The following is a 55,683-nucleotide window of genomic DNA, read 5'->3' as shown; positions in this document are numbered from 1 at the left end:
GCGCCTGTACGGCATCTACATGGCCTCGTTCTCGCTGGAGGGCCTGGTACTGCCCGCGCTGCGGCAGCTGGTGGCGCTCACCGGCGAAAGCGCGGCCTTCCACGTGCGGCAGGGGGCGGCGCGGCTGTGCCTGTACCGGGTCGATTCGCCGCATCCGGTGCGCGACCACATCAAGGCCGGCGATCTGCTCGATCCCGAGCGCGGCTCGGGCGCGCGGGTGCTGATCGCCTTCGAAGGCGGCGCGGCCGGCGGCGCCCCGGCCGGCGATCCGCTGTCGCGGCAGATCCGCGCCCAAGGCTATTGCGCCCTGCGGGGAGACCGCACGGCCAGCGTGGCGGGCATTTCGGCGCCGGTGTTCCGGGTCGACGGCGGGCTGCTGGGGGCCTTGACGCTGACCATGCCGCTCGAACGATACGACGAGCGGCACGTGGCGCCCGTGCTGGCCGCCGCGCGGGGCATCAGCGGCCGCGTCTGAAGGGCCGTCTGAAGGATCCGGTCCTGAAGCGGTCGCGGCGCGGCCGATGGCACAATAGGCGCCATTGCCTTCTTCGTGCGGACGCCTCGCCATGCCCTCTCCCGCCAAGATCCGCGTGTGGGATCTTCCCACCCGCATTTTCCACTGGCTGCTCGTCATCTGTGTGGTCGGCGCCTTCGTCACCATCAAGGTGGGCGGGCTATGGGTGGACTACCACATGCTGTTCGGCTACGCGGTGCTGGGGCTGATCCTGTTCCGGCTGGTGTGGGGCCTGGCGGGCGACGAGCATTCGCGCTTTGCCGGCTTCGTGCGCGGCCCGCGCGCCATCGCCGCCTACTTGCGGGGCGATCCGGCCGCGCGTTCGCCCGGCCACAATCCGCTCGGCGCGCTGTCGGTGCTGGCGATGCTGGCCCTGCTGGGCTGGCAGGCCGCCACCGGCCTGTTCGCCAACGACGGCGTGCTCAGCGAAGGGCCGCTGGCAAGCCGGGTGGGCAAGGAGCTGTCGGACACCATCACGGGACTGCACAAGCTGGACGAGTGGCCGATCCTGATCCTGGTCGGCCTGCACGTGCTGGCCATCGTCTGGTATCGCGTGGCGCGCCGGCAGAAGCTGACGAGCGCGATGATCACCGGCGATGCCTCGGCCGAGGAATTCGGCCCGCAGGCGCGGCCGGCGCGCGATAGCGCCGGGGTGCGGTTGCGCGCGGCGGTGATCGCCGCGATCGTGGCGGCCGTGGTCTACGGCATCGTGTCGCTGCGGCCGGCCGGCTTCATGTAAGTGCGAGGGCGACGGCCGGCCGGGCCCGCCTAGCCGCGGCCGTGGCCGCCACCGCCATGGCCGCCACCGCCGTGGCCGCCGGAGCCGCCTCCGAAACCGCCATGGCCGCCGCCACCGCCGAAGCTGCCGCGTTCCCCGCCGGAACCGCCGCCGCCGAAGCCGCCACGCTCCCCACCGGACCTGCCGCCGCCGAAGCCGCCGCGTTCGCCAGCGGACCCGCCGCCCATGCGAGGCGTACCGCCGCCATCGCTGCGGCCGCCCGTGCGCGCGACGCTGCCGTTGCCGTTCCAGCCACCGCCGCCAACGCCGCGGCTCGACGCAGCCGGCCCGTCCGTGCCTGGCGAGCGGGTCGCGGCGCGCCCGAATCCGCTCATGCCGCCGGATCCGCTACCGCGCTGGCTGGCGGCCGCGCGCTCGGACTGGCTGCCCCTGTCCGGGCTGGCCCTGCCACCCGACGGGCCGGCACTGCTGCGGTCCGGTCCTAATCCGCGGCCCGGCGTACCGGCGCTGCGATCGGGACCGCCAGTGCGGTCCGGGCCGGCCGCCCCATGGGACGACGGACCCGCCCCACGGTCGCCGCCGAAGCGCGGGCCGCCGCCGGAACCTTCGCCGGGCCGTCCGCCCTGGCCGTGCCAGCCGCCGCCCCGGTTCAGATCGGCGCGGTAGGCGTCGGCGCGGGGCCGGAAGTTCTCGCGCGCGGCGAAATGCCGGCCCGGATCGCCGTGGTACATGCGCGCGCCCACGGCTCGGTCGCCATAGCCCACGCCGCGCCGATGGTACGGATCGTGCGACCACGACACCGAGCGGTAATGGGTATGGTTGAAGCCGTTGTAGTTCACCACGTTGACCACGCGCACGCTGTGGCGGTGCCAGTCGTAGCCGCCCCACAGCGCGTGGCCCACGAACAGCCCGATGCCGAAGGAAATGGCCACCCCGGCCGCCACGGCGTAGCCGGGCGGATACCAGTAGAACGGCTCGTACGCCGGATACGGCCAGGGGCCGTAGACCACCAGCGGGTTGTAGGTGGGCACATAGACCACCTCCGGCTGCGCGGGCTCGATGCGGATCACGGTGGACCCGCCTTCCGGCACCACGGTAACCGTCTGCTCCGAACTGGACTTCAGGTTGCCGGCCGCCTGCGCCCGCGACCGCAGCCGCTGCACCGAATCCATCAGGCTGTCCTGCTGGGCCAGGAAGGTGTCGCCCAGGTTCGAGGTCCAGCTGATGCGGTCGTTCATCATTTCCAGCACCGACGGGAAAGCCACCAGCGACTTCACGCTAGGGTCCCAGTCCTGGCCGTTCAGCGCGTCTTCCAGCGCGTCGCCTTGCAGGTCGGGATGCGCCTTCCGCCAGCGGGCGGCTTCCACCACTTCGAGCGGATAGGTGGAGGCCATCAGGATCTGCGACAGCAGCGCGTCCGGGTACAGCGCGATGGGCGCGACCAGCTGTTCGAGCTGGGCGTCGGACAGCGGCGCCGTGCGCGCCGATTGCACGCTGTCGGGCGCGCTGGCGACGGTGGACTGCGCATACGAGGCCGGCGGCAATATCGTCAGGCCGGTGGAGAACGCGGCTGCGATGCTCAGCGCGATCTTGGAAATTCTGGAGTGGGAGGCCATGGCGGGCTCCTCCTTGCTACGTGTCGACCTATTCGACTCCCCGCGCAGGAAAAAAGCCAGGGCTGGCCTGGCTTTTGTGACACAAACGCACGGCAAATCGGTTTCGATCGATTACCGGCCGCGCGGGCCGCCCGGGGCGGGTTTCAGCGCTTGCGGAAGCTGTCGTGGCAGGCTTTGCAACTGGCCGCCACGGCGCCGTAGGCGGTGCGCAACTGGGCCTGGTCGCCCGACTGCGCGGCGGCTTCCAGCTTGGCCACGTCGCCCTGCAGGCGGTCGGCCGCCTGCTTGAACTTGGCGCTGTCGCTCCAGATGGAATCCTCGACCTTGTCGGTTTGCGTGCCGGGGCCGAACGCGTTCCACGGCAGCTTGGCCATGGCCGACACCAGCGCCACATTGGCCTGGATGTCGGCGGCGTCGAGCGGCTTGTCGCCGCGCGCATACGGCGCCAGGCGGCCGAAATGGCTTCCCATGACCGTCATGACGGCCTGGCGGTAGCGGATGGCGTCCTGCGGCTTGGCGAACTGGGCATGCGCCAGGACGGGAACGGCGGCGATACAGGCGAGGGACACGGCGCGGGCGAACATCTTCATGCAAATGCTCCAGAGGACGGACAAGCCGATTGGCGGAAAACGCGATGGCAAGGGCCGGCGAGCGCCGCGCCCGAACCTGGGATAGATGCCGGCCGCGGCGACTGGTTCCCGGCGGCGCGGCGTGCCACCGGACCGCAGCCGGCTGACGGCGGCCGCAAACGCTGCGCTTGCGGCCGGCCGCGCCTGGCCGGGCAGCCGCTACAGCGACCGCGCCAGGCTGGCCGCCAGGCCGACGTAGCTGCGCGGCGTCATCGCCAGCAGGCGGGCCTTGGGCTCGGGCGGCAATTCCAGCCCCGACACGAATTCGCGCAGCGCCTGCTCGGTAATGCCCTTGCCGCGCGTGAGCGCCTTCAGCTGCTCGTAGGGCTCGGGCAGGCCGTAGCGGCGCATGACCGTCTGCACCGGCTCGGCCAGCACTTCCCAGCAGGCGTCGATGTCGGCATCGATGGCGGCGGCGTTGATCTCGAGCTTGCCGAGCCCGCGCAGGCAGGCGTCGTAGGCCACCAGGCAATAGCCGAAGCCCACGCCCAGGTTGCGCAGCACGGTGGAGTCGGTCAGGTCGCGCTGCCAGCGCGACACCGGCAGCTTGTCGGCCATGTGGCGCAGCGTGGCGTTGGCCAGCCCCAGGTTGCCCTCGGAGTTTTCGAAGTCGATCGGGTTGACCTTGTGCGGCATGGTGGAGGAGCCGACCTCGCCCTCCTTCAGGCGCTGCTTGAAATAGCCGAGCGCGATATAGCCCCAGATGTCGCGGTTGACGTCGAGCAGGATCACGTTGGCGCGCGCCACGCTGTCGAACAGCGCGGCCATCCAGTCGTGCGGCTCGATCTGGATCGTGTGGCGGTTCTGGGTCAGGCCCAGGCCGGACAGCACGCCGGCGCTGAAGGCTTCCCAGTCGAGCTCGGGATAGGCGGCCAGGTGGGCGTTGTAGTTGCCGGTGGCGCCGTTGAGCTTGGCCAGCGGCTGGATGCGTTCGATCTCGGCGATGGCGCGCGCCAGGCGGGCCGCCATGTTGGCGAACTCCTTGCCCATGGTGGTGGGGCTGGCCGGCTGGCCGTGGGTGCGCGACAGGAGCGGCTGGTCGGCATGCGCCTGCGCCAGTTCGGCCAGCTTGCCGTGCACGCCGCGCAGCGCGGGCAGCAGGGCCTCGTCGCGCGCCGCGCGCAGCATCAGCGCGTGCGAGGTGTTGTTGATGTCTTCCGAGGTGCAGGCGAAATGGATGAATTCGGCCGCGGCCGCCAGTTCGGCGTGGTCGGCCACTTTTTCCTTCAGCCAGTATTCGACGGCCTTGACGTCGTGGTTGGTGCGGCGCTCGATGTCCTTGATGCGGGCGGCGTCGTCTTCCGAGAAGCCGTCGACCAGCTGCTGCAGCCGCGCGCGGGCGCCGGCCGAGAACGAGGGCAGCTCGGGCAGGCCGGCGTCGGACAGTGCCGCCAGCCAGGCGATCTCGACCCGGACGCGGTGGAACATGAAACCCGCTTCGGACAGCAGCGGACGCAGCGGCGCGCCGCGGCCGGCATAGCGACCATCCAGCGGCGACAGGGCATTGAGGGGGCTGAGCTGGTCGGAGGTCTTCATAAGCGCTTGAAAGTAAAAAGAAATTGTAGCATCGGCCCAGCGCGGCACCGGCGCCGGCCCGGCACCGGGTGTTATACTCGCGCGCCGCCCCGGCCGCGTGATACCGGGGCGCCGCGCGTTCGCCTCTCCACCCGGGTGCCCCCATGAAACTGATCGGCTCGCTGTCCAGCCCTTTTGTGCGCAAGGTGCGCATCGTCCTGGCCGAGAAAAAGCTCGACTACCAGTTCGAAATCGAGAACGTATGGGCTTCCGACACCCGCATCCAGGATGCCAACCCGCTGGGCAAGGTGCCGTGCCTGGTAATGGAGGACGGCGGCGCGGTGTTCGATTCGCGCGTGATCGTCGAATACCTCGACACCATCACGCCGGTGGGCCGCCTGCTGCCCGCCTCCGGCCGCGAACGGGCCGAGGTCAAGTGCTGGGAAGCGCTGGCCGACGGCCTGATCGAGGCCGCGGCGCTGATCCGCTACGAACTCACGCAGCGGCCCGCGGCGCTGCGCAGCGAGGACTGGATCGCGCGCCAGCGCGGCAAGATCGAGGCGGCGATCGAAGCGATGGCCGCCGGGCTGGGCGAGCGCAGCTTCTGCATGGGCAACTACTCGCTGGCCGACATCGCCGTCGGCTGTGCGCTGGGCTCCCTCGACTTCCGCTTCCCCGATATCGCCTGGCGCGAGCACGCCAGCCTGGTGCGCCTGCTGGAGCGGCTGAACCAGCGCCCGTCCTTCGCCGACACCGCGCCGCGCTGACGGCCGGCGGCGGCGCCCGGCCGGCAACCGCGCCGCGCCCTTCCCGCGGAACGCCGGGCCGTCACGCCGGACGCGACCGCCGCTGCTATGCTTGCAGCCGTCCGATCTGGCTGGAGTCGCCATGCCCTGGTTCGCCGTCCGCTACACCACGTTCTGGTTCGCCGTACTGGCTACGGCCGTTTTCGCCTTCCTGGCGCCGCGCGGCATCGGCTGGCTGATCGCCGCGCTGGTGTTCGGCGCGCTGACGCTGCTGGGCATCTACGACCAGTTCCAGCGCCGCCACGCGATCCGCCGCAACTACCCGATCCTGGGCAACCTGCGCTTCATGTTCGAGCTGATCCGCCCCGAGATCCGCCAATACTTCCTGGAAGACGACACCAACGCCACGCCGTTCTCGCGCAACCAGCGCTCCATCGTCTACCAGCGCGCCAAGCAGGAACTGGACAAACGTCCGTTCGGCACGCAGGAAGACGTGTACGAGCGGCGCTACGAATGGATCAACCACTCGCTGGCGCCGGTGCACATCGAGAACTTCGATTTCCGCGTCGCCATCGGCGGGCCGGACTGTAGCCAGCCCTATAGCGCGTCGGTGCTGAATATCTCGGCCATGAGCTTCGGCGCCCTGTCGGGCAACGCCATCCTGGCCCTGAACACGGGCGCGCGCAAAGGCAATTTCGCGCACGACACCGGCGAAGGCGGCATCAGCCGCTATCACCGCCAGCCGGGCGGCGACCTGATCTGGAACATCGGCTCGGGCTATTTCGGCTGCCGCGACGACAACGGCGATTTCAGCGAGCAGGCCTTCGTGGCCAACGCCACGCGGCCGCAGGTGCGGATGATCGAGATCAAGCTGTCGCAGGGCGCCAAGCCGGGCCACGGCGGCATCCTGCCCGGCCCCAAGGTCACGCCGGAGATCGCCGAGGCGCGCGGCGTGCTGGTGGGCGTGGACTGCAATTCGCCGTCGGCGCACAGCGCGTTCGGCACGCCGATCGGGCTGATGGAATTCGTGGCGCGGCTGCGGCGGCTGTCGGGCGGCAAGCCGGTGGGCTTCAAGCTGTGCATCGGCCATCCGTGGGAGTGGTTCGCCATCGTCAAGGCGATGCTGCATACGGGCATCACGCCGGACTTCGTGGTGGTGGACGGCGCCGAGGGCGGCACGGGCGCGGCGCCGGTGGAGTTCGTGGACCACGTGGGCGTGCCGCTGCAGGACGGGCTGCTGCTGGTGCACAACACGCTAGTGGGCGCGGGCCTGCGCGACCGCATCCGCGTGGGCGCGTCGGGCAAGATCATCACGGCCTTCGACATCGCGCGCACGATGGCGATGGGGGCGGACTGGTGCAACAGCGCGCGCGGCTTCATGTTCGCGCTGGGCTGCATCCAGGCCCAAAGCTGCCACAACGATCGTTGCCCCACGGGCGTGGCCACCCAGGACCCGCTGCGGCAGCGGGCGCTGGTGGTCGAAGACAAGGCCGAACGCGTCTACAACTTCCACCGCAACACCTTGCGCGCGGTCAGCGAACTCGTATCGGCGGCGGGGCTGGACCACCCCGGCAAGCTCGGGCCCGAACACATCGTGCGGCGCGTGTCAGGCAACGAAGTCAGGCTGCTGGCGGGGCTGTTTCCCTTCCTCGAGCCGGGCGACCTGCTGGAAGGGCGCATGCGGCACGAGGTGTACCGGCGGTACTGGCCGATGGCGCAGGCGGAATCGTTCGCGCCCGCCGCCGATGTGCCGCATCCGCCCGGGGCCGACAGCCTGGTGGCCTGAGCCGGGCCGGCTCAGCGTCCGGCGGTCGGGTCGCGCATGATCTGGATCGACTCGCGGCCCTGCGCCACCAGCCAATCGCAGAAGGCCCCGATGAGCCATGGATCGCGGCCCAGGGGCGACACGGCATATTCGTAGTCGCGGTCGCCCACCGGCACCGGCGACCAGGGCACCACCAGGCGCTCGGCCACGATGTCGTCGGCCACCAGCGCGGACGGCATCAGCGCCACGCCCAAGCCGTCCAGCGCGGCCTGCAGCGCGAAGAACATTTCCTCCAGCGAAACGATCTCGGCGTCGGCGCCCAACTGGACGCCGGCCCGCCGGAACCACTCGACCCAGCCGCTGCGGCTGGTCCGGGCCTCGATCAGGGTGAAGCCCGCCAGGTCGGCCGGCGATTCGATGCGCACGCCCTCGACCAGATCCGGCGAACAGACCGGCAGCAGGGTGCCGTCCAGGAAGCGGACCCGCTGCAACGGCGAATCGCCGTGATCGGGCGTGCGCCGGATCACCACGTCGTACTCATGGGTGCGCAGGGTGGCGATGGGGGCGATGCCGGTCAACAGCTTCACGCTGACGTCGGGATGCATCTGCTGGAACCCCGACATGCGCGGAATCAGCCAGCGCATCATGAAGGTGGGCGGCGCGTTGACGACGATGCTGCGGCGCGGCGCGCGCGGCCCCAGGCGCTCCAGCGTCGCCACCATCCGGTCGAACGCCGGGGCGATGCCCTCGAACAGCTCGCGACCCTTGTCGGTCATGCTGACCGCGGCGTCGCGGTGCAGCAGCTTGCAATCCAATTGCTGTTCGAGGGAGGCGATCTGCCGGCTGACCGCGCCATGCGTCACCCCCAGTTCTTCGGCCGCCCGGCTGAACGACAGGTGGCGCGCCACCGCCTCGAAGCTGCGCAACGCATTCAACGGAAGTTTTCGGCGCGTCATGCTGAGGAAAAAAACTCACGGGCTGTGACTTGAACTCGTTTGCCGATCGCCGATCGAGCCTCTTATCGTTTTTGCTCGCTCGATCTCAGAGGGCGTCATACAACCATAACGCAGTGAGGAGACACCATGTTACCAGAGCTTCCCGCGAGCCCAGGCTCGCCCGTCCATGGCCCCGCACAGCCCGGGCGGCGCCGCGCGCTCCAGGCGGCGCTGCTGGGCGCGGGCCTCGGCAGCCTGGCCCTGTCGGCCAGGGCGGCCGACTATCCCCGGCATCCCGTCACCATCATCAGCGCCCACGCCGCCGGCGGCGGCGCCGACTCGCTGTCGCGCATCCTGGCGGCGGCGTTGAGCAACGAGCTCGGGCAAACCTTCATCGTGGAGAACAGGCCTGGCGCCAGCACCATGCTGGCGGCGGAGTACACGGCCCGGGCCGCGCCCGACGGCTATTCGCTGCTGATGGCCACCGTCACGACGCTGTCGATCAATCCCTCGCTGTACAAGAAGCTGCGCTACGACCCGGTGCGCGACTTCGCCCCGGTATCGATGATTGCCACGACGCCGTTCTTCGTCGGCGTCACGCCCGAGCTGCCTGCGCAGTCGGCAAGCGACCTGCTGCGGATGGCCCGCGCCCAGCCCGGCAAGCTGAACTACGGCTCGTCGGGCAACGGCACATCGTCCCACCTGGCGGGGGAACTGTTCTGCGACATGGCCGGCGTCCGGATGGTCCACGTCCCGTACAAGGCCACCTCCATGCGCAACAGCGACCTGGCTTCCGGCCAGATACAAGTGGTGTTCGGCAACGACCTGCTGCCGCTCGCCAAGGCCGGCAAGGTACGCATCCTGGCGGTCACGTCGGCGCAGCGCATGGCATCGCTGCCCGACATGCCCGCCGTGGCGGAACTCGATGGCATGGCCGGCTACAGCGCCGACGTCTGGTACGGACTGGTGGCGCCGGCGGGCGTGCCGCCCGGCACGATAGACACGCTCAGCCACGCGATCCACAAGGTGCTGCGGGACCAGCGGCTGCAGGAGCAGGTGATGACGTCGCTCGGCGGCATCGTCGCCGGCACGACCCCCGAGGCCTTCGCCGAACTGATACGCAGCGATGCCGTGAAGTGGGGCAAGGTGATCAAGCGCACCAACATCCAAATCAGCGATTGAGCGCAGCGGTCGCCGAGAGCACCGCCCCCCTTCCAGGATGCGGCGGATCCGGCTTCGCCGGTCCGCCCGCATCGCCCCCTTGAAGGGGCGCGCGAAGCGCGTGGGGGGTGGCTTCACCCCGCTAGCGTGGCTCTGCCTACCAGGGTTACTTCGTACTGGGATTCGCATTGGACGGTGCCGTCTTCGTCCAGCGACACCTCCAGCCGGTCGCCCGGGCATACGCCGCGCACGTATTTCACCGTCAGGCGGCCGCGCGATAACCACTCCGGGCCGTACTTGCGCGCCGCCAGGTCGCACACGTAGCCGGTGTACATGAGGCCGTGGCCCAGCGTGCCGCGAAAGCCGCGCGCCTTGGCGAAGGCGTCGTCATAGTGGAGGATGTCGTTGTCGCCGTTCAACCTGCCGTAGTCGTCGAACATCTCCTGGGTCTGCGGGATCGTCCGGCTGATCTTGCCTGTCGTCATCGTGGCTCCTTGGCGCCGTCACTCGGGAAAGGCGGACGTATGATTGACCGCCATCAACAACCTGCCGTCGGGCCGCTTGAACTCCACGTCGTAGCAGATGTACTTGCGCCCCTTCTTCTCGTACTTGTCGGTCAGCCGGCCGCTGCCGACCACTTCGGTGTCCTCGTCGGCCCACACGGGGCTGTGGAACGCGATCGTGTTGCCGATCATGATGCCGCCCTGCTGCGGCGGATACTTGCGATACATCACCGCCATCATGTAGACCAGCAGCACGTTGGTCGGGGCCGCCTGGCGGCCGTCGATCACGTAGTTCGCCAGATCCGCATCCACCACTGATGCGTATTCCCGGACCACGTCCGGCGTGACCGTGAAGCTCAGCGGCGGGAACTCCGCCCCCACCTCCCAATCCTTGTACAAGGCCGCGGGCTGGGCGCCTTCGCGAGGCTTGATGTCGCTTGGACGGGTCATGTCATGCTCCTCCTTTCTCCACGTATTGGTGAACGACACGGTTTTCGATCAGGCGATCGATGGCGCTTCCGTCATAGCCGCATACCCGTTCCAGGATCTCCCGGGTCGAGCCGCCGTGGCCGGGCGGATACGCCAGCACGCCGGCATCGCCGTACTTGAAAGGGTTTCCCAGGAAACGCACCGGCTCGCCGGTGCGCGGATGCGCCAGTTGCTCGACCATGCCGCGGATGCCGGCCAGCGGCTGGGCCAGCGCCTCGCCCACGCTGTTGACGGGCGCCGACGGCACCCGGTGCTCGAACAGGTGGGCGGCCCACTCTGCCGACGTGCGCTGCATGAATATCTTCGACAGCTCCTCGCTCAGCGCATCGACGTTGGCAATGCGGCGCTTGGGATGGTCGAAACGGGGATCGCGGGCAAGATCCTCGCGATCCAGCGCGCGGCAGAATCCCTCCCAGAACTGCTGCCCGGTCGGCGATATGGCGATGTATTTGCCGTCGGCGCACCGATAGATGTCGCTCGGCGCGATGACCGGATGGCGCGCCCCGCTGGGCCGCGGCTCCTGGCCCGAGATGAAGTAGTTCTGCGCCTGCCAGGTCAGCATGCCCAGCTGGCAGTCGAGCAGCGATATCTGTACGTGCTCGCCGACCCCGGTGCGGGCGGACTTCAGCATCGCGCCGGCGCAGGCCAGCGCCAGATAGAGCCCGCCCACCAGGTCGGCCGCCTGATAGCCGACCCGCACCGGCGCGCCGTCGCGCTCGCCGGTGATGCTCATGACGCCCGACATGGCCTGCACCACCAGATCGAAGGCCGGCGCGGCCGAATACGGAGGCTGGTCGTGCAGGCCGATCAGCTGGGCCACCGCGATGCGCGGGTTCACCGCATGCAGCGAAGCGGCATCGAGGCCCAGGCGGGCCGGCACGTCGGGCGCGAAGCCATAGACGATGGCGTCCGATTTGCGCACCAGGTCATGGATGACCTTGCGTCCCTCCGGCGACTTGAGATCGAGCGCGATGCTGGACTTGCCCCGGTTGACCGACAGGAAGAAGCCCGAATCGCCGTCCACTTCGGTGGAATGGCTGGACACCTGGCGCGAGAGGTCGCCTTCCAGCGGCTCGACCTTGATCACCTCGGCCCCGAGCTGAGCCAGCAACTGCCCCGAGAACGGGCCGCCCAGCACCCATGTCAGATCCAGTATCCGGAAATCGCCAAGCATGCGTCTTGCTCCTCGGTGGAAACCGACGGCCGGCGGCCGTCGTCGAGGAGGGCATCATGCGCCGGGGACACCGGCGGGACCCAGCGATTAAAGCTGACAACTTGTGCGGAAAACTCACCGCGCTGCGATGGCCTAAGAGCCGTCGGCAACCTGTCCGATGGTTCCTCCGCCCAGGCACACGTCCCCGTCGTACAGCACGGCGGCCTGTCCGGGAGTGACCGCCCATTGGGGCGCGTCGAAGTCGAGATGGAAGGCGCCGCCATCGGCCCCCGAAAGCGCGCAAGGCGCGTCGGCCTGGCGGTAGCGGGTCTTGGCGCCGTAGCGGCCCGGCGCCGGCGGCTCGCCGGCCGCCCAGGAGGCGTTGCCGGCGTCCAGGCCGGCGGACAGCAGCCAGGGATGGTCGTGGCCCTGCACCACATAGAGGGTATTGGCGGCCATGTCCTTGCGCGCCACGTACCAGGCGTCGCCGATGCCTTCTTCGCTTTGCCGGCCCTTCACGCCGCCGATGCCCAGCCCCTTGCGCTGGCCCAGGGTATAGAACGACAGCCCCACGTGTTCGCCCACCACCTCGCCCTCCGGCGTGCGGATAGGCCCCGGCTTGGTGGGCAGATAGCGGTTCAGGAATTCGCGGAACGGCCGCTCGCCGATGAAGCAGATGCCGGTGGAGTCCTTCTTGGCGGCGTTGGACAGGCCGAGCTCATGCGCGATGCGGCGCACCTCCGTCTTGCGGATCTCGCCCAGCGGGAATACCGTGCGGGCCAGCTGGGCCTGGTTCAGGCGGTGCAGGAAATAGCTCTGGTCCTTGCTGCCGTCCAGCGCCTTCAGCAGCTGGAAGCGGCCGTCGGCGGCCTGGCGCACGCGCGCGTAGTGGCCGGTGGCGATGCGCTCGGCGCCCATCCGCATGGCGTGGTCGAGGAAGGCCTTGAACTTGATCTCGGCGTTGCAGAGCACGTCGGGGTTGGGCGTGCGGCCGGCCGAGTATTCCGACAGGAATTCGGCGAACACGCGGTCCTTGTACTCGGCGGCGAAATTGACGGCCTCGATGTCGATGCCGATCACGTCGGCCACGCTGGCGGCGTCGAGCCAGTCCTGGCGCGTGGAGCAGTATTCGGAATCGTCGTCGTCTTCCCAGTTCTTCATGAACAGGCCCACGACTTCGTAGCCCTGCTGCTTGAGCAGCCAGGCGCCGACCGACGAGTCGACTCCGCCCGACATGCCGATCACGATGCGTTCAGCCATGATGTCTACTACGCAATGAATGCCGCCGCGCCTCAGCGGGCGGCGGCCGAGAACGGTTCGGTGTGCTGGGTGGACAGCGGCAGCCAGCCATTGCCCGAGGCCTGCATCGCCAGGTAGTCGTCGATGCAGCGCATCACCAGCGGGCTGCGGTGCTCCGGGCGGCGCGCGCGCAGTTCGTCGGCCGTGATCCAGAACGCGCGCACCACGTCGGGGTCGAGCGCGCGATTACAGGGTTCGCCCACGCTGCCGACGAAGGTGAAGCGCAGATAGGTGTCGTCGCGGCGCGGATCGCTGCCGATGCACCACAGGTAGGTGCCCATCCAGCCCGACGGGGTGAAGGGATGGGCGGTTTCTTCCATCGTTTCGCGGATGGCCGCCTCGACCAGGCTTTCGCCCGGTTCGAGATGCCCGGCCGGCTGGCTCAGGCGAACACCGTCGTTGGTGTGTTCTTCGATCATCAGGAAGGCGCCATCGCGTTCGATGATGGCGGCGACGGTCACGCGCGGTGTCCAGACCATGGGTACGGCCTCGTTTCGGTCCAGCGGCGATTTTACTGCACCGCGGAAAAGTCCCACGAAGCCCCCCCGCTTGCCGCTGCGCGGCGGCGCTGCCCCCGAGGGGGCGCTTTTTGCCTTGGGGCGGCCCGGCGGCAAAAAAGGCTTCCCTCAGGCGCGCAGGCCCGGCATCGAAAAGCCGATCGCTTCCACGTCGCGCACCAGTTGCGAGGTCTGGTCGGCGGTGAGCTCCACCAGCGGCGGCCGCACGGTCGCCCATTCGGCGTCGCCGCTGTAGTGGGCGATCAAGGCCTTGAGCGCCGGGATCACGGGGTACTTCTGCACCCGCTCGCGGGTGCGCGTGATGCCCTGCTGCAGTTCGTCGGCGCGGTCGGTGCGCCAGTTGCGGCAGACTTCGGCGATGGCGGCCGGGTTGACGTTGCCGGTGGCGGTGATGCAGCCCTTGGCGCCGGCGCGCAGGCCCTGCAGCAGGAATACTTCGCTGCCGGGGAAGACGTCGAAGTCGGAACCGGCGACGGCGTCGAGGATGGCCTGGGTGTTGTTCCAGTCGCCCGACGAATCCTTCAGGCCGACCACGGTGTCGGGGTAGGCCTTGCGCAGGCGCTCGACCAGCGCGACCGAGATCGCGACCTGGGCCACCGGCGGGATGTGGTACAGGTACACGCGCAGGTCGGCGCTGCCGACCTTCTGGATCACTTCGCTGTAGTAGCGGAACAGGCCTTCGTCGGAGACGCCCTTGTAGTAGAACGGCGGCAGCATCAGCACGCCGGCGGCGCCGACGCGCACGGCGTGGGCGCTGAGCTGGGCGGCTTCGGTAATGGAGCAGGCGCCGGTGCCGGGCATCAGCGTGCGGCCCGGGACGCCGGCGGCGACCAGGGCGTCGAGCAGTTCGGTCTTTTCGCCGGCCGACATCGAGTTGGCCTCGCTGTTGGTGCCGAACACCGCCAGGCCTTCGCAGCCGCTGTCGAGCAGCCATTGGCAGTGGCGCGCGAAACGGGCGTGGTCGGGCGTGTAGTCGGCCTTGAACGGCGTGACGACCGGGGAAAGCAGGCCTTGGAGACGGGGAGTAGTAGCCATGTCGGGTCTCGAAGAAGATTCAGTGGATGCTGCGTGAAAAAAGGCGGCCTCAATGCGCCTGGATGCGCTTGAGCCGGCCCATGCCGTTGCGCAGGTGCCCGTGCGCGGCGCGGCGCGCGGCCGCCGGGTCATGCGCCGCGATCGCTTCCAGGATGGCTTCGTGCTCCACCTGGATCTCGCTCAGCCAGCCGGCGATCTCGCAATTGCGGCGGCTGATGGAAAGCTGGTTGCGCGTATAGCGCTCGAGGAATTCGACGAAATCGTCGTAGATCGAATTGTTGGCGGCGCGCGCGATGGCGCGGTGGAAGCGCAGGTCTTCCTCGACGCCGTCGCCGCCGCGGCGGCTGGCCTGTTCGAGGGCGCGCAGCGCGCCGCGGATCTCGCGCACCTGCGGCGCGGTGGCGCGTTCGGCGGCCAGCGAGGCGGCTTCGGTTTCCACGCCGATGCGCAGCTCGAACACTTCCTGCACGATCTGGTGCGGGCTCTTGCTTTCGGCGCCGATGCGGAAAGGCCGGCCGGCCGGCGAGGCGGCCACGAAGGCGCCCAGGCCCTGGCGGGTGACGACCAGGCCGTCGGACTTCAGGCGCGCGATGGCTTCGCGCACCACGGTGCGGCTGACGCCGAAATCGAGGGCCAGCCGTCCTTCCGTGGGCAGGCGGCTGCCGGCCGCGCGTTCGCCCGACACGATTTGCGTGGCCAGCAGTTCGCTCAGCTGCTCGACGAGATTGGCGCTGCGCAAGGCGGGAAGCGTGACGGTCATGGACGGAATTGGATATCAGGGTGCCCGGTCATCATACAAGTTAGCGGCGGTCGGGGCAAACGGCGCGCAGCCCATCGGCGGCATGCTAGGATGCCGCAAAAAGAAACATGCCGGTGCCGCGCACGGCGCCGCTCGACGCTTCATCCGTGCAGCCTTCTCCAGGGGAGAACTTCATGAAGATCGGGATCCCGGCCGAGACCCGGGCGGGGGAGACGCGTGTCGCCGCAACGCCGGAGACCGTGAAAAAGCTGGCCGCTGGCGGCGCCCAGGTGCTGGTGCAGCGCGGCGCGGGCAGCGCCGCCCGCTACCCCGACGAGGCCTACGCGGCCGCGGGCGCCGCCCTTGCCGACGGCGCGGCCGATGTCTACGCCCACGCCGACCTGCTGCTGAAAGTGCGCGCCCCCACCGCCGACGAGCTGCCGCTGCTGCGCGCCGGCCAGGCCGTGGTCGGCATGCTGGACCCGTTCGATGCCGCCGGGCTGGCGGCGCTGGCGGCCACCGGCGCCACCGGCTTCGCGCTGGAGGCCGCGCCGCGCATCACCCGCGCGCAGAGCCTGGACGTGCTTTCCTCGCAGGCCAATATCGCCGGCTACAAGGCCGTGATCCTCGCGGCCGACCATCTCGGCCGTTTCATGCCGATGCTGATGACCGCGGCCGGCACCGTGAAGGCGGCGCGGGTGGTGGTGCTGGGCGCCGGCGTGGCCGGGCTGCAGGCCATCGCCACCGCCAAGCGGCTGGGCGCGGTGGTCGAGGCCTCCGACGTGCGGCCGGCGGCCAAGGAACAGGTCGAATCGCTGGGCGCGAAATTCATCGACGTGCCGTTCGAGACCGACGAGGAACGCGAGATCGCGCAGGGCGCGGGCGGCTACGCGCGGCCGATGCCGGCGGCCTGGATGGCGCGCCAGGCGGCGCTGGTGTCCGAACGCTGCAAGCAGGCCGACATCGTCGTCGCCACCGCGCTGATCCCCGGCCGGCCGGCGCCGGTGCTGGTGTCGGAGGACACGGTGCGCGGCATGAAGCCGGGCTCGGTCATCGTCGACCTGGCGGTGGAGCGCGGCGGCAACTGCCCGCTGTCGGCGCCCGACCAGATCGTCGAGCATCACGGCGTGACGCTGATCGGCTACACCAACCTGCCGGCGCGCGTGGCCACCGACGCCTCGGCGCTGTACGCGCGCAACGTGCTCGATTTCCTGAAGCTGATCGTCGCCGACGGCAGCCTCGCGATCCGCCGCGACGACGAGATCGTCGCCGCCTGCCTGGTCTGCGAAGACCGCAACGTGCTGAGGAAATGATGGACGCCGTCGACCACACCATCGTCAACCTGATCGTTTTCGTGCTGGCCGTGTACGTGGGCTACCACGTGGTCTGGAACGTCACGCCGGCGCTGCACACGCCGCTGATGGCGGTCACCAACGCGATCTCGGCCATCATCATCGTCGGCGCCATGCTGGCGGCCGCGCTGACCGCCACCCCGCTCGGCAAGGCCATGGGCGTGCTGGCCGTGGCGCTGGCCGCGGTCAACGTGTTCGGCGGCTTCCTGGTCACCCGGCGCATGCTGGAAATGTTCCGGAAGAAGGACCGCAAATCATGAGCATGAACGTCGTCGTCCTGTTGTACCTGGTGGCCAGCGTCTGCTTCATCCAGGCCTTGAAGGGGCTGTCGCATCCCACCACGTCGCTCCGCGGCAACGTGTTCGGCATGAGCGGCATGGCGATCGCCGTGCTGACCACGGCGGCGCTGATCTGGGAACTGGCCGCGGCCGCGGCGCAGAATCCGGCGGCCGGGCTGGGCTGGGTGCTGCTGGGCCTGCTGGCCGGCGGCAGCGTGGGCGCGGTCATGGCCCGCCGGGTCGAGATGACCAAGATGCCGGAACTGGTGGCCTTCATGCACAGCATGATCGGCCTGGCGGCGGTGTTCATCGCGCTGGCCGCGGTGGCCGAGCCGTGGGCCTTCGGCATCACGCCGGAAGGCGGCCCGATCCCGGGCGGCAACCGGGTCGAGCTGGCGCTGGGCGTGCTGATCGGCGCCATCACCTTCTCGGGTTCGGTCATCGCCTTCGGCAAGCTGTCGGGCAAGTACAAGTTCCGCCTGTTCCGCGGCGCGCCGGTGGTCTTTCCCGGGCAGCACAAGCTGAATCTGCTGCTGGGACTGGCGGCGCTGTTCTTCTGCTTCGGCTTCTGGCATTCGCAGAGCTGGCTCGACTTCCTGCTGGTGACCGCGATCGGCCTGCTGCTGGGCGTGCTGCTGATCATCCCGATCGGCGGCGCCGACATGCCGGTGGTGGTGTCGATGCTGAACAGCTACTCGGGCTGGGCCGCGGCCGGCATCGGCTTTTCGCTGAACAACCCGATGCTGATCATCGCCGGCTCGCTGGTCGGGTCGTCCGGCGCGATCCTGTCGTACATCATGTGCAAGGCGATGAACCGCTCGTTCTTCAACGTGATCCTGGGCGGCTTCGGCGGCGAGGCGGCGGGCGCCGCCGCGGCCGGCGAACAGGCGCAGCGCAGCGTCAGGTCGGGCAGCCCGGAAGACGCCGCCTTCCTGCTGGCCAATGCCGAAAGCGTGGTGATCGTGCCGGGCTACGGGCTGGCGGTGGCGCGCGCCCAGCACGCGCTGAAGGAACTGTCGACCAAGCTGGCCGCGAAAGGCGTGGACGTGAAGTACGCCATCCACCCGGTGGCCGGGCGCATGCCGGGCCACATGAACGTGCTGCTGGCCGAGGCCGAGGTGCCCTACGACCAGGTGTTCGAAATGGAAGACGTCAACCCCGAGTTCGGCCAGACCGACGTGGTGCTGGTGCTGGGCGCCAACGACGTGGTCAATCCGGCGGCCAAGAACGACCCGAAGTCTCCGATCGCCGGCATGCCCATCCTGGAGGCCTACAAGGCCCGCACGGTGATCGTCAACAAACGTTCGATGGCCGCCGGCTATGCCGGGCTGGACAACGAACTGTTCTATCTCGACAAGACCATGATGGTGTTCGGCGACGCCAAGAAGGTGGTCGAGGACATGGTGAAGGCGGTCGAGTAAGCCCCGACGGCAAGAATCAGGCCGGTTCGCGCCGGCCATTTTCCGAACGCGCTGATTCAGTTGGGCCGGATGTTCCGGCTCCTGATGAAATCTCCCCAGATTTTTCTGTCCCTCGCCAGCTTGGCCGACAGTTCGGCAGGAGAGCCCGTTTCTCCGGCGATCCCCAGGTCGGCTAGCTTGCTTTGGGTGTCCTGGTCAGCCAGGACCGCCCGGATTGCATCACCGAACTTCTGGACGATCTCCGGCGGCGTACCGGTTCTTGCCAACACGAAGTATCGCGTGTCGATGCTGAGGGGAATGCCAAGTTCCTTGAACGCGGGTATGTGGGGAAAGGCCGAGATGCGCTGTTCAGACGCAACGGCGATGGGGCGCAATTGGTCGTTATGAAAATAGCGCCCCAACGTTGAGGGGCTGCCAAAGATAAGCTGGGCACGTCCGGCCACGGCGTCGACAATGGCAGCGGGTGCGCCGCGATACGGGATGTGATTGAGGCCCACGCCGATGAGCTCGCCGAGCTTGACCGCAGCAAGATGCCCGGTGGTTCCGTTTCCGGAGTTGGCGACGGCCACAGGCTTTTCCGAAGAAGCTATGAATTGCTTCACTTCCGCCCAATTGCGCGCCTCTATCTTGCCGCTCGCGGCAAGCATCACGAAATCTTGAGCCATGAATGCGACCGGAACGAAATCGCGGTCCGGATCGAAGCCCGGTCGCTCGAGAAGTGCCGGAGCCATCACTTGATCGGCCGATCCTCCGACCAGAAATGTATAGCCGTCGGCCGGTTGACGCAGAACGGCCGATGCCGCGATGGTTCCGGAAGCGCCAGGCTGATTGACGATTACCAATCGATAGTGGAACTTGGCTTCAAGCCGCTGGCTGACGATCCGCAACGCGGAGTCGGTGTTTCCCCCGGCGGCTTGGCCGACGACGAGATTGATCGGCCTGGAAGGCCAAATAGCGTCGGCGCCTGCAGGCGGCAGGACACCCAATAGACCGGGAACGGCGAAGGCTAGCGAGCGCAGCAGTTTCACGCGGGCTCTCCCAGAATCGGCATTTCGTCCGGAGACAGCCCAAGAGTCAGAACCCGAGCCCCCGTGTCCGTTACCTCGATCAAATCCTCCAGGTGCATCAAAATTCCCGTTTGCCTGTCTCGAACGATAGGTTCGATGTTCAGGATCATGCCTGCTTTGAGCACGCCGTGGTCGCCCTTGCGCACGATTGGCGACTCGTGCAATTCCAGCCCCAGGCTGTGGCCGAGAAGCGGATAATCTGCGTCCAGGCCCAGCGAGGACGACGCCTTCGCCGCCAGGGCATACACTTCCGAAGCTGCGACGCCGGGCCGGATCATGTCGATGACTCTGCGTTGAAGCTCGACGATCCCCTTGTAAAGCTCGACCTGCGGTGCAGTAGGCTTGCCGGTGCTGTAGGTCCGGGCCAGATCCCCGAACCACGGCCCGAATCGAGGACCGACGTCGCAGCGGATGATTTCGCCCTCAGGCACAGGCTCCGGCCGCGAATAGCAATGAATGTGCGAGCACCGCTCCCCCACACCGAATGTGCAGAACTGAATGCTTCGAGCGCCACGCGCAATGCATCCTCCTAGTATGCGTGCATTGATCTGGCTTTCGGTATCGCCCGGCTTACTGATGGCAAACGCTTCGAGGATGGACGCATGAGTGGCCTGCGCTGCCGACGCCACGGTGCGGATCTCGTCAGGCTCCTTCACCGCGCGGTGAGCCGAAACCGCAGCGAACGAGTCGACGATCGTTGCGGCCGGCAAAGCGGCCTTGAACCTCAGATAGGAAGCCGCCGGCATGAAATCCAGGTCGATCCCGATCCTGCCTTCCGCATAGCCGCGCGCCTTCAGTTCATGCACCAGGGAATCCACCGGGTCCTGCTGGAATTCGACATAGGGCGCGAAATCCCCGATCCAGCTCTGTTCCTTGATGATGTCCGAGTCGGCCCTGTACATCACCACGAAAGCCTTTCCGTCCGCGTCGATGCACGCATAGGCCGCCCGCGAGCGGATATAGGTTATGTTCGGCAGATGGGCGTTCGAGATGAACGCGAAATGCTCCGGACAGCATCCGATCACGATGTCGCATCCGGCCGAAGATGCCAGCGTATCCATCGCCTTGCGGCGCCGTGTCCCGAAATAGTCCACGTACTTGTGTGGCGGCTTGGCCCAGGTTTCCACTTTTCTAACCCTCGCTTCTGACCCTTGTAATGGATGCGGACTACAGCGGGTCGGGGACTGGAGCACGCACGCTTTAATTCTGTGGTGGCAGGGCCATACGGAAAAATACAATTCTCTGATGGGCCATAATCTGGCTTTATGGGCAGGGAACCACATGCGCCATCTGAACTTCCGGCAGCTCGAGGCGTTTCATGCCGTCGCCGAATACGGCTCCATCAGCGCGGCAGCCAGACAGCTGCATATTTCTCAGCCTGCCGTCTCTCGCCTGATAGCCGAGCTAGAAGAGCATGTGGGCTTCACGCTCTTTCAGCGATTCGCGAATGGATCAGTGCCGACCCAAGAGGGTCTCGAATTGCACACGGATGTCGCCAGACTGCTAGCGATGAGCGAGCGGGTCTCGGAGGATGCGCGCAGCATCCATGAAAACCGTCGCAAGCGGTTGCTCGTCGGCTGTCCCAACAGCATCGCGGCGCGATGCATGCCGAAGATCATCGAGGCGGCCATGAGGCGGGAGGCCAGTTTCTCGGTGGCGATCAGTGTCGAGCGATCTCTGTCGCTGATCGACATGGTGAAGCGGGGATTTCTGGATGTTGCGCTGGCGGTGGTTCCCGAGGGCAGGGCCGACGTGCGGCACGAAACGCTGATCTCGGTAGACGCGGTGTGCCTGCTTCCGGTCGGACATGCCCTGGCTACCGAGCGCGTCCTGACCCCGAAGACTTTGGGGCGCTATCCGATCGTGACTAATCCCCGGCTCGGGAAGTTCCGGGCCGATCTGGATAGCAGCTTCGAAGCTTGCGGTCTGCAGTTGGTCCCGTCCGTCGAGGCGTATTCCTCGTGCTTTCCCGGTCTGGTCGAAGCCGGTGCCGGCATCGCGTTGGGAGATCCATTGGGCTTGCTCGGGGATAGCGCTCATGGTCTGGTGATCCGGCCATACGAACCGGCTGTCACGCTCTCTCTGTCGCTGGTCTTCCCGGATCAGATCGCTTTGGACGTTTTCGAGCACTTCGCGGCGGCCTCGCGGACCGTATTGCGCGAAGAGCTTGCACGCCTCATCAAGAAAGGCAGACGCGCTTCGCGATGAGAGTCGGGAACAAGGGCCAAGGCGGTCAAGTATCGCCCGCCCCTACGCCAGCAGCGCCCGCAGCGCGGCGATCAATGCGAACGGCTGGTCCAGCATCGGATAGTGGTAGGAGCCCGGGATCTCCACCGGGCCGCGGCCGCGCGGCAGGCGCGCCACGATGGCGGCGGCCGATTCGCGCGAAACCACCGGGCTGAATTCGCCGCGCAGGTAATCGACCGGGATCCGCAGCCGCGCCAGGATCGGCGTCATGTCGCCCTCGTGCGGGCCGGCGGGCAGGGCCGGATCGAACTTCCACAGCCAGCCGCCGGGCACCGGGCGGATCGCATGATGCGCCACGTGCTCCACCAGCCAGGGCTGGTCGCACGGCTGGGCGGGCACCAGCCGGTAGCGGGCGAGCGCCATGGCGTGGTCGGGGAAGGGTTCGGTGCGGCGCCGCGGCGCCACGACCGGGGCGCAGTGGCTGTCGTCCAGGCGGCAGATGCTGTCGATCGCGATCACGTGACGAACCCGTTCAGGATATTGCGCCGCGGCCCGCAGCGAGCGGGCGCCGCCGTAGCTGTGCCCGGCCACCACGGCCGGCCCCAGGCCCGCGTGGTCGATCACGGCCGCAATGTCGTCGGAAAACCCGCGCGCGTCGTAGTGTTCGCGCGCAGCGCTGTCGCCCATGCCGGACAGGTCCATCGCCGCCACCCGGTAGGTACCGGTGAAATACGGAGCGATGGCATCCCAGAAGTGGGCGTGCGCGCGATAGCCGTGCACGAACAACAGGCCGGGCAGATGCGTGGCGGCGGGATTCCAGGCCAGGTAGTGCAGGCGACCGCCGGGCACGTCGGCGAAGCGGGATTCGCCTCGCTGCGCCAGCGCCCGTTCCAGCCACTCGGGCTGCGGGCCGGCGCCGCCCGCTTGCCGCCTGCCGGGCGTTGCCTTGCCGTCCGCCATCCCGCTACAGCCGCGCGCGGCCGGCGCCAGGCTCGCCCGCCACGATGGCCGCGTAGTGCCTGGATGCGCCGGCGTCGGCCCGGCTGGCGGCGATGCGGTCCATGTGGCGCAGCAGCCGTTCGCGCCGCTCGGCCAGCACCAGTTGCTTGGTCAGGCGGTTGGCCGACATGGAATTGGCCGCCATCGCGGCGGCCAGTTCGAGCGCGCGGGCGAACGGGTCGTCGGCCACGTCGTTGAGCAGGCGCAGCGCGCGCGCCTCCTGCGCGCCGTAGCTGCGGCCGGTGAGCATGATCTCCAGCGCGGCCGCCTCGCCCACGATGCCGGGCAGCGTGACGTCGCTGATGGCCGACAACATGCCGTGCTGGACCTCGGGGAACGACATCTGCACCTGCGGGCTGCCGACCCGCAGGTCGCAGTGGATGGCCAGCGTGAAACCGAAGCCGATGACGTAGCCGTGCAGCGCGGCCACCAGCGGCTTGCTGAAATCGACGCCGACGCCCGGGATGGCGTTGGCCAGGTCTTCCGTCGTCGCGTTATGGCCGGTCTCGCGCATTTCCTTGAAGTCGGAGCCGGCCGAGAAGGCGCGCGGCCCCGCGCCGCGCAGCACCAGCGCGCGCACCTGCGGCGATTGTTCGGCCTCGCGCCAGATCTCGGCCAGCCGCCGCTTGTGGGCGACGTCCATGGCGTTCAGCCGTTCGGGCCGGTTCAGCGTGACGACGTGGACGCCGTCGCCATGGTGTTCGAATTCGATGGACACCGGGCCTCCTTGACCGCAATGCGCGGCGGAAATGATGGACGCATTCTAGGTTGAGTTTACATACAGCACAACCTGTCTATAATACGAACATATACGTTTTCCAGATTTCCATATTCCTTTTATATCCGAAGCGAAACGCCAGACCCATGAATATCGCCACGCTCATCGAGCGCGCCGGCCAGCGCTGGCCCGAGGTCGACGCCGTGATCGACGACGCCACCGGGCTGCGCGTGCCGTTCGCCGGCCTGGCGGCCCGCGTGTTCGGCGTCGCGCGGCGGCTGGCGGCCGAACCGGGGCTGCAGCCGGGCGCGCGCGTGGCGCTGGTGGGCGACACCACGGTCGATTACCTGGCTGCCGACTACGGCACGATGAGCGCCGGCCTGGTGCGCGTCTCGCTCGACCCCTCGCTGTCGCTGGAAGAAATGGCCGCCCAGGTGGCCGACGCCGGCGCCGCCGCGTTGCTGTTCACCGCCGAACATGCGGCCACCGCCCAGGCGCTGCAGCAGCGGCTGCCGGCGGCCGCGCCGCGGCTGTTGCCGGTGGAGGGGCTCGATGCCGCGCACCCGCAACCGCCGGCCTGGACCATTCCCGCCCGCTGTCCGGCCGATGCCCTGGCGGCGCTGAACTACACCGGCGGCACCACCGGCGCGCCGAAGGCCGTCATGCATACGCACGGCAGCTTCGCGGCCGCGCTGCAGAACATCGCGATGGCGCGCGGCGCCGCCGGCCCGCTGATGCTGAACGTGCGGCCGCTGTGGCCGATCGCCAGCCTGGCCCTGCTGGCGCACCTGGTCCAGGGCGGCACCGTGGTGCTGGGCGGGCATTTCGATCCGCGCCGCTTCGTCGAGCTGGCGCGGGCCTACCGGCCCACCTGCACGTCGCTGGTGCCCACGCATCTGGTGCGCCTGCTGCGCGACGCCGCGCCGCGGCCCGAAGATCTGGCGTCGCTGCGCAGCGTGGACGTCGGCGCCGCCGCCGTCGCGCCCGATCTGTTCCGCCAGGCGGCGCAGGCCTTCGGCCCGTCGCTGTGCGCGATCTACGGCCTGACCGAGGCGCCGTGGACCTGCTACCGCGCCGCGGCCGGCGTGCCGCGCATCCTGGCCGATCCGGAAGGCACGCGCGGCTGGGTCGGCGCGGCCACCTTCGGCAGCGAGTTCATGATCGCCGATCCGGACGGCCGGCCGCTGCCGGCGGGCGAGACCGGCGAAGTGCTGATCCGCGGCGCGCACCTGATGCAAGGCTATTGGCAGCGCGCCGAGCTGACCGCCGAAGTCCTGCGCGATGGCTGGTTCCATACCGGCGACCTGGGCCGCGTGGACGGCGGCGGCAACCTGTACATTCAGGGCCGCGCCAAGGACCTGATCCGCACCGGCGGCAAATCGGTGCAGCCGGCCGAGGTGGAGCGCGTGCTGTGCGAGCATCCGTCGATCCGCGAGGCCTCGGTGATCGGGATCGACGATCCCGAATGGGGCGAACGGGTCGCGGCCGCGGTCGTCCTCAACGCCGGCCATCCGCTCGATGCCGCGGCGCTGGCGGCCTTCTGCCGCGAGCGGCTGTCGTCGTACAAACTGCCGCGCCATTTCCATGCGATGGAGGCGCTGCCCCGTTCCCATTACGGCAAGGTCCAGCGCGCGAAGGTCAAGGAAGCCATCCTGGCGGCGCGCGCCTGAGCCCCGCGCGCCGGCCCGCGCCGCCGCGCCCCGTCACCCGGTATCATTGCCGGGCACCAGCGAGCCAGACATCTTGAGCCCTTCGCCTTCCAGCCTTCCGCACGCCCCCGTCCCACCCGCCGAAGCGGGCGCCACCGGCCGGGTGCAGTCCATCGACCGCGCGCTGGTCATCCTGCGCGAACTGGCGCGCGCGCCGCAGGGCCTGTCGGCGCTGGAGCTGTCGCGCCGCACCGAGATCGAACGCACCACAATCCACCGGCTGCTCAAGACCTTGATGCACTGGAACATGATCGCGGCCGACAACGGCGTCTACTCGATCGGCCCGGAGTGCCTGGTATTCGCCACCGCCCACGTGGACCGGCTCAACGTGCGCCGCGCCGCCCTGCCCTATGCGGTCGAACTGCAGGAAAAAATCCTGAAGGGCCGCTCGGCCCTGGTGTCGATATCGGTGCCGGCACGCGACGAGATCGTCATCATCGAACGGGTCTGGACGCCGCTGACGCCGATGAACGTCATCATGGAAATCGGCAATCACTTCCCGATCGACGTCGCCGCCAGCGGGCTGGCCATCCTGTCGACCTATTCGGAAAAACAGTGCCTGGACGCCATCGGCGCCGAGCGGCTGGCCCGCGTCGAGCCCGCCTTGCGCAAGATCCGGCAGGCCGACGGGTTCTCCTGCACGCAAGGGCGTTTCAAGCCGGGCCTGATCTCGCTGGCCTGCCCGGTGTACGGCAAGGGAACGGCGGCGCTGGGCGCGGTGGTCATTTCCGGGCTGGAACTGGAAGAAGAGATGCGGCCGCAGGCGCGGCTGGTGCAGCATCTGCGCCGGGTGTGCCAGAGCGTGTCGGCCAGCCTGCGGGCGAGCTGAGGCGGCGCAGCCGGGCCGCATCGCGGCCGCGGCGCGGCCTCAATCCGGCGGCAGGTAGGCCCTTGGCTTGAGCCCCGCGTGGAACCATTCGATCAGCGTCACCGCATCGTAGACCGGCACGCCGAAGGCGCGGCTGATGTCGTCGCTGAAAGGCGTGAGGTTAGCGCATTCCGACACGATGGCGCCCACGTCGGGATGCTCGCGCATCAGCCGGCCGGCAGCGGCCAGCACCTCGGCGCGCTGCACGGCCACCGGCGCGGGAACCGGCTCGCCCTTGATGGAGCGGCGGAACGCGGAGTCGGCCGGCATGCCGACCACCGGCGTATCGGCCGGCACGCCCACCGCCGCCAGGTGCGCCGCGCTCAGGTTTTCGCGGCTGAAGGTCATGATGCCCACGCGGCGGCCGCGCGGCAGCAGGCGGCTCACCATCGGCGCCTGCAGCAGCGCGCTGGTGGCCACCGGCACCGGCAGCGCCGCGGCCAGGCGGTCCTGGTACAGCGCCAGGAAACCGCAGGTGGTGGCGATGCCGTCCACGCCGCCGGCCGCCAGTTCCAGGCCCGCGCGGGTGAAGGCGCCGACCAGGTCGATGGAATCGAGCGCCATCATCCGTTCCGGCGTGGCCTCCTCCACGATGCGGAACTGCACCGGAAAATCCCAGGTGCCGGCGTGGCCGACGTCGCCGGGCAGGCGCTCGAAGGTGGTCTTGACCATCAGGATGCCGATGGTCACGCCGTGGAAGGTCTTCTTTCTGGCTGGTTGCATGGATGGGTTCCGGAACCGTCTGTCGGAGGCGACCGCGCGTCGCGTCGCGCTCAGCGTGCCTCGATGCGCGCTTCTTTGATCACCTGCAGGTATTTCGCCGTTTCGTTCTCCACATAGGCCTTGAAGGCATCGCCAGTCAGCGTGCCGGCGTCCATGCCTTGCTTGAGCAGCCACTGGCGCGACTCGGGCAGGGCCAGCGCCTTGCCGACCGCGGCCTGGATGCGCTGCGCCACGGCGGGCGGCAGGCCGCGCGGGCCCCACAGGCCATACCAGGAGACGAAGTTGATGTCGGGCACGCCGGCCTCGGCCAGCGTCGGCACGCCGGGCAGCGAGGCCGTCCGTTTGGCGCCGGTGACGCCGATCGCCTTGAGCCGGCCGGAGGCGACGAAAGGCTGGGTGGTGAGCACCGGATCCATCATCCCGGTCAGCTGGCCGCCCACGATATCGGTCAATGCGGGCGCCGAGCCCTGGTAGATCACCAGCGGCACCGACAGGCCGGTGCGCAGGTTGAACGACTCCATCGCCATCTGGCCGGCCGAGCCGTAGCCGCCCAGGCCGAAGTTGGTTTTCTCGGGATGGGCCTTGGCCTGCCTGACGAAATCGGCCACCGAATCGATGCCGCTATTGCGGCCAGCCACGAACACCAGCGGGGTCGAGGCCACCAGCGCCAGCGGCGTGAAATCCTTGAGCGGATCGAACGGCGGCTTTTCCTTCATCACGAAGGGATTGGTGACCAGCGTGGAAGAGTTCAGCAGCAGCGTATAGCCGTCGGGCGGCGCCTCGGCCACGGCGGCCGAGCCGATATTGCCCGATGCGCCGGCGCGGTTTTCCACCACGACCTGCTGGTTGAACTCGGCCGCGAAGCGCGCGGCCAGCATGCGCGCCACGGCATCGACCGTGCCGCCCGGCACGTAGGGCGCGACGATGCGGATCGGTTTCTGCGGAAAGGATTGGGCGGCGGCCGCACCCGCGCCGCCGACGAGTGCCGAACTGAGAAAAACGCCCACGGCGAAGCGAAAGCGAGCCATTTCAACCCCAGCAATAAGTTCGTAATATGGACAACATGTTCGTATTCTTCGCACTGTACGCGTCTGCCGCGACACAAGTCAATAGTGTTGCAACGCAACAATCGATGCGGTACACGGGTCGATCCGCGTGCAGCAGCGCGTCGCCCTGGTGGCCGCGGATCAGGCGCGGCGGCGGCCTTTGCCCGGCCGCGATGCCGCGAAAAGCCGGCGCGCACATCGAGCGCCCCGCCGCGATGCCCGGCGCGTCGCGCAGGCCTCAGCGTACCGGCCAGACGCGCCCTGCTCCGGCGACATAGATCCGGCGGCCCGGCGCCGGATCTACGTCGTGGCCGCCGGTGAAGGCGCCGAAGGCCGGCAGGGTCAGCACGGCCTCGTCGACGACGAAGCACGGCAGGCGCACGCTATCGCGTCCCGGCCCGTGCAGACGGTGGACCGGATGCGAGTGGCCCGCCAGCACGCCGTGGGCCGGCACCGGGCGCGGATGGTGGCGCAGCGCCAGCCCGCCCAGGCACAGCGGTTCCTCCACCGTGCCGATGCCGATCCGGGCCGCCAGATCGGCCAGGCGGCGATCGTGGTTGCCGCGCACCAGCGTGACGGCCAGTCCGGCGTGGCCGGCGCGCCAATCCCGCAGCGCGGCCAGCGTCGGGCCGGTGGCCGCGCGCAGCGCCGGTCCGTGCAGGAAATCGCCCAGCAGGATGAGGCCGGCGGGGGCGAAGCGCGCCAGCAGCGCGTCCAGCCGCTGCAGGTTGTCGCGGGTCGTGCCGTGCGGCACCGGCTGGCCGAGCATGCGATAGCTGGCGGCCTTGCCGGCATGCACGTCGGCCACCAGCAGCAGGCGGCGGGCGGGCCACCACGCCGCCAGTTCGGGCAGCAGCCACAGGCGCTCGCCGCAGAAATCGAGGCCGGCGTGCGACGGCGCCGCGACGGGCTGCGGGGCGCCGGCGTGCGCGGCGTCGGGCTGCGGGGCGGCGGGGGCCCTGCCGCCGCGGTCGCCGGTCCCTGTCATCGCCTGTCTCCGGCGGATGCGTCGGCGGCCGCCTCCAGCGCCTGCACCATGCGGGCGATGCGGTCGCGCATCGATTCGCTCGACAGTTTTTCCCGGAAGCGCTCGACCATCAAAGGCAGCGCGAACGGGGTCGGGCGCTTCAGTTCGCGCAGGTCCAGCGGACGCGCCGACAAGGCTTGCAGCGCGTCCCGCAGGCGGCCGATCTCCAGCTCGCGGCTGAGCACCTCGCGCTCGGCCTGGTCCAGCAGCAGGTTGCCGGGGTCATATTTGCGGAACACCTCGTAGAACAGGCCGGCCGATGCCTGGACCTGGCGCGTGCTCTTGGGCGCGCCCGGATAGCCCTGGAAAATGAGGCCGGAGATGCGCGCGATTTCGCGGAAATGGCGGCGCGACAATTCGGCGGCGTTCAGGCTGCCCAGCACGTCGCGCAACAGATCGGCGGTCTGTGCGCCATCGTCGCCGTCGGCGGCCAGCGCGGCCGGCAGCGCGCCGGCCCAGTCCACTTCGCCGGGCGACAGCAGCTCCAGGCCGTAGTCGTTGACCGCCATCGAGAACGTGGCCGGCCGCATCCTCGCCAGCCGCCAGGCGAGCAGGCTGGCCAGCCCCAGGTGCACCTGGCGGCCGGCGAAGGGATAGAGGAACAAGTGCCACCCCTCGCGCGACCGCAGCGTCTCGGCCAGCAGCGCGCGGTGGGTGGGCAGCGCCGACCATGCGCGCTGCACGTCGAGCAGCGGCCTGGCCGCCCGCATCTCGGGGCTGTCGAAGATGCCGTCGGCCGCCTGCTGCAACTGCGTGACGACGGCATCGGCCAGCGTCGACGACAGCGGCATGCGGCCGCCGTTCCAGCGCGGCACCGCCGGCTTGCCGGCGGCCGCGCGGCGCACGTAGGCCGTCATCTCGTGCACGCGCACCAGTTCCAGCACGCGGCCGCCGAACAGGAAGCAGTCGCCGCGCCGCAGCCGGGCAATGAAGCTTTCCTCCACGCTGCCGAGCGGCGCGCCGCCGCTGCGCCAGAACTTGAGCTGCATCGAGGCGTCGGACACGATGGTGCCGATGCCCATGCGGTGCCGGCGCGCCAGCCGGGCGTCGGGCACGCGCCATATGCCGTCGGCGTCGGGCGCGACCCGGCGGTAGTCGGGATAGGCGGCCAGCGACGCGCCGCCCTGGCGCACGAAGTCCAGGCACCAGGCCCAGGCCCGCGCCGACAGGCCCCGATACGACACGGTCGAGGTCACCTCGCGGTACAGGTCGTCGGGCGTGAAGCCGCCGCCCAGCGCCACCGTCACCAGGTGCTGGACCAGCACGTCGAGCGGCTGTTCGGGCGGCTCGCGCGCCTCGATCCGGCCGGCCGCGGCGGCGGCGCGCGCGGCCGCGCCCTCCACGATCTCCAGGCTGTGGGTGGGCACCAGCGTGATGCGCGACGGCCGGCCCGGGGCGTGGCCGGAGCGGCCGGCACGCTGCAGCAGCCGCGCCACGCCCTTGGCCGAACCGATCTGCAGGACGCGTTCCACGGGCAGGAAATCGACGCCGAGGTCGAGGCTGGAGGTGCACACCACCGCCTTCAGGGCGCCCGCCTTGAGCCCGTCTTCCACCCATGTCCGCGCGCTCTTGTCGAGCGAGCCGTGATGCAGCGCGATCGAGCCGGCCCAGTCGGGACGCGCGTCCAGCAGCGCCTGGTACCACAGCTCGGCCTGCGAACGGGTATTGGTGAAGACCAGCGTGGTGGCGTGCGAGGCGATCTCGGCCGCCACCTTGGGCACCATGGCCAGGCCCAGGTGGCCGGCCCACGGAAAGCGCGCCACGGTGTCGGGCAGCAGCGTGTCGACGGTCAGCGTCTTCGGCTCGCGGCCGCGCACCAGCCGGCCGGGCGCGCCCGCCAGCAGGGCGTCCATCGCCTGCTCCACGTTGCCGAGCGTGGCCGACAGGCCCCATACGCGCAGGCCGGGGCACCAGCGGCGCAGCCGGGCCAGCGCCAGCTGCAGCTGCACGCCGCGCTTGTTGCCCAGCAGTTCGTGCCATTCGTCGGCCACCACCATCCGCACCGTGGACAGGATGCGCGCCGCATCGGCCTGGGACAGCAGCAGCGACAGGCTTTCGGGCGTGGTGACGAGCGCGGTGGGCAGCCGCCGGGCCTGCGCCGCGCGCTCGGCGCTGCCGGTGTCGCCGGTCCGCATCCCCAGCGTCCATGCCGGCGCCAGCGCGGGCAGCGGCTCGGCCAGCGCCTTCAGCGTGTCGGCGGCCAGCGCGCGCATCGGCGTCAGCCACAGCACGGTCAGCGGCGGCGCGGCGTCGTGCCGGCCGCGTCCGGGCCGGGGCGCGTCGCCGCGAACGGCAGGCGGCGTGACCGCGGCGGCGGCGCGCCGGGCCACCCGTTGCGGCGCGGCGGCCAGCGCCAGCAGCGCGCCCAGCCAGACCGCGTAGGTCTTGCCGGCACCCGTGGTGGCGTGCAACAGTCCCGATTCGCCGGCGGCCACGGCGTCCCAGACCTCGCGCTGGAAACCGAACGGCCGCCAGCCGCGCTCGCGCAGCCAGGCCGACAGCGCGCGTGGCGGCGGACGGCGGCGCGCAGGCGCAGGCGGCGGCACCGCGGCCTCGTCGGGCGGCATCATCGCGTCACTCCGGCAGCAGCCCGGCCAGGATGTCGAGCGTATCGGCCTCCTCGACCGGCTTGTCGTGTCGCCAGCGCAGCATGCGCGGGAACCGCACCGCGATGCCGCTCTTGTGCCGCGCGCTGCGCGCGATGCCTTCGAAGCCCAGTTCGAACACCAGCGTCGGCTGCACGCTGCGCACCGGGCCGAAGGTCTCGACGGTGGTCTTGCGGATGATCTGGTCGACCTGGCGGATCTCGTCGTCGGTCAGGCCGGAATAGGCCTTGGCGAACGGCACCAGCTTGCGGTCGGGTGTGCCGGGCGGCGCGTCCCATACGGCGAAGGTGTAGTCGGTATAGAGGCTGGCGCGCCGGCCATGGCCCCGCTGGGCGTAGATCAGCACGGCGTCGACGCTGTACGGGTCGATCTTCCACTTCCACCAGACGCCCACGTCCTTGGTGCGGCCGACGCCGTAGCGCGCCACGCGCGACTTCAGCATCATGCCCTCCACCCCCAGCTCGCGCGACGACTCGCGCAGCTGCGCCAGCAGGCGCCAGTCCTGCGTCGGCAGCAGCGGGCTGGGGCGCAGCGCCGAATGCCGATGCGCCGCCAGCAGCGCGTCGAGCGCCTGACGGCGTTCGGACTGGGGCCGCGCGCGCCAGTCCTCGCCCTGCCATTCGAGCAGGTCGTAGGCCAGCAGCACCACCGGCGCGTCGCGCAATATCTTCGGGCCGAGCAGCTTGCGGCCGATGCGCTGCTGCAGCAGCGCGAACGGCTGCACGCGGTCTTCCTTCCACACCACGATCTCGCCGTCGAGAACCGTGCCGTCGGGCAGGCCGAGGCCGACGTCGGCCAGTTCCGGGAAGCGATCCGTGACCAGATCTTCGCCGCGCGACCACAGCCAGACCTGTCCGGCGCGCCGCACGAGTTGCGCGCGGATGCCGTCCCACTTCCATTCGACCAGCCAGTCGGCCGGCGGCCCCAGCAGGCGGTCGAAATCGGCCACGTCGGCCTGCAGGGCATGGGCGAGGAAGAAGGGATAGGGATGGCCGGCCTGCAGCGCCGCCGGGCCGCCGCTCTCGGGCGCCACCAGCGCGGCGTAGGCGGCGGCGTCGGGACGCGCCGCAAGGTCGGTATAGCCGACCAGTCGCTGCGCCACCAGCTTGGGGTCGAGGCCGGCCACCTCGGCCAGCGCGCGCGTCACCAGCAGCCGCGATACGCCCACGCGGAAGCTGCCGGTGATCAGCTTGGTGAACACCAGCCGGCCGCGCGCGTCCAGCCTGTTCCACAATGCCGGCAGCCGCTCGGCCAGCGCTTCGGGCGCCATGCCGCGCAGCGGCAGGAGGCCATACTCCATCCAGTACGCGAGGCTGCCCTCGTCGCGGTGGGGCGAGTCGGGCAGCAGCAGCGCGATGGTTTCGGCCATGTCGCCGACGGCCTGGTAGCTTTCCTCGAACAGCCATTCCGGGATGCCGGCCGCGGCGCGCGCGATGTCGCGCAGCAGGCGCGCCGGCACGAGCTGGCGCGGCTTGCCGCCGGCCATGAAATACACCGCCCAGGCGGCGTCGGCCGGCGGCGCGCCGCGGAAGTACGCGGCCAGCGCGTCGAGCTTGGCGCGGCTCGACGTGGTCGATTCGAGCGCGACGTAGAGGTCGACGAAGGCTTTCATGAGGCGGATCCAGCATCGGACGTGCCGGCAGCCTCGGACGCGCCGGCAGCCTCGGACGCGCCGGCAGCCCCGGACGCGCCGGGAGCGTCGCCCGCCCCGACGCCGGCGCCGTCGCCGCCGGCTTCGTCGTCCTCGCTGCCGTACTCGGTCTCGAAGGCGCGCGCCTGCAGGCCGCGCTCGTTGAGCCAGCGCACCATCGCGTGGACCTGCCCGTGCGTCACCAGCACCTGCCGCGCGCCGGTCTCGCCGATGGCCCACTGCAGGCCGGGCCAGTCGGCGTGGTCCGACAGCGCGAAGCCGCGGTCGACCCCGCGCCGGCGCTGCGCGCCGCGCACGCGCATCCAGCCGCTGGCGAAGGCATCGGCATGGTCGCCGAAGCGGCGCAGCCAGGGCGTGCCCTGGGCCGACGGCGGCGCCAGCACCAGCGCGCGCCGCAGGTCGGCCGGCGCCATCTCGTGGGCGCGCGCCGTGGCGGGCAGGGCCACGCCGCTGGCGCGGTAGGCGGCGTCGAGCACGTCGACCGCGCCATGGACCACGATCGGCCCGATGGCCGGATCGACGCTGGCCAGGATGCGCTGCGCCTTGCCGAAGGCGTAGCAGAACAGCACCGAGGCGCGCCCCGCATCGGCATTGGCGCGCCACCACGCGCCAATGGCCGCGAACAATTCGGCCGGGGGCTGCCAGCGATAGATCGGCAGCCCGAAGGTCGACTCGGTCACGAAGGTGTGGCAGCGCACGGGTTCGAACGGCGCGCAGGTCGGATCGGCGTCGATCTTGTAATCGCCCGATACGACCCAGACCTCGCCGCGGTGTTCGATGCGCACCTGGGCCGAACCCAGCACGTGCCCGGCGGGATGCAGCGAAATGCGCACGCCGTTGTGCTCCACCGGCCGGCCGTAGGCCACGGTGTCGAGCGAAATGTCGCCCAGCCGCGCGCGCAGCACGTGCTGGCCGGGCGCGGCCGCCAGGTAATGCGCCGATCCGCGGCGCGCGTGGTCGCCGTGCGCATGGGTGATGACGGCGCGATCCACCGGCCGCCACGGGTCGATGTGGAAACCGCCCGCCGGACAGTACAGGCCGTCCGGCGTGGCGACGATCAGGTCCATGGGTCGTGTCGCTCGCGAGAACCGGGAACGACAGATATGCGTGCGCGGCGCGCGAAAGGCAAGCCGATGGTGCTGCAGTTGGTTAGCAGATGTGAGGCCGCCCGGCCGCCGGCCGCGCCGGGTGCTCAGCCCAGCGCCGCGTCCACCGCTTCCACCCAATGCCGCACCGGCGTTTCGGTGCCGCCCTGCAGATGCCCCAGGCAGCCGATGTTGGACGACAGGATCATCTCCGGCCCGGCCTGTGCGATGGCGTCGAGCTTGCGTTCGCGCAGCGCGCCGGCAATGCCGGGATTGAGCACCGAATAGGCGCCGGCCGAGCCGCAGCACAAATGGCTGTCGGCGAACGGCAGCAGCGTGAAGCCGAGTTCGCGCAGCAACTGTTCGGTGACCGGGCGCAGTCCCTGCCAATGCTGCAAGGTGCACGGCGGATGGAAGGCCACGCGGCGCGGCAGGCCGGGGCCGAGTCTGGCCGCCAGTTCGGCCGCGTGCGGCGCCAGCAGTTCGGCCACGTCGCGCACGCGGGCCGAGATCTCGGCCGCGCGTTCGGCATAGCGCGGATCGTCGCGCAGGTGGTGGCCGTACTCGCGCACCAGCGCGCCGCAGCCCGACGCGTTCATCGCGATGGCCTCGGCCTGGCCCGATTCGATGTAGGGCCACCAGGCATCGATATTGGCGCGCATCTGGTCCAGCCCGCCGGCCTGGTCGTCGAGGTGGTAGCGGATCGCGCCGCAGCAGCCCGAGCCGCCCGCCACGAACGCACTGATGCCGACGGCGTCGAGCACGCGCAGCGTGGCGGCGTCGATCGACGGCATCATGGCCGGCTGCACGCAGCCGGCCAGCATCAGCACCCGGCGCGCATGGCGCGCCTGCGGCACCGGCCCCGGCGCGCGCTGCGGCGCCACCTTGGCCGCCAGCGCGCGCGGCAGCAGGGGCCGCAGCGCCCGCCCGACCTTCAGCGCCGCGCCGAACAGCGGCGAATTCAGCCCTTCCTTCAGCAGCGCGCGCTTGATGCGGTCGGCCGGCTTGCGCGCCACGCGCTCGTCGACCACCTTGCGGCCGATGTCGATCAGGTGGCCGTACTGCACGCCGGACGGGCAGGTGGTTTCGCAATTGCGGCAGGTCAGGCAGCGGTCCAGGTGCAGCTGCGTGGACTCGGTGACGGGCTGCCCTTCCAGCACCTGCTTGATCAGATAGATGCGGCCGCGCGGGCTGTCGAGCTCGTCGCCCAGCACCTGGTAGGTGGGACAGGTCGCGGTGCAGAAGCCGCAATGCACGCATTTGCGCAGGATGGCGTCGGCCTCGCGGCCTTCGGGCGTGTCCTTGATCCAGTCTGAGAGTTGAGTCTGCATACCGTGCGGAATGGGTGGCGCGCTACAGGTCGGGATACATGCGGCCCGGATTGAATACGCCGGAAGGGTCGAACTCGTTCTTGAGCCGTTTGTGGATGGTGGCCAGCGCGGGCGCCAGCGGCTGGAACACGCCGAGCTCGCGCGCCTGCGCCTGCGAGGCCGGCCGGAACAGCGTGGCATGGCCGCCGGCCGCCGCGGCCGCGGCCCGCAGCGCGCCCGCGTCGTGCTCGCCGCACAGCCAGCGCTGCGCGCCGCCCCATTCGATCAGCGTCGCGCCGCGGCCGAGCGGCGGCGTGGCCGGCGGCACCGACAGGCGCCACAGCGGGCGCGCGGTCAGGAAGGGGTGGGTTTGGTCGCGCAGGCCGCGCCACCAGTCCGCCGCGGCCGCGTCGTCCAGGCGTTCGCCGCCGAGCGTGCGGCAGGCGGCCGCCACCGCCGGCTCCGAGCCCGACACGCGCACCGTGAGCCGGCCGCCTTCGGGCCCGTCGAGCCAGGAGCTGGCGCTGATCGGCAGCGGCCGGCCGGCCCAGCGGTTGAGCCGGTCGAGCGCGCCGGCTTCGTCGGCCTCGAAGCACAACGATCGTTCGCAGGCGGGGAGCGGCAGCACCTTAACCGACACGTCGAGGATGACGCCGAGCGTGCCGAGCGAACCGGCCAGCAGGCGCGACACGTCGTAGCCCGCCACGTTCTTCATCACCTCGCCGCCGAAGCGCAGCACGCGGCCCTGCGCGTCGAGCAGCCGGGTGCCCAGCACGAAATCGCGCACGCCGCCGGCGCTGGCGCGGCGCGGCCCCGACAGCGCCGTGGCCACCGCCCCGCCCAGCGTGGCGCCGGGCGCGAAATGGGGCGGCTCGAAGGCCAGCATCTGGCCCTGCGCCGCCAGTACCGATTCGATCTCGGCCAGGCGGGTGCCGGCGCGCGCCGTCAGCACCAGTTCGGACGGCTGGTAGTCGATCAGCCCCTGGTACGGCGACATGTCGAGGGTGGCCGCGCCGTCGACCGGCAAGCCGTAGAAAGCCTTGCTGCCGCCGCCCCGGATGAACAGCGGCCGGCGGGCGGCCTGGGCCAGGATGACCCGCGCCCGCAGATCCGACAACAACACATCCATGAAGAAGACTTACCGGTCGAAGAACGTCAGAAACGGGGGATTTCGGGAAAACGCACGGCGCCTGCGTGGACGTGGCTGCGTCCGTATTCGTTGCAGCGCGCGAGCGTGGGAATGGCCTTGCCGGGATTGAGCAGGCCGGCGGGATCGAAGGCGTGCTTGATGGCGAAGAACTTGTCGAGCTCTTCGCGCGCGAACTGCACGCACATCTGGTTGATCTTTTCCAGGCCCACGCCGTGCTCGCCGGTGATGGTGCCGCCCACTTCGACGCACAGTTCCAGGATGGCCGCGCCGAAGCGCTCGGCGCGGTCCACCTCGTCGGGCTGGTTGGCGTCGAACAGGATCAGCGGGTGCAGGTTGCCGTCGCCGGCATGGAACACGTTGGCGCAGCGCAGGCCGTAGGTGGTTTCCATTTCCTCGATCGCGGCCAGCACGCGGCCCAGGCAGCGGCGCGGAATGGTGCCGTCCATGCAGTAGTAGTCGGGCGAGATGCGGCCGGCGGCCGGGAAGGCGTTCTTGCGGCCGGCCCAGAAGCGCAGCCGCTCGGCCTCGGAGCCCGATACCTGCAGGCGGGTGGCGCCGCAGCGCTGGAACAGGGCCTCCACCTGGGCGATCTCGGCCTCGACTTCTTCGGGCGTGCCGTCGGCTTCGCACAGCAGGATGGCGGCGGCCTCGAGATCGTAGCCGGCCTGCACGAAGGGCTCGACCATGCGGGTGGCGCGGCGGTCCATCATTTCCAGCCCGGCCGGGATGATGCCGGCGGCGATCAGCTCGGCCACCGCGCGGCCGCCGTCTTCCACGCTGCCGAAGCTGGCCATCACCACGCGCGCCACGGCGGGCTTGGGAATGAGCCTGACGGTGACCTCGGTGACCACGCCCAGCATGCCTTCGGAGCCGATGAACAGCGACAGCAGGTCCAGCCCCGGCGCGTCGAGCGCCTCGGAGCCCAGTTCGACGACCTCGCCGTCGATGGTCACCACCCTTACCCGCAGCACGTTGTGCAGCGTGAGGCCGTACTTGAGGCAATGCACGCCGCCGGAATTCTCGGCCACGTTGCCGCCGATGGTGCAGGCGATCTGGCTGGAAGGGTCGGGCGCGTAGTACAGGCCGTGCGGCGCGGCGGCCTCGGACACGGCCAGGTTGCGCACGCCCGGCTGCACCACCGCCACGCGGGCCTGCGGGTCGACGCGCAGCACGCGGTTGAACTTGGCCATGCCCAGCAGCACGCCTTCGGCATGCGGGGTCGCGCCGCCGGACAGCCCGGTGCCCGCGCCGCGCGCCACCACCGGCACCGACAGGCGCCGGCACAGCCTGAGCACATCCTGGACCTGGGCCTCGGTTTCTGGCAGCACCACCACCATCGGCAGGCGGCGGTACAGCGCGAGGCCATCGCATTCGTAGGGACGGGTTTCTTCTTCTCGATAAAGCACGCAGCGGGCGGGCAGGATGCCTTGCAGGGCCTGTACCACCTCGGACCGGCGCTCCGCCACGGCCGGGTCGGGCCCGGCTTCTATGGGGGCATTCATCAGCGACTCTCCAGTACCTATGGAAGATAGCGTGCGCCTGCCTTGCCGCCCAGCGGATTAACCCTCACGAAAGCGGCGGCCGGGGTGACAAAACGCGACAGGGGCATCGGGCGGCGCGCCGGACGGGAGTGCCGGCCGCCCCGCCGGCGTGCGCCGGCATGCGTGCGACGCAAACGCCGGGCCGCCATTGCGCGCTGGCTACAATGGAGCCCCGCCGCGCAGGCGGCCCTGCCCGCCCCAGGCCGGCCGGGCACCGGCGCAGCAACCATCGGAGCAACCCATGGGCAACCGACTCACCGCGATCGCCACCCGCACCGGGGACGACGGCAGCACCGGGCTGGGCGACGGCACGCGCACCGGCAAGGATGCGGCGCGCGTGGCCGCGCTCGGCGACGTCGACGAACTGAACAGCGCGATCGGCGTGCTGCTGGCCGAAGGGCTGGAGGCCGACCTGGCCGGCGAACTGCTGGCCGTCCAGCACGATCTGTTCGACCTGGGCGGCGAGCTGAGCATTCCAGGCCATACGCTGCTGAAGACGGAGCAGCTGGCGCGGCTGGATCGCGCGCTGGCGCAACGCAATGCCGAACTGGCGCCGCTGCGCGAATTCATCCTGCCCGGCGGCACGCGGCCGGCGGCGCTGGCGCACGTGGCGCGCGCGGTGTGCCGGCGGGCCGAACGCAGCGTGGTGGCGCTGGGGCGCGACGAAGCGGTCAGCGCCACGGCGCGGCAGTATTTGAACCGGCTGTCGGACCTGCTGTTCGTGCTGGCCCGCACGATCAACGCGCGGGCCGGGACGGGCGACGTGCTGTGGCGCTCGACGCGGGTCGCGGGCGACGGCGACACGGGCGGCGTCCTGCCCGGCTGAGCCTCGGGCAGCCCGCGCAGCCGGCCAGGCAGGCCGCTCGCGCCAGCGCGGGCACGGCGGCTGCGCACCATGCGGCGGCGGTTGGCAGCGGGCTACTTGCCCGTGGCTGCCGCCATCTGGCGCCGCGACCGCACCGCCTGCGCCAGCCCTTCCAGCACCTGTACCGAGGCGTCCCAGTCGATGCAGCCGTCGGTGATGCTCTGGCCGTAGGTAAGCGGCTTGCCGGGAACCAGGTCCTGCCGGCCGGCCACCAGATGGCTCTCTACCATCACGCCCACGATGCGCGGGTCGCCGGCCGCCACCTGGCCGCCCACGTCGGCCATCACGGCCGGCTGGTTCTCGGGCTTCTTGCTGCTGTTGGCGTGGCTGGCGTCGATCATCACGCGCTGCGCCAGGCCCGACTTGGCCATGTCGGCGCAGGCCTGCTCGACGCTGGCGGCGTCGTAGTTGGGCGCCTTGCCGCCGCGCAGGATGACGTGGCAGTCTTCGTTGCCGTTGGTCGACACGATGGCCGACACCCCGCCCTTGGTGACCGACAGGAAATGGTGCGGCTGCGAGGCCGCCTTGATGGCATCGACGGCGATGCGCACGTTGCCGTCGGTACCGTTCTTGAACCCGACCGGACACGACAGCCCCGAGGCCAGCTCGCGGTGCACCTGGCTTTCGGTGGTGCGCGCGCCGATCGCGCCCCAGGAAACCAGGTCGGCGATGTACTGCGGCGTGATCATGTCCAGATATTCGCACCCCGCAGGCAAGCCTTGGGCGTTGATCTCCAGCAGCAGCTGGCGCGCGGTGCGCAGGCCCTTGTTGATGTTGAAGCTGCCGTCCAGGTCCGGGTCGTTGATCAGGCCCTTCCAGCCGACCGTGGTGCGCGGCTTTTCGAAGTACACGCGCATGATGATCTCCAGGTCGTCGGCGAAGCGGTCGCGCTGCGCCTTCAGGCGGCGGGCGTATTCCAGGGCGGCGTCGGTGTCGTGGATCGAGCACGGGCCGATGATGACGACCAGGCGGTCGTCCATGCCGTGCAGGACGCGGTGCACCGCCTGGCGGGCGCCGTGGACGGTTTCGGCGACGCCGGTGGTGCAGGGAAACTCGCGCATCAGGTGCGAAGGGGGAGCAAGCTCCTTGATTTCACGAATGCGCAAGTCATCGGTATTGTGCGACACGGTCCTTCTCCTGGCTCTGCTGCTGCAGTCTATTGCGGGTTGAGGCCCCTGCCCGGTTCATCCTTCGGCGTCGTCCAGGCATAAAAAAAGCCGCCAGGTCTGCTGGCGGCTTTTTTGGGACAGGATTCGTTAGATACGACGCTTCCTTTCCTCCGCCAGCGGCATCGGAAAACCAAAAAAGTAAAAGTAAAACGGGCGGGAAGCGAGGTTCATGTCGGGGATGGTAGCAGGCGGCAAGGCGAAAGACAAGCGCGGCGCGCCGCCATGGCGCCCCTCCCCTCGGGCGTCGGGGGGACTGTTGCGCGGCAGCCACCCGGGCCGGTCCGCCTATGCCAGCGCGTGCTCCGGCAGGCGGTAGCAATACTCGGCGATCTCGCCCGGCCGCGTGAACCACACCTGTTCGCGGCCCGGGTGCTTGGCGCAATGTTCGAGCGCCCGCCGCAGGTGCCGCATGCGGAACGGCTGGCCGATCACGAAAGTATGCAGCGCGATCGGGCACACCAGCGCCTGGGCCTCGCTCTGGCGCAGCATTTCGTCGAACTGGTCGACGATCATGTCGGCGAAATCTTCGGCGCTGTGCTGCCGGAACACGATGGCCGGCGAATCGTTGACCTCGATCGGATAGGGAATCGACAGGATGCGGCCGTTGCGGGTGCGCATCCAGATGGGCTGGTCATCGCAGGCCCAGTCCAGCAGATAGGTGTAGCCGGCTTCCTGCAGCAGGTCGGGCGTGACGCGCGTCTCGGCCAGCCACGGCCCCAGCCAGCCGCGCGGCGGCCGCCCCTCGTGGCGGGCGATGGCCTCGGTGGTCTCGCGGATCAGGCGCCGTTCGTCTTCTTCCCACATGGGGGCCTGGCGCTCGGCGTTGGTGCGGCCGTGGCCGATGATCTCGTCGCCGCGCCGGCGGATCCGCTCGAACATCTGCGGATGCATGTCGTAGGCGAAAGAATTGACGTTGTGGCATGCGGGCAGGCCCAGTTCGTCCACCAGGTCCAGCATGCGCGACAGGCCGACCCGGTTGCCGTAGTCGCGCCAGGCATAGCTGCGGTGGTTCGGCGCCGGGTTGGCCAGGCCCACGTCGGAACCCATGCCCTCGCCGAAGGCGAACACCTCGATGTTGAAGCAGACGTAGAAGGCCAAACGCTTGCCCTGCGGCCAGTCGAAGGCCGGCCGCTGGTCGATCATCGAGAAGGGATAGCGGTCGTGCGTCGGCAAGGGCATTGCCGGCAAGGGTGTCGTCGGTGAAGGCATCCTGCGCTCCTGGATGTGCGTATACGGGCCGGTCACGCGATGGCGCCGGGCGGCAGCGTCATGCAGTGGTCGTAGATCTCGCCGGGCCGGGCCAGCCAGACGCGATCGGCCCCGGGGTGGTTGACGATGTGGGACAGCGCCTCGCGTAGCGCATGCAGCCGGTGCGGCTGGCCGACGATCATCGTGTGCAGCGCGATGCCCAGCACCAGCGGCTGGCGCGCCGACTGCCGCAGCATTTCCTCGAACTGCCTGACGATCATGGCGGCGAACTCCTCGCCGGTGTGGCGGCGCACCAGGATCTGCGGCGAATCGTTGATCTCTAGCGAATACGGCATCGACAGGATGCGGCCGTTGCGGGTGCGCAGCCAGACCGGCTGGTCGTCGCAGGGCCAGTCCATGGCGAAGGCGTAGCCGGCCTCCTGCAGCAGATCGATGGTGACCCGGCTCTGCGACATCCACGGGCCCATCCAGCCGCGCGGGGGGCGGCCGCCGTGGCGGGCGATGGCGTCGCGCACCTCGGCCAGCATGCGGGCCTCGTCGGCTTCCCACCATTGGCCTTGCCGTTCGGCGTTGGTGCGGCCGTGGCCGATGATTTCGTCGCCGCGCGCCAGGATGGGCTCCAGCACGTCGGGACAGTAGTCGAACACCGCCGTGTTGATCAGGTGGCAGCCGGGCAGGCCCAGTTCGTCGAACAGCTCCAGCAGCCGCCAGACGCCCACCCGGTTGCCGTAGTCGCGCCAGGCGAAAGTGCGCGGGTCGGGCGGCGCGAGTTCGCTCGACAGGGCGTGGCCCACGCCCGCGCCGTAGGCGAAGTGCTCGATGTTGAGGGCGAAGTAGACGGCGAGCCGCTTGCCGTCCGGCCACGAGTAATCCGGGCGGCGGGTGATGGCCGAGTAATCGTAGCGGCCGTGGTGGGGGAGCAGCATGGAAAGGACTCCTGGAGTGGCGGAGGACCGGCGTCAGGGCATGCCGGCAGTCGACAGTAGCGTCTCGGCGCGGCGGGCCGCGGCCAGCAGCGCGAGGTCGGCGCCGGCGAAGCCGGCCAGCTGGACGCCGATCGGCATGCCGTGCGCGCCGCGGCCGGCGGGAAGGGTGATGGCCGGGACGCCCAGCGTGGTCCATGGACGGTTGAAGACGGACGACCCGGTGCCGGCGGCGGCCAGCGGCGCCTCGCCAGGCGCGCTGAAGGTCAGCAGGAAATCGACGCTGCGCGCCGCGGCGGCGTGGGCCGCGCGGCAGCGGGCCACGGTTGCCAGCGCCTCGCGATAGGCGCGCTCAAGCAGGGCGCGTCCCTGCTCGATCAGGGCGACGGTCGGCGCGCCCAGCGCCGACGGCGCGCGCTCGTAGTACGGGTGCAGCGCGCGAGCGCCTTCGTAGGCCATGACGAGCCGGTTGATCTCGCTCAGCGCGCCGAATTCCTCCGGCAAGGCCAGCGGTATTTCCTCGGCGCCCGCGGCGAGCAGCGCGCGGCGCGCGCCTTCCAGCACCGCCCGCGCGTCCTCTTCGGCCTCGTCGCGCTGGGGCCCGGGATGGAAAGCGAAGCGCAGGCGCCGCAGGCCGCCGGCAGGCGCGGCCGGCGGCAGGCCGGTCAGCACCTCGTACAGGAGCCGGGCGCCGTCCACGCTGCGCGCGTGGATGCCCACGGTATCCATCGACGGCGCCAGCGGGTGCACGCCGCCGATCGGCAGCGCGCCATAGGTCGGCTTGAAGCCCACGATGCCGCAGTAAGCCGACGGCCGCAGGGTCGAGCCGCCGGTCTGCGTGCCCAGCGCCAGCGGCACCATGCCGGCCGCGACGGCGGCGGCCGAACCGCTGGACGAACCGCCCGGCGTGCGCGCCGGGTCGTGCGGATTGGCGGTGGGGCCGGGATGCACGTAGGCGAATTCGGTGGTGACGGTCTTGCCCATGATGACGGCGCCCGCCTCGCGCAGCCGCCGCACCACGGCGGCGTCGGCCGCGGGCCGGCGGCCCGCGAGCGCCCGCGAGCCGCATTCGGTGGGCATGTCGGCGGTGTCGATGATGTCTTTTACCGCCACCGGCACGCCCCAGAGGGGCATGGCGGGCGTGCGCGGCGGCAGTCCGGCTGCCTGCCGCAGCACCTGTCCGGGCTCGTGGTGCGCCCATGCCCTGACCGCCGGTTCGCGCGCGGCGATGCGCGCCAGGCAGCCATCGATATCGGAAGTCTCCATGATTATGAAAATGCCCGGATACTGATTTTCGATAATCGGAATGATCTGGCAAAACCTTCCCCGGATTAATTCGACATTGCTATCAATCATTATCAAAACCATATTGGACGCATTATGGAAATTAAAAATATGATTTTTTCGTCCATCCCGCCGTCCATTCAATCATCCACTCGAATCCCCCCCTGGCACAGGAGAAGTCTATGATTGCGAGATATTTCGCGGCATTGGTATTTCTCGGCACGATCGCTCCGGCATATTCGGCGCCCTATCCCGACAAACAGGTCCGGATAATCGTCCCGTATACCGCCGGCGGCAGCGTCGACCTGGTGGCGCGCGAAATCGCGCATCGCCTGAAAGACGAACTGGGCCAGACCTTCATCGTGGAAAACCGGGCCGGCGCCAGCGCCAATATCGGCGCCAATTTCGTGGCGAAATCGGATCCCGACGGCTATACCCTGCTGGCGACGGCGGCCACCACGCTGGCGGCCGCCCCCAGCATGTTCAAGAACCTGCCCTACGATCCGCGCAAGGACTTGAGCGCGGTGGCGATGGTGGCGGCGCAGCCCAACGTGCTGGTGGTCCATCCTTCGCTGCCGGTCACCACCGTCCAGCAGTTCATCGACCTGGCGCGCAGCAAGCCGGGCGAGATCAACTACGCCATCGCGGCGGTGGGCGGGCCGCAGCACATGGCAGGCGAGATGTTCATGGCGAGCACCAAGACCCGGCTCAACCGCGTGCCCTACAAGGGCGGCGCCAACGCCATCACCGACCTGGTGGGCGGCCAGGTCGACGCCATGTTCGCGGTGCTGCCCGAGGCCCTGCCCTTCATCAAATCGGGCGGCCTGCGCCCGGTGGCCGTCACTACCCGCGAGCGGACCGAGCTGCTGCCCGACGTGCCGTCGATGCAGGAGGCCGGGCTGGCCGGCTACGAACTGATCGGCTGGATCGGCCTGGCCGCGCCGTCGAAGACGCCGCCCGAGGTGGTCGAGCGCCTGAACGGCGCGATCCAGAAACTGCTCGGCACCGACAGCTTCAAGCAATGGCTGTACGGCGTCGGCCTCGAGCCCATGGGCGGCTCGGTCGACACGGTCAGGAAATTCGTCGACGGCGAGGTCGACAAATACCGCCGCCTGGTGGAACAGGCCGGCATCGAGCCGATGTGATCGGAAGCAAGGCGCAGCGCGCCGGCGAATAAGCAAGGAGGCAAGAAAGGGCCATGCCGCATTATCTGGAAAACGTCATCCACCCCCGCACGATCGCCGTCATCGGCGCGTCGAAGAACCCCGAGAAGCGCGGCTATCGCGCCATCAAATCGCTGCAGGCCGACCGCTACCAGGGGCGGATCTTTCCGATCAATCCCAGGGAAACCGAGATCCTCGGCCTGCCCTGCTACCCGAACGTGGGCGCCGTGCCCGAGCCCGTGGACCTGGCGCTGGTCTGCACCGCCGCGGCCACCACGCCGGGCGTGATCGAGGAATGCGGCCGCGCCGGCGTGCGCGGCGCGGTGCTGCTGGCCGGCGGCTTCTCGGAAGCCAGCGAGGCCGGGCGCCTGCTGGAGGAGGAAACCGTCGCCGTGGCGCGCCGCTACGGCGTGCGGCTGATCGGCCCCAACACCAACGGCATGTTCAGCGCCCGGCTGGGCTGCAACGCGCTGGGCAATCTCGACCTGCCGCGCGGCCAGCTGTCGATCCTGTCGAACTCGGCCAACGTCATGTCGTCGCTGCAGACCGAGATCATCTTCCACGGCCACGGCGGCATCGCCGTGATGCTGTCGGTGGGCAACCAGGCCGACATCCTGTTCCACGAATACCTGGACCTGCTCGGCACCGACGACGAAACTCGCGCCGTCATGTTCTACGTCGAAGGGTTCAAGGACGCGCCGGCTTTCCTGAAGACGCTGCGCGAAGTGTCGCTGCGCAAGCCGGTGGCCATGTACGTGGCCGGGCGCAATGCCGCCGGCAAGAGCGCGGCCAAGTCGCACAGCGGCTCGCTGGCGGGCGACTATGCCATCAGCCAGGGCGTGCTCAGGCAGGCGGGCGCGGTGGTGGTGGCGCGCTCGGACGAGCTGTTCCCGGTGGCCGAGGCGCTGTCGCTGCTGCCGCCGATGGCCGGCCGCCGCGTGGCCATCGTCTCGGAAGGCGGCGGCCCGATCACCGTCGCCTCGGAGGCATGCGCCGACCGCGGGCTCGAACTGGCCACGCTGTCGCAGGCCACGCAAGACCGGATCCACGCCATCGTGCCTGCCGCGACCGCGATCGCCAACCCGGTGGACGCCGGCGGCGGCACCGATCCGCGGGTCGAGTACTACGAATCGATCGCCGAGGCGATCCTGCAGGATCCGAACATCGACGCCCTGTTGCTGGTGGGGCTGTTCGGCGCCTACGGCATCCGCTACGGCGAACAGGCCGGGCGCGACGAGCTGCGGGTGTGCGAAAGCCTGGCCCGCATGATGCAGGCCTACGGCAAGCCCATCGTCGTGCAGTCGCATTTCGCCAACCTCAAGCCGCCGGCCCTGGCCGCGCTGCGCGAGGCCGGCGTGCCGTACCAGCGCGGGATGGAGACCGCGGTGCAATGCCTGGCCGCCGCCGCGGACTACGGCGAAGCCCGGCGCCGCCTTGCCCTGCCGCCGCCGGCGCCGCGGCCCGCCCCGCCCGAGGCGCGCGCCATCGTCGAGGCCGCCCGCAAGGCGGGCCGCGACCTGCTGGAGACGGAAGCGCGGGCGCTGCTGGAGGCGCACGGGGTGGCGCTCGATCCGTATCGGCTGATCGCCGGCGCGGCCGGCGCCGCGGCCGCGCAGCAGGCGTTCGGCGACGCGCCCGTCGCGGTCAAGGTCGTGTCGGCCGATATCGTGCACAAGTCCGACGCGGGCGCGGTGGTGCTCAACGCGGTCGGCGCCGACGGCGTGGCGCAGGCCGTGGCCAGGATCGAGGCCTCGATCGCCCGGCGCGCCCCGCAGGCCGCCGTGCAGGGCTATCTGGTCGCGCCGATGGCGCCGCGCGGCACCGAATTGCTGATCGGCGTGCTGCAGGATCCGGCCTACGGCAAAGTCATCACCTTCGGGCTGGGCGGCGTGTTCGTGGAAATCATCCGCGACGTGTCGTTCCGCGCCCTGCCGATCGGCCCGGCCGACGCCCGCGAAATGGTGAACGGCATCCGCTATGCGTCGATGCTGGACGGCGCGCGCGGCAATCCGCCCGTGCGCCGCGACGACATCGTGGAACTGCTGGTCAAGGTATCCGAGATCGCGATGGCGCACCCCGAGATCGCCGAGATCGACCTCAATCCCATCATCGCCCATGCCGGCGGCTGCTCGGTGGTCGACGCCCGCGTCATCCTGCAGGCCGCGTCCTGAACCCGCCGCCTTTTCTTTCATCATCTGGAGACAACACATGCCAATCACCGGTTCGGAACTGGTCGCCGCGACACTGGAGCGCCTCGGCGTCGACGCGTTCTTCTTCGTCATGGGCGCGCCCATGCTCGGCGCCGAGAAAGCCAGCATCGAACGCGGCCTGCGCGGCATCGACGTGCGCCATGAACAGGCCGCCGCGATGATGGCCCACGCCTACAGCAGGCTGCGCAACCGGCCAGGCGTCTGCATGGCATGCTCGGGGCCCGGCGCGCTGAACTTCGGCACCGGGCTGGCCAACGCGCTGGTCGACGGCGCGCCCGTGCTGGCGCTGGGCGGCTCGGGGCCGATCGGCGAATACCTGACGGGCGGCTTCCAGGAATTCGACCAGGTGGCGGCGATGAAGCCGCTGACCAAGTGGTCGGAACGCGTATACGAAACCGAACGCATTCCCGAACTGATCGTGCGCGCCTATCGCCAGGCCATGACGGGCAAGCCGGGGCCGGTCTACCTCGACCTGCCCGGCGACGTCCTGTTCCGCCCGGTGGACGAGTCCGCGGTGCGCTGGCCGCGGCACATGGAGGGCTTCGAGCCGCCCAGGCCGCACGGCGATCCCGCGCTGGTGCGCCAGGCCATCGAGCGGCTGGCGCAGGCGCGGCGGCCGGTGGTCATCTCGGGCAGCGGCATCCTGTGGTCGGGCGCGTCGGCCCAGCTCGAACGCTGGGTCGGTCAGACCGGCATCCCGCTCTACACCACGCCGCAGGGACGCGGCGTGGTGCCGGAAGACGCCGGCAGCACCTTCCCGAACGCGCGCTCGACGGCGCTGCGCGAAGCCGACTTCGTGCTGGTGGCCGGCACGCGGCTGAATTACGTGTTCGGGCACGGCCGGGCGCCGCGCTTCAACGCCGAAGCCACCATGGTGCGCATCGACATCGATCCGTCGGAAATCGGCGCCGACGGCCGCAGCGACATCGGCATCGCCGGCGATGCCGGCGCGGTGCTCGCGCAGCTGAGCCAGGCGGCCGAAGGCACGATCGACGCCGGCGCCTTCGCCGACTGGCGCGCCTACCTGCAGGGCATCGAGGACAAGAAGCGGCCGCAGCAGGAAGAAGCGATGGCCACCGCCCAGGTGCCGATCCATCCGCTGCGCCTGTGCAAGGAGATCCGCGACTTCATGGACCGCGACGCGGTGCTGGTGGTCGACGGACAGGAAATCCTCAACTACGGCCGCCAGAGCATTCCCACCCACGTGGCCGGCCACCGGCTGAACTCCGGTCCCTTCGGCATCATGGGCGTCGGCCTGCCGTTCGGCATCGGCGCCAAGGCCGCGCTGCCCGACAAGCAGGTCATCGTGCTGCACGGCGACGGCTCGTTCGGCATGAACGGCCTGGAGCTGGACACCGCGGTGCGGCACGGCATTCCGGTGCTGGTGGTGATCAGCCTGAACGGCGGCTGGACGGCCGACCCCAAGGGCGAGAAGCCGGGCCGCTACCTGGGCTACACGCGCTACGACGAAATGGCCAGGGCGCTCGGCTGCCATGCGGAATACGTGGAACAGCCGGGCGACATCCGGCCGGCGCTGGAGCGCGCCGCCCGCGCGGTGGCCGAGGGACGGCCGGCGCTGGTCAACGTGGTGACCGATTTCGCCGCGCGGGCGACCACCGTCAAATTCTCGGCCAGCAGCACCTGACGCCTGCGGCAGCGCCGTGCCGCCCGCCGCGTCGCCCCGCCGGGCACCGGGGCGGCAGGCATCCGGGCCTCAAGGCAGCGCCGGCGCCGATACGTCGAATCCCGGCGCCGCCATCGAAGCGCGCGCCGCGGGCGGTCCGCCCGGCAGCCGCACGGCCCCGGGCTGGGCCAGTCCGGAGGCGTCCACCACGCCGACGAAATTCTGCACCACCGGATTGAAGTCGCCCTTGCGCCAGGCACAGTAGAGCGTGCAGATGTCCAGGCCGCAGCCATCGGCCAGCGGACGGTAGGCCAGCTCGCCGGGACGCAGGCGCGCCATCGAGGCCGGCACCAGCGCTGCCCCCACGCCGGCCTCGACCAGCGCCAGGATGCCGGGCAGCAGTCCCTCATGCACGATCAGCGGCTGCACGCCGTGCGCCTCGAACAGCTGCTGCACCAGGTGGCGGAAATAATGGGCGCCGTTGGCCGAGAAACCGACCATCGGCTCGCCCACCAGCCTTTCCACGGGTACCTCGGCCAGCCGCGCCAGCCGGTGCGCCAGCGGCAGCGCCACGACCATCGGCTCGCGCGCCGCCACCGTATAGGAGAACTCGGGCACCATGGCCGCGGGCGAGGCCCGCAGCAGCGCCGCATCGATGGCGCGGGCGTGCAGCGAGTCGAACAAGGCCGCGGTGGTTTCCTCCCGCAGTTCGAGCTCGACCTGCGGATAGCGGCTGCGCTGCATCGCCAGCAGCCGCGGCAGCACGTCGAAGGCCGCGCTGGCCGAGAACCCCAGGTTCAGGGAACCGCTCGCGCCCCGGCCCACGTGGCGCACGGCCTCGGTCATCTCGTCGAAGGCGGCCAGCAGGCGCGCCACCCGCTGCTTGAGTTCCATGCCGGCCGGCGTCAGGCGCACCGAACGCGTGGTGCGGCTGAACAGGTCCACCCCGATCCATTCCTCCAGCTGCTTGATGTGCATGCTCAGCGGCGGCTGGGTCATGTGCAGACGCTCCGCGGCCTTGCGGAAATGCAGCTCTTCGGCCACGGTCATGAATACCTGAAGCGAACGAGTGGGTGGCATCATGGATCGACTCCCGACAGGACGGCCTCCGGCACCGGCCGGAGGCAGGATTCAGCGCCTGGCCGAGCGGTAGACCCCGTCGCCATAGAATTGCCGGACGCTGTCCATTTCGGCGGGCGACGGCGGCGCATAGCTCAGCCGCTTGCTGGTGAAATGTCCCCCCATCCACCTGTCCATCCGGACGGCGGACTCGCACATTCTCACGAGCGCGGCGATGCCGTTGAGCACGGTCGCGCCGTCGGCGGTCAGGTGTACCCCTGCCGCGCCGAGCACTGCCATCGCCACGCCGCCGGCGGGAATGACCACCTCGGCGCCGGCCCGGACGGCGGCGCCGGCGGCCTCGTGGAAGGCGCGCACGATGCCGTCGCGCGCCGCCGGGTCGGAGAACCCGGCCTCGAGCGCGACGGGATTGTCGAACGCCATGGCCGCGGTGCCCGCCAGCCGGTAGTCCAGGCCATAGGCGTGCACCCGCTGCGCCACGCTGTCGAGCGACTTCGGTCCGAGTCCGACCAGGGCAAAGCGTCGCCCCATCATACAGGCAAGATGCATGCTGGTCTCCCCCAGGCCGAGCACGGGGATGGGCGCGATCTCGCGCGCTTCCTGCAGGCCGGAGTCGGTGAAATGGCCGATGGCGAACGCGTCGTAGCCCTGCTCGACGGCGCGCTCCACGTTCTCCAGCACCTCGGCCAGGTGCAGGTGCTCCAGGTAGTGGTGCTGCGTGGCCAGGCCGCCCGTCTTTTCCAGCGCGTGGACGTCGACCGTGGTGCCGGGCTCGCGCAGCGCATCGACCAGGCGCCGCAGCGCCTGGCCATAGCGCGGATACAGCGACTGCCGGGTGAAGCTCTGGTACCAGATTTTCATGGGCGGGCTCCGGCGCGTCCGGATCAATCCAGGTGGATGTCGTTCTTGACGATGACCGCGCTCCAGCGGGCGGTCTCGCTCTTCAGGAAGGCGTCGAACTCGGCCGGGGAGCTGCCGACGGTCTCCACGCCTTGCGCGGCGAACGCGGCCTGCACCTCGCCGGCGCGCAGCGCCCTGGCGGCCGCCGCAGCCAACGCGTCGCGCACCGCGGCCGGCGTGCCGTGCGGCGCCGACAGCCCGTACCACGAGCCCACCTCGAAGTTCTTCCACCCCGCCTCGGCCGTGGTCGGCAGTTCGGGCAGCAGCGGCGAGCGCCGCGCGCTGGCCAGCGCGAGCGGCTTGACCTTGCCGGCGCGAATCATGGCGATCGACTCGGGCAACGGGATGATCATCACGTCGAGCCGGCTGGCGGCGAGGTCGGCCAGCGCCGGCGCGCCGCCCTTGTACGGCACGTGGACCATGTCGATGCCGGCCAGCTCCTTGAAGGCCTCGCCCGCCAGGTGCGACGAGGTGCCGGCGCCGGCCGAGCCGAAGTTCAGCGGCTTGCCGGCCGCCCGCGCCTGCTCGACGAACTCGCGCAGCGTGGCCGCGGTCGACGAGGGCCGCACGACGATGACGTTGGGCGCGCTGGCCAGCAGCGAAATCGGCACGAAGCCCGCGGGATCGTAGTTGAGCGAACCGTACAGGGCGCCGTTGGTGGTCAGGCCGGGAAAGGCCGCCAGCAGGGTATAGCCGTCGGGAGCGGCGCGCGCTGCCGCGGCGGCGCCGACGTTGCCGCCCGCCCCCGGCCGGTTCTCGACCACCACCGGTTGCTTCAGGCCGGCGGCCAGTTCCTTGGCGACGATGCGGGCCACCACGTCGCTGGTCCCGCCCGGCCCGAACACGACGATCAGGCTGATCGGCCGGTCGGGATAGGCCGCGCGGGCGCCGCCCGCCATCGCCAGGCACATGCAGAGGAAACCCGTCCATACGATTGATCGCGCCATTCCGACTCTCCAGAAGTTGAGGAAGCACAGGATGCCGGCGGCGTCCCGCGCCATGTCCAAAAACTATAGAGAGGCGTCTATGCCTGCGCCAGACGCATATCGTGGTGAGCTGTTAAGCATCGCTTAACAGGGCGCCGATCCATTTCTTTTCCTTTACCAGTCGGGTGGCGACGTCGCGGACCACGGTCCGCGCCGCCTCGGCGGCCGGCGATACTTCGTCGTTCGGCAGGCTGACCAGCAGGTTGCGCAGGCCCGGCACGCCCCCCAACTGCGCGAAACCCAGTCCGCTGACCGGCGCCAGGTTGGCGACCGCGCCGGCCTGTATGGTGACGCCCAGCCCCTGCCGCACCGCCTCCAGCAGCATGCCGAGCGAATCGATCTCGGCGGCCACGGTCGGCACGCAGCCTTGCTTGGAAAAAGCGGCGTCGAGCAGATGCCGCATGCCGTGCGACCGGCTCGGCAGGATCAGCGGCACGCCGGCCAGGTCGGCCAGGCGGATGCTGGCGCCGGCGAAGGCGTGCGGCGACGACGGCGAACAGATGGCGTACAGGCTTTCCTCCAGCAGCGGCGTGACGTGCCAGCGGCTGGCGACCTCGCTTTCGAACAGCACCGCCAGGTCGAGCTGGCGCGCCTTGAGCATGCGCGACAGGAAGCCCGAGAACGATTCGACCAGGTGCAGGCGCAGGTCGGGATAGCGTTCGCCCATGGCCTGCAGCAGCGGCCCGCCCAGCACTGCCGCCGCGGACGACGGCAGGCCCACGCTGACCGCGCCCGACAGGCGCGACCGGAGCGCCTCGCGCGCGGCCTCGTCGGCATGGCGCAGGGCGAGCTGGGCCCGGCGGTAGAAGGCGGAGCCGGCTTCGGTGGGCACCGAGCCGTTCTGGTGGCGCACCAGCAGCCGCACGCCGAGTTCGGCCTCGAGACGATTGATCTGCTGGCTCAGCGCGGAGGTGGCCACGTCGAGTTCGAGCGCGGCCTTGCCCATGCCGCCCAGTTCGACGATGCGCACGAAATAGCGCATTTGGCGCAGTTCCATGCGGGGCCGCGGGCGGGTCAGAGACGGGGAATGCGCCGGTGCTGCGGCGCGGCCTGGCCGAACTGGTGCGCCAGCGCCAGCAGCAGCGGCTCGTCGAACGGCCGCGCGGCCAGCTGCGCGCCGATCGGCAGCCCGTCGCGGCAGAAGCCGCAGGGCACGCTGATGGCGGGCAGGCCGAGGAAATTCATCGGCCGCGTGAGCGCGGTCATGCGGCCGACCAGCGCCAGCACGTCGCGGCCGCCGCCGCCCGACTCGACGTCGCAGTCGGCCAGCCTCGGCAGCGGGAACGGGATCACCGGCAGGTGCAGGGCGTCGACCCCGCGCATCGTGGTCTCGAGGAAACGCTCGGTCAGCTTGGCGCGCAGCCGCAGTGCGTCGATGTATTGCGTGGCCGGGATCAACAGGCCGACCTCGATCCGCGACCGCAGCAGCGGCGCGTAGTCTTCGCGCCGCGACGCGAGCCACGGGCCGTGGATGGCCGCCGCTTCCGACTTGATGATGGTTTCGGCCGCCCGGAACAGGACGGTCATGTCGTCGAACGGCACCGGCACCAGCCGCGCGCCGAGCCCGGCGTAGGTTTCGGCGCTGGCGGCCAGCGCCTGCGCCACCTGCTCGTCGATGGGGCCGAGGCGGTCGGGATCGGGCAGGCCGATCCGCACGCCGCGCAGCGGGCGCCCGAGGCCGGCCTCGTAGTCGGGCACCGGCCGGGCGCTGGAGGTCGGGTCGCCCGGATCGTGCCCGGCGACCACGGCCAGCAGGCGGGCGCAGTCGCGGGCCGAACGCGCCAGCACGCCGACGTGGTCCAGCGACCATGAACGCGGCATGGCGCCGCGGCGGCTGATGCGGCCGTAGGTGGGCTTGATGCCGACCACGCCGTTGGCGGCGGCAGGCAGGCGCACCGAGGCGCCGGTGTCCGATCCCAGCGCGCCGAAGGCCAGGCAGGCGGCCACGGCCGAGCCCGAGCCGCTGGACGAGCCGCCGGAGATGTACTCGGCATGGTGGGCGTTGCCGCAATGCCCGTAGTGCATGTTGTGGCCGGTGGGGCCGCCGGCGAATTCGGCCATGTTGAGCGTGCCGAGCTCGACGGCGCCGGCGGCGTCCAGCCGCGACAGCGCGGTGGCGGTTTCGGTGGCGGCCCAGTGCCGGCGGATCAGGCTGCCGCCGGTGCTGACCCGGCCCTGGCGGTAGAACATGTCCTTGTGCGCGAGCGGCACGCCGTGCAGCGGGCCGAGCCGTTCGCCGCGCGCCTGCCGCAGGTCGCATTGGCGCGCGGCGTCCAGGGCGGCCTCGGCGTCGATCCGGATGAAGGCGTTGCGTGACGGTTGCCAGGCCTCGATGCGGGCCAGGCATGCGGCGGTGGCATCGACCGACGACACCTCGCCGGCGGCGATCGCGTCGGCCAGTTCGACCAGGCCGAACGTGGCGATGTCGGCCGCGCGGGCCACGCTCATGGCGCCCCGGCTTCCAGCACCCGCGCGAAATCGGCGGGCGCATCGTCGAAGGCCAGCATGGCCGCCGCGCCGGCGACCGCTTCGTGCAGCTGCCGCAGTTCTTCGAGCAGTTCGGCCGCGCGGGCGGGGGCGACGGGATAGCCGGCAAGCTGGCCGGCGAGGATGTCGACCAGTCGGGTGTCTGGATTCATGTGCGGGGCTGGCGGCGGAGGCCGCAGGACGTCAGGTCGGATCGATTATAGGAGGGCCTGCCCGCCATCGAACCGCCGCCATTGACATTGTTTTCGTATCAATCGCCATGCCCGCGCGACCGCCTGGCCGCGGCCCGGCGGGCCCTCAGTCGAAGAAGGCCAGCAGCGCGCGGTTGACCGCCTCGGCCCGCTCGTACTGCGCCCAGTGGCCGGCGCCCGCGATCACTTCGCCCCGCCGTTCCGGGCGGCCCGCGCCCATGGCCGCGATGGCGACGGCCGGCTCGGCGGTGACGTCGTGCTCGCCCCACAGCAGCAGCATCGGCATCCGCAGCTGCGCCACCACGGCCTTCGCCGACCCGCCCTGCGACAGCCCCTTGCTGCGGAAGCGGGTGTTCAGGCAGGCATCGCGGTGGATGGCCAGCGCCTGCGCATCGATGGCGGCCTCGTCGTGCAGCATCAGCGAACGCAGGTTGTTGTGCAGCTTGGACAGCATGTCGGCCTCGCCGGCGGCATCGCGCCAGCTCAGCATCGGCAGCTGCTGGCGGCGCGGCGTGCCGTGTCCGCCGGAACCGAGCAGCGCCAGGCGGCTGACCCCGCCGCGCTGCAGCGCCACGTTGGCCGCCGCCACGCCGCCGAATGAAAAGCCCGTCAGGCCGATCTCGGTATCGGCGCCGACCAGTTGGTCGAGCGTGGCGATGGCGGCCTGCACCAGCTGCGGCAGGCTCTCGGGCGGCGGCAGCGTGCTGGAGGCGCCGAAGGCCGGCAGGTCCGGCACCCAGACGCGGTGCGAAGCGGCCAGCGCGTCGACGTTGCGGATCCAGTGCAGCCAGCGGCCGTGGCCGCCGTGGAACAGCACCAGCGGGCTGCCCTGTCCGGCGCCGTACCAGCGCACGGTGCCGCCGTCGTAGGGCACGTCGCGGCAGTCGAGGCTTGCGGCATAGCGGGCGATGTCGCGGTCGGCGGCGGCGACGGCCGCCAGGTCGATGAAGGGTTCGGCGCTGGAATTCATGGCTGCGAAGGACTGTGGAAGGCCCGGCCAGTGTAACCGCCGCCATGCCCTCCATGGGGCGGCGCGGCATGCCGGGGCGCGCGTCCACTAGAATGCGGGGCTGTCGCCTTCTTTTTCCGTTGCCTCAGCATGACCGAACCGCTCCGCCTTTCCAAGCGCATGGCCGAACTGGGCCTGTGCTCGCGCCGCGAGGCCGACGACTGGATCAGCAAGGGCTGGGTGCGGGTCGACGGCGCGGTGGTGGACGTGCTGGGCAGCAAGGTGCTGCCGCAGCAGAAGATCACCGTCGACCGCCGGGCCAGCGCCGAGCAGGCGCAGCGGGTGACGGTGCTGCTCAACAAGCCGGTGGGCTATGTGAGCGGCCAGGCCGAGGACGGCTACCCGCCCGCGGTCACGCTGGTCGGCGCCGACAGCCGATGGCCGCGCGATCCGTCGCCGCTGCGCTTCCACCCTTCCCAATTGCGCAGCCTGGTGCCGGCGGGCCGGCTCGACATCGATTCGGTCGGGCTGCTGGTGCTGACCCAGGAC

At 70.1% G+C, this 55,683-nt stretch carries 51 protein-coding genes (2 of these 51 running past the window's edge); 16 read left to right on the top strand and 35 right to left on the bottom strand.

Going from position 1 to position 55,683, the window contains the following annotated elements; translation table 11 throughout:
- Both ABD927_RS00520 and ABD927_RS00515 read left to right on the top strand, forming a co-directional pair.
- On the top strand, positions 1-475 hold the 3' portion of the coding sequence (locus tag ABD927_RS00520) for an IclR family transcriptional regulator (RefSeq protein ID WP_345245221.1). Its footprint begins 263 nt before the window's first position; only the last 475 of its 738 coding nucleotides appear in the window; its start codon lies beyond the left edge, outside the window; its stop codon occupies positions 473-475.
- 91 nt (positions 476-566) lie between these two features.
- Positions 567-1,253 (top strand): cytochrome b/b6 domain-containing protein, encoded by a 687-nt coding sequence (locus tag ABD927_RS00515; protein ID WP_345245219.1) that lies wholly within the window; start codon positions 567-569, stop codon positions 1,251-1,253.
- A 29-nt stretch (positions 1,254-1,282) separates the two neighbouring features.
- Here the strand turns inward: ABD927_RS00515 and ABD927_RS00510 are convergent, their stop codons facing one another.
- The 3 genes from ABD927_RS00510 to purB all read right to left on the bottom strand — a co-directional run bounded on the left by ABD927_RS00510 (position 1,283) and on the right by purB (position 5,034).
- Complete coding sequence (locus ABD927_RS00510; protein WP_345245217.1) at positions 1,283-2,869, bottom strand: DUF3300 domain-containing protein; 1,587 nt, start codon at positions 2,867-2,869, stop codon at positions 1,283-1,285.
- A gap of 143 nt (positions 2,870-3,012) precedes the next feature.
- A complete protein-coding gene (locus tag ABD927_RS00505) occupies positions 3,013-3,459 on the bottom strand; it encodes a c-type cytochrome (protein WP_345245215.1) in 447 nt (148 codons plus the stop codon).
- A gap of 198 nt (positions 3,460-3,657) precedes the next feature.
- Positions 3,658-5,034 carry an adenylosuccinate lyase gene (gene purB / locus ABD927_RS00500; protein ID WP_345245213.1) on the bottom strand — a complete coding sequence of 459 codons (1,377 nt, stop codon included), beginning with the start codon at positions 5,032-5,034 and terminating at the stop codon, positions 3,658-3,660.
- 143 nt (positions 5,035-5,177) lie between these two features.
- Here purB and ABD927_RS00495 point away from each other — a divergent pair, with 143 nt between their 5' ends.
- A complete protein-coding gene (locus ABD927_RS00495) occupies positions 5,178-5,780 on the top strand; it encodes a glutathione S-transferase N-terminal domain-containing protein (RefSeq protein WP_345245211.1) in 603 nt (200 codons plus the stop codon).
- Between the two features lie 121 nt (positions 5,781-5,901).
- Positions 5,902-7,545, top strand: coding sequence for an FMN-binding glutamate synthase family protein (locus ABD927_RS00490; RefSeq protein ID WP_345245209.1), 1,644 nt, complete (start codon positions 5,902-5,904; stop codon positions 7,543-7,545).
- 11 nt (positions 7,546-7,556) lie between these two features.
- Here the strand turns inward: ABD927_RS00490 and ABD927_RS00485 are convergent, their stop codons facing one another.
- Positions 7,557-8,459: a LysR substrate-binding domain-containing protein gene (locus tag ABD927_RS00485; RefSeq protein ID WP_345245207.1), complete on the bottom strand. Its 903-nt coding sequence runs from the start codon at positions 8,457-8,459 to the stop codon at positions 7,557-7,559.
- A 147-nt stretch (positions 8,460-8,606) separates the two neighbouring features.
- Here ABD927_RS00485 and ABD927_RS00480 point away from each other — a divergent pair, with 147 nt between their 5' ends.
- Positions 8,607-9,641, top strand: a complete 1,035-nt coding sequence (locus tag ABD927_RS00480) for a Bug family tripartite tricarboxylate transporter substrate binding protein (protein WP_345245205.1) — start codon at positions 8,607-8,609, stop codon at positions 9,639-9,641.
- A 113-nt stretch (positions 9,642-9,754) separates the two neighbouring features.
- Here the strand turns inward: ABD927_RS00480 and ABD927_RS00475 are convergent, their stop codons facing one another.
- From ABD927_RS00475 to ABD927_RS00445, 7 genes are all read right to left on the bottom strand, one after another.
- A complete protein-coding gene (locus ABD927_RS00475; protein ID WP_345245203.1) occupies positions 9,755-10,105 on the bottom strand; it encodes a MaoC family dehydratase in 351 nt (116 codons plus the stop codon).
- Positions 10,106-10,123: 18 nt separating this feature from the next.
- Complete coding sequence (locus tag ABD927_RS00470) at positions 10,124-10,573, bottom strand: MaoC family dehydratase (RefSeq protein ID WP_345245201.1); 450 nt, start codon at positions 10,571-10,573, stop codon at positions 10,124-10,126.
- A gap of 1 nt (position 10,574) precedes the next feature.
- Positions 10,575-11,786, bottom strand: a complete 1,212-nt coding sequence (locus tag ABD927_RS00465; protein WP_345245199.1) for a CaiB/BaiF CoA transferase family protein — start codon at positions 11,784-11,786, stop codon at positions 10,575-10,577.
- A 132-nt stretch (positions 11,787-11,918) separates the two neighbouring features.
- On the bottom strand, positions 11,919-13,025 hold the full coding sequence (gene mnmA / locus ABD927_RS00460; RefSeq protein WP_345245197.1) for a tRNA 2-thiouridine(34) synthase MnmA: 1,107 nt from the start codon (positions 13,023-13,025) through the stop codon (positions 11,919-11,921).
- Positions 13,026-13,057: 32 nt separating this feature from the next.
- Positions 13,058-13,543: an NUDIX hydrolase gene (locus ABD927_RS00455; protein ID WP_345245195.1), complete on the bottom strand. Its 486-nt coding sequence runs from the start codon at positions 13,541-13,543 to the stop codon at positions 13,058-13,060.
- Positions 13,544-13,690: 147 nt separating this feature from the next.
- Positions 13,691-14,617 (bottom strand): dihydrodipicolinate synthase family protein, encoded by a 927-nt coding sequence (locus ABD927_RS00450; protein WP_345245193.1) that lies wholly within the window; start codon positions 14,615-14,617, stop codon positions 13,691-13,693.
- Between the two features lie 49 nt (positions 14,618-14,666).
- Complete coding sequence (locus ABD927_RS00445) at positions 14,667-15,377, bottom strand: FadR/GntR family transcriptional regulator (RefSeq protein ID WP_345245191.1); 711 nt, start codon at positions 15,375-15,377, stop codon at positions 14,667-14,669.
- Positions 15,378-15,550: 173 nt separating this feature from the next.
- Here ABD927_RS00445 and ABD927_RS00440 point away from each other — a divergent pair, with 173 nt between their 5' ends.
- From ABD927_RS00440 to ABD927_RS00430, 3 genes are read left to right on the top strand one after another with little or no spacing between them, the layout of a single operon-like run.
- Positions 15,551-16,669, top strand: coding sequence for a Re/Si-specific NAD(P)(+) transhydrogenase subunit alpha (locus ABD927_RS00440; protein WP_345245189.1), 1,119 nt, complete (start codon positions 15,551-15,553; stop codon positions 16,667-16,669).
- Positions 16,669-16,968, top strand: coding sequence for an NAD(P) transhydrogenase subunit alpha part 2 (locus ABD927_RS00435; RefSeq protein ID WP_345245187.1), 300 nt, complete (start codon positions 16,669-16,671; stop codon positions 16,966-16,968). Before ABD927_RS00440 ends, ABD927_RS00435 begins: the two co-directional genes overlap by 1 nt.
- Positions 16,965-18,407 carry an NAD(P)(+) transhydrogenase (Re/Si-specific) subunit beta gene (locus ABD927_RS00430; protein WP_345245185.1) on the top strand — a complete coding sequence of 481 codons (1,443 nt, stop codon included), beginning with the start codon at positions 16,965-16,967 and terminating at the stop codon, positions 18,405-18,407. The genes ABD927_RS00435 and ABD927_RS00430 overlap by 4 nt, the downstream gene beginning before the upstream one ends.
- Positions 18,408-18,463: 56 nt before the next feature.
- Here the strand turns inward: ABD927_RS00430 and ABD927_RS00425 are convergent, their stop codons facing one another.
- Together ABD927_RS00425 and ABD927_RS00420 are read right to left on the bottom strand one after the other, a co-directional pair.
- Entirely contained in the window at positions 18,464-19,435 is a 972-nt protein-coding gene (locus tag ABD927_RS00425) for a Bug family tripartite tricarboxylate transporter substrate binding protein (RefSeq protein WP_345245183.1), read from the bottom strand.
- Positions 19,432-20,601 carry a M24 family metallopeptidase gene (locus tag ABD927_RS00420; RefSeq protein ID WP_345245181.1) on the bottom strand — a complete coding sequence of 390 codons (1,170 nt, stop codon included), beginning with the start codon at positions 20,599-20,601 and terminating at the stop codon, positions 19,432-19,434. The genes ABD927_RS00425 and ABD927_RS00420 overlap by 4 nt, the downstream gene beginning before the upstream one ends.
- 154 nt (positions 20,602-20,755) lie before the next feature.
- Here ABD927_RS00420 and ABD927_RS00415 point away from each other — a divergent pair, with 154 nt between their 5' ends.
- Positions 20,756-21,682, top strand: coding sequence for a LysR family transcriptional regulator (locus tag ABD927_RS00415; RefSeq protein ID WP_345245179.1), 927 nt, complete (start codon positions 20,756-20,758; stop codon positions 21,680-21,682).
- Between the two features lie 42 nt (positions 21,683-21,724).
- Here the strand turns inward: ABD927_RS00415 and ABD927_RS00410 are convergent, their stop codons facing one another.
- Entirely contained in the window at positions 21,725-22,621 is an 897-nt protein-coding gene (locus tag ABD927_RS00410) for an alpha/beta fold hydrolase (protein ID WP_345245177.1), read from the bottom strand.
- Positions 22,622-22,625: 4 nt separating this feature from the next.
- A complete protein-coding gene (locus ABD927_RS00405; protein WP_345245175.1) occupies positions 22,626-23,378 on the bottom strand; it encodes an enoyl-CoA hydratase/isomerase family protein in 753 nt (250 codons plus the stop codon).
- Positions 23,379-23,524: 146 nt separating this feature from the next.
- Here ABD927_RS00405 and ABD927_RS00400 point away from each other — a divergent pair, with 146 nt between their 5' ends.
- Both ABD927_RS00400 and ABD927_RS00395 read left to right on the top strand, forming a co-directional pair.
- Positions 23,525-25,048: a class I adenylate-forming enzyme family protein gene (locus tag ABD927_RS00400; RefSeq protein WP_345245174.1), complete on the top strand. Its 1,524-nt coding sequence runs from the start codon at positions 23,525-23,527 to the stop codon at positions 25,046-25,048.
- Between the two features lie 73 nt (positions 25,049-25,121).
- Positions 25,122-25,916: an IclR family transcriptional regulator gene (locus ABD927_RS00395; protein WP_345245172.1), complete on the top strand. Its 795-nt coding sequence runs from the start codon at positions 25,122-25,124 to the stop codon at positions 25,914-25,916.
- Positions 25,917-25,955: 39 nt separating this feature from the next.
- Here ABD927_RS00395 and ABD927_RS00390 read toward each other — a convergent pair whose 3' ends face one another.
- The 9 genes from ABD927_RS00390 to ABD927_RS00350 form a co-directional block, all read right to left on the bottom strand.
- Positions 25,956-26,678, bottom strand: a complete 723-nt coding sequence (locus tag ABD927_RS00390; protein ID WP_345245170.1) for an aspartate/glutamate racemase family protein — start codon at positions 26,676-26,678, stop codon at positions 25,956-25,958.
- A 50-nt stretch (positions 26,679-26,728) separates the two neighbouring features.
- Entirely contained in the window at positions 26,729-27,706 is a 978-nt protein-coding gene (locus tag ABD927_RS00385) for a Bug family tripartite tricarboxylate transporter substrate binding protein (protein ID WP_345245168.1), read from the bottom strand.
- 256 nt (positions 27,707-27,962) lie between these two features.
- Positions 27,963-28,712, bottom strand: a complete 750-nt coding sequence (gene pdeM / locus ABD927_RS00380) for a ligase-associated DNA damage response endonuclease PdeM (RefSeq protein ID WP_345245166.1) — start codon at positions 28,710-28,712, stop codon at positions 27,963-27,965.
- A complete protein-coding gene (locus ABD927_RS00375) occupies positions 28,709-31,318 on the bottom strand; it encodes a ligase-associated DNA damage response DEXH box helicase (protein WP_425570151.1) in 2,610 nt (869 codons plus the stop codon). The genes pdeM and ABD927_RS00375 overlap by 4 nt, the downstream gene beginning before the upstream one ends.
- Before the next feature lie 7 nt (positions 31,319-31,325).
- A complete protein-coding gene (locus ABD927_RS00370; protein ID WP_345245162.1) occupies positions 31,326-32,969 on the bottom strand; it encodes an ATP-dependent DNA ligase in 1,644 nt (547 codons plus the stop codon).
- A complete protein-coding gene (locus ABD927_RS00365) occupies positions 32,966-34,075 on the bottom strand; it encodes a ligase-associated DNA damage response exonuclease (protein WP_345245160.1) in 1,110 nt (369 codons plus the stop codon). Before ABD927_RS00365 ends, ABD927_RS00370 begins: the two co-directional genes overlap by 4 nt.
- A gap of 125 nt (positions 34,076-34,200) precedes the next feature.
- Positions 34,201-35,424 (bottom strand): glycolate oxidase subunit GlcF, encoded by a 1,224-nt coding sequence (gene glcF, locus ABD927_RS00360; RefSeq protein WP_345245158.1) that lies wholly within the window; start codon positions 35,422-35,424, stop codon positions 34,201-34,203.
- A 22-nt stretch (positions 35,425-35,446) separates the two neighbouring features.
- Positions 35,447-36,532 carry a glycolate oxidase subunit GlcE gene (gene glcE / locus ABD927_RS00355; protein WP_345245156.1) on the bottom strand — a complete coding sequence of 362 codons (1,086 nt, stop codon included), beginning with the start codon at positions 36,530-36,532 and terminating at the stop codon, positions 35,447-35,449.
- Positions 36,533-36,558: 26 nt separating this feature from the next.
- The gene (locus ABD927_RS00350) at positions 36,559-38,055 is read right to left on the bottom strand and encodes an FAD-linked oxidase C-terminal domain-containing protein (RefSeq protein ID WP_345245154.1); all 1,497 of its coding nucleotides are present in this window, start codon (positions 38,053-38,055) and stop codon (positions 36,559-36,561) included.
- Positions 38,056-38,335: 280 nt separating this feature from the next.
- Here ABD927_RS00350 and ABD927_RS00345 point away from each other — a divergent pair, with 280 nt between their 5' ends.
- Complete coding sequence (locus tag ABD927_RS00345; RefSeq protein WP_345245152.1) at positions 38,336-38,920, top strand: cob(I)yrinic acid a,c-diamide adenosyltransferase; 585 nt, start codon at positions 38,336-38,338, stop codon at positions 38,918-38,920.
- 92 nt (positions 38,921-39,012) lie between these two features.
- Here the strand turns inward: ABD927_RS00345 and aroG are convergent, their stop codons facing one another.
- The 4 genes from aroG to ABD927_RS00325 form a co-directional block, all read right to left on the bottom strand.
- Positions 39,013-40,086, bottom strand: a complete 1,074-nt coding sequence (gene aroG, locus ABD927_RS00340; RefSeq protein WP_345245150.1) for a 3-deoxy-7-phosphoheptulonate synthase AroG — start codon at positions 40,084-40,086, stop codon at positions 39,013-39,015.
- A 327-nt stretch (positions 40,087-40,413) separates the two neighbouring features.
- Complete coding sequence (locus ABD927_RS00335; protein ID WP_345245916.1) at positions 40,414-41,307, bottom strand: polysaccharide deacetylase family protein; 894 nt, start codon at positions 41,305-41,307, stop codon at positions 40,414-40,416.
- A gap of 62 nt (positions 41,308-41,369) precedes the next feature.
- Positions 41,370-42,263, bottom strand: coding sequence for a polysaccharide deacetylase family protein (locus ABD927_RS00330; RefSeq protein ID WP_345245148.1), 894 nt, complete (start codon positions 42,261-42,263; stop codon positions 41,370-41,372).
- Between the two features lie 33 nt (positions 42,264-42,296).
- Entirely contained in the window at positions 42,297-43,526 is a 1,230-nt protein-coding gene (locus ABD927_RS00325; protein WP_345245146.1) for an amidase, read from the bottom strand.
- 200 nt (positions 43,527-43,726) lie between these two features.
- Here ABD927_RS00325 and ABD927_RS00320 point away from each other — a divergent pair, with 200 nt between their 5' ends.
- Genes ABD927_RS00320 through ABD927_RS00310 form a run of 3 tightly spaced genes read left to right on the top strand, consistent with a single transcriptional unit; the run spans position 43,727 to position 48,562 of the window.
- Positions 43,727-44,689, top strand: coding sequence for a Bug family tripartite tricarboxylate transporter substrate binding protein (locus ABD927_RS00320; RefSeq protein ID WP_345245144.1), 963 nt, complete (start codon positions 43,727-43,729; stop codon positions 44,687-44,689).
- A 53-nt stretch (positions 44,690-44,742) separates the two neighbouring features.
- Entirely contained in the window at positions 44,743-46,878 is a 2,136-nt protein-coding gene (locus ABD927_RS00315) for an acetate--CoA ligase family protein (RefSeq protein ID WP_345245142.1), read from the top strand.
- A gap of 37 nt (positions 46,879-46,915) precedes the next feature.
- On the top strand, positions 46,916-48,562 hold the full coding sequence (locus tag ABD927_RS00310) for a thiamine pyrophosphate-binding protein (protein WP_345245140.1): 1,647 nt from the start codon (positions 46,916-46,918) through the stop codon (positions 48,560-48,562).
- A 69-nt stretch (positions 48,563-48,631) separates the two neighbouring features.
- On the opposite strand, the gene ABD927_RS00305 is transcribed toward ABD927_RS00310, so the two are convergent.
- The 7 genes from ABD927_RS00305 to ABD927_RS00275 form a co-directional block, all read right to left on the bottom strand.
- Complete coding sequence (locus ABD927_RS00305) at positions 48,632-49,624, bottom strand: LysR substrate-binding domain-containing protein (RefSeq protein WP_345245138.1); 993 nt, start codon at positions 49,622-49,624, stop codon at positions 48,632-48,634.
- Positions 49,625-49,672: 48 nt separating this feature from the next.
- Entirely contained in the window at positions 49,673-50,482 is an 810-nt protein-coding gene (locus tag ABD927_RS00300; protein ID WP_345245136.1) for an aspartate/glutamate racemase family protein, read from the bottom strand.
- Between the two features lie 23 nt (positions 50,483-50,505).
- Positions 50,506-51,468, bottom strand: coding sequence for a tripartite tricarboxylate transporter substrate binding protein (locus tag ABD927_RS00295; RefSeq protein WP_345245134.1), 963 nt, complete (start codon positions 51,466-51,468; stop codon positions 50,506-50,508).
- Between the two features lie 112 nt (positions 51,469-51,580).
- Positions 51,581-52,504: a LysR substrate-binding domain-containing protein gene (locus ABD927_RS00290; RefSeq protein WP_345245132.1), complete on the bottom strand. Its 924-nt coding sequence runs from the start codon at positions 52,502-52,504 to the stop codon at positions 51,581-51,583.
- Positions 52,505-52,521: 17 nt separating this feature from the next.
- Positions 52,522-53,955: an amidase gene (locus ABD927_RS00285; RefSeq protein WP_345245130.1), complete on the bottom strand. Its 1,434-nt coding sequence runs from the start codon at positions 53,953-53,955 to the stop codon at positions 52,522-52,524.
- Positions 53,952-54,146, bottom strand: coding sequence for a hypothetical protein (locus ABD927_RS00280; protein WP_345245129.1), 195 nt, complete (start codon positions 54,144-54,146; stop codon positions 53,952-53,954). Before ABD927_RS00280 ends, ABD927_RS00285 begins: the two co-directional genes overlap by 4 nt.
- A gap of 145 nt (positions 54,147-54,291) precedes the next feature.
- Positions 54,292-55,155: an alpha/beta fold hydrolase gene (locus tag ABD927_RS00275; RefSeq protein WP_345245127.1), complete on the bottom strand. Its 864-nt coding sequence runs from the start codon at positions 55,153-55,155 to the stop codon at positions 54,292-54,294.
- A 129-nt stretch (positions 55,156-55,284) separates the two neighbouring features.
- Between ABD927_RS00275 and ABD927_RS00270 the strand changes: the two genes are divergently transcribed.
- Positions 55,285-55,683, top strand: partial view of a pseudouridine synthase gene (locus tag ABD927_RS00270; RefSeq protein ID WP_345245125.1) — the 5' portion only. It continues 348 nt past the right edge of the window; 399 of the gene's 747 nt are visible here — the first part of the coding sequence; it begins with the start codon at positions 55,285-55,287; the stop codon falls past the right edge of the window.

It is taken from the genome of Pigmentiphaga soli (genome assembly GCF_039541095.1).
GTDB lineage: Bacteria > Pseudomonadota > Gammaproteobacteria > Burkholderiales > Burkholderiaceae_B > Pigmentiphaga > Pigmentiphaga soli.
The sequence above is the reverse complement of the archived record's forward strand: the minus strand, read 5'-3'. Positions and strand labels throughout refer to the sequence as shown.

What these genes read in the sequence shown, in the direction of transcription:
- ABD927_RS00400 (WP_345245174.1), top strand. Translation starts at nt 23,525, where the DNA reads ATGAATATCGCCACGCTCATCGAGCGCGCCGGCCAGCGCTGGCCCGAG.
- ABD927_RS00410 (WP_345245177.1), bottom strand. Translation starts at nt 22,621, where the DNA reads ATGGCGGACGGCAAGGCAACGCCCGGCAGGCGGCAAGCGGGCGGCGCC.
- ABD927_RS00335 (WP_345245916.1), bottom strand. Translation starts at nt 41,307, where the DNA reads ATGCCCTTGCCGACGCACGACCGCTATCCCTTCTCGATGATCGACCAG.
- ABD927_RS00430 (WP_345245185.1), top strand. Translation starts at nt 16,965, where the DNA reads ATGAGCATGAACGTCGTCGTCCTGTTGTACCTGGTGGCCAGCGTCTGC.
- ABD927_RS00390 (WP_345245170.1), bottom strand. Translation starts at nt 26,678, where the DNA reads ATGCAACCAGCCAGAAAGAAGACCTTCCACGGCGTGACCATCGGCATC.
- ABD927_RS00510 (WP_345245217.1), bottom strand. Translation starts at nt 2,869, where the DNA reads ATGGCCTCCCACTCCAGAATTTCCAAGATCGCGCTGAGCATCGCAGCC.
- ABD927_RS00275 (WP_345245127.1), bottom strand. Translation starts at nt 55,155, where the DNA reads ATGAATTCCAGCGCCGAACCCTTCATCGACCTGGCGGCCGTCGCCGCC.
- purB (WP_345245213.1), bottom strand. Translation starts at nt 5,034, where the DNA reads ATGAAGACCTCCGACCAGCTCAGCCCCCTCAATGCCCTGTCGCCGCTG.
- ABD927_RS00310 (WP_345245140.1), top strand. Translation starts at nt 46,916, where the DNA reads ATGCCAATCACCGGTTCGGAACTGGTCGCCGCGACACTGGAGCGCCTC.
- ABD927_RS00295 (WP_345245134.1), bottom strand. Translation starts at nt 51,468, where the DNA reads ATGGCGCGATCAATCGTATGGACGGGTTTCCTCTGCATGTGCCTGGCG.
- ABD927_RS00415 (WP_345245179.1), top strand. Translation starts at nt 20,756, where the DNA reads ATGCGCCATCTGAACTTCCGGCAGCTCGAGGCGTTTCATGCCGTCGCC.
- ABD927_RS00325 (WP_345245146.1), bottom strand. Translation starts at nt 43,526, where the DNA reads ATGGAGACTTCCGATATCGATGGCTGCCTGGCGCGCATCGCCGCGCGC.
- ABD927_RS00515 (WP_345245219.1), top strand. Translation starts at nt 567, where the DNA reads ATGCCCTCTCCCGCCAAGATCCGCGTGTGGGATCTTCCCACCCGCATT.
- ABD927_RS00315 (WP_345245142.1), top strand. Translation starts at nt 44,743, where the DNA reads ATGCCGCATTATCTGGAAAACGTCATCCACCCCCGCACGATCGCCGTC.
- mnmA (WP_345245197.1), bottom strand. Translation starts at nt 13,025, where the DNA reads ATGGCTGAACGCATCGTGATCGGCATGTCGGGCGGAGTCGACTCGTCG.
- ABD927_RS00290 (WP_345245132.1), bottom strand. Translation starts at nt 52,504, where the DNA reads ATGGAACTGCGCCAAATGCGCTATTTCGTGCGCATCGTCGAACTGGGC.
- ABD927_RS00330 (WP_345245148.1), bottom strand. Translation starts at nt 42,263, where the DNA reads ATGCTGCTCCCCCACCACGGCCGCTACGATTACTCGGCCATCACCCGC.
- ABD927_RS00495 (WP_345245211.1), top strand. Translation starts at nt 5,178, where the DNA reads ATGAAACTGATCGGCTCGCTGTCCAGCCCTTTTGTGCGCAAGGTGCGC.
- ABD927_RS00385 (WP_345245168.1), bottom strand. Translation starts at nt 27,706, where the DNA reads ATGGCTCGCTTTCGCTTCGCCGTGGGCGTTTTTCTCAGTTCGGCACTC.
- ABD927_RS00505 (WP_345245215.1), bottom strand. Translation starts at nt 3,459, where the DNA reads ATGAAGATGTTCGCCCGCGCCGTGTCCCTCGCCTGTATCGCCGCCGTT.
- ABD927_RS00470 (WP_345245201.1), bottom strand. Translation starts at nt 10,573, where the DNA reads ATGACCCGTCCAAGCGACATCAAGCCTCGCGAAGGCGCCCAGCCCGCG.
- ABD927_RS00450 (WP_345245193.1), bottom strand. Translation starts at nt 14,617, where the DNA reads ATGGCTACTACTCCCCGTCTCCAAGGCCTGCTTTCCCCGGTCGTCACG.
- glcF (WP_345245158.1), bottom strand. Translation starts at nt 35,424, where the DNA reads ATGCAGACTCAACTCTCAGACTGGATCAAGGACACGCCCGAAGGCCGC.
- ABD927_RS00455 (WP_345245195.1), bottom strand. Translation starts at nt 13,543, where the DNA reads ATGGTCTGGACACCGCGCGTGACCGTCGCCGCCATCATCGAACGCGAT.
- ABD927_RS00445 (WP_345245191.1), bottom strand. Translation starts at nt 15,377, where the DNA reads ATGACCGTCACGCTTCCCGCCTTGCGCAGCGCCAATCTCGTCGAGCAG.
- ABD927_RS00285 (WP_345245130.1), bottom strand. Translation starts at nt 53,955, where the DNA reads ATGAGCGTGGCCCGCGCGGCCGACATCGCCACGTTCGGCCTGGTCGAA.
- ABD927_RS00345 (WP_345245152.1), top strand. Translation starts at nt 38,336, where the DNA reads ATGGGCAACCGACTCACCGCGATCGCCACCCGCACCGGGGACGACGGC.
- ABD927_RS00365 (WP_345245160.1), bottom strand. Translation starts at nt 34,075, where the DNA reads ATGGACCTGATCGTCGCCACGCCGGACGGCCTGTACTGTCCGGCGGGC.
- ABD927_RS00375 (WP_425570151.1), bottom strand. Translation starts at nt 31,318, where the DNA reads ATGCCGCCCGACGAGGCCGCGGTGCCGCCGCCTGCGCCTGCGCGCCGC.
- glcE (WP_345245156.1), bottom strand. Translation starts at nt 36,532, where the DNA reads ATGGATGTGTTGTTGTCGGATCTGCGGGCGCGGGTCATCCTGGCCCAG.
- ABD927_RS00480 (WP_345245205.1), top strand. Translation starts at nt 8,607, where the DNA reads ATGTTACCAGAGCTTCCCGCGAGCCCAGGCTCGCCCGTCCATGGCCCC.
- ABD927_RS00440 (WP_345245189.1), top strand. Translation starts at nt 15,551, where the DNA reads ATGAAGATCGGGATCCCGGCCGAGACCCGGGCGGGGGAGACGCGTGTC.
- ABD927_RS00305 (WP_345245138.1), bottom strand. Translation starts at nt 49,624, where the DNA reads ATGATGCCACCCACTCGTTCGCTTCAGGTATTCATGACCGTGGCCGAA.
- ABD927_RS00300 (WP_345245136.1), bottom strand. Translation starts at nt 50,482, where the DNA reads ATGAAAATCTGGTACCAGAGCTTCACCCGGCAGTCGCTGTATCCGCGC.
- ABD927_RS00435 (WP_345245187.1), top strand. Translation starts at nt 16,669, where the DNA reads ATGGACGCCGTCGACCACACCATCGTCAACCTGATCGTTTTCGTGCTG.
- ABD927_RS00475 (WP_345245203.1), bottom strand. Translation starts at nt 10,105, where the DNA reads ATGACGACAGGCAAGATCAGCCGGACGATCCCGCAGACCCAGGAGATG.
- ABD927_RS00320 (WP_345245144.1), top strand. Translation starts at nt 43,727, where the DNA reads ATGATTGCGAGATATTTCGCGGCATTGGTATTTCTCGGCACGATCGCT.
- ABD927_RS00465 (WP_345245199.1), bottom strand. Translation starts at nt 11,786, where the DNA reads ATGCTTGGCGATTTCCGGATACTGGATCTGACATGGGTGCTGGGCGGC.
- ABD927_RS00280 (WP_345245129.1), bottom strand. Translation starts at nt 54,146, where the DNA reads ATGAATCCAGACACCCGACTGGTCGACATCCTCGCCGGCCAGCTTGCC.
- ABD927_RS00350 (WP_345245154.1), bottom strand. Translation starts at nt 38,055, where the DNA reads ATGAATGCCCCCATAGAAGCCGGGCCCGACCCGGCCGTGGCGGAGCGC.
- pdeM (WP_345245166.1), bottom strand. Translation starts at nt 28,712, where the DNA reads ATGACAGGGACCGGCGACCGCGGCGGCAGGGCCCCCGCCGCCCCGCAG.
- ABD927_RS00370 (WP_345245162.1), bottom strand. Translation starts at nt 32,969, where the DNA reads ATGAAAGCCTTCGTCGACCTCTACGTCGCGCTCGAATCGACCACGTCG.
- ABD927_RS00490 (WP_345245209.1), top strand. Translation starts at nt 5,902, where the DNA reads ATGCCCTGGTTCGCCGTCCGCTACACCACGTTCTGGTTCGCCGTACTG.